Source organism: Kosakonia sp. AG348 (assembly GCF_003337365.1).
GTDB lineage: Bacteria > Pseudomonadota > Gammaproteobacteria > Enterobacterales > Enterobacteriaceae > Kosakonia.
Map to the genome: position 1 here is coordinate 570,331 of NZ_QPJR01000003.1, position 57,671 is coordinate 628,001.

Below are 57,671 nucleotides of genomic sequence, written 5' to 3' on the forward strand. Positions count from 1 at the left end.
GTGTTGATAAACAGCTGCGCACCAACGTGCCGCACATCTTCGCTATCGGCGATATCGTCGGTCAGCCGATGCTGGCGCACAAAGGCGTGCATGAAGGCCACGTGGCCGCTGAAGTTATCGCCGGTAAGAAACATTACTTCGATCCGAAAGTTATCCCGTCTATCGCCTACACCGAGCCGGAAGTTGCATGGGTGGGTCTGACCGAGAAAGAAGCGAAAGAGAAAGGCATCAGCTACGAAACCGCCACCTTCCCGTGGGCTGCTTCCGGCCGTGCTATCGCTTCTGACTGCGCTGACGGTATGACCAAACTGATTTTCGACAAAGAGACGCACCGTGTTATCGGTGGCGCGATTGTCGGCACCAACGGCGGCGAGCTGCTGGGTGAAATCGGTCTGGCTATCGAAATGGGCTGTGATGCGGAAGACATTGCGCTGACCATTCACGCGCACCCGACGCTGCATGAATCCGTCGGTCTGGCGGCTGAAGTGTTTGAAGGTAGCATTACCGACCTGCCGAACCCGAAAGCGAAGAAAAAGTAAGTTTCGCCAGTTTAAGATAAGGCAGCCTGCGGGCTGCTTTTTTTTGCCTTTTTCCCTCCTTTATTCCTTTTTCACCTAACTACAAGTTTTAGTAGGCATTTTTCACTCAGATTATTCCGTAAAATGCCGATAACTCAGCCAAGAATTTTTATATAACGCAGGCTGCAAGCCCGCACCTCTGGCTCCGTCATGACATGGACTGTGTGACTTTTCCTCGTTTCATTGCTCCCGTCCGGCGTTTGCCGCATTTGTAGTTCTTATCCCTGGTTTGGAATGAAAAAAGGAATCGTTATGTCTTATAAAAAAGTCGCTGTTGTCGGTGTGGTGTTGGCTGCGTTCGTGCTGTCGGGTTGTGGTGCGATGACCACGGCGGTGAAAAAACGTAATCTGGACGTGAAAACCCAGATGAGCCAGACCATCTGGCTGGAGCCCTCCTCTGAGAAAACCGTGTATATCCAGGTTAAAAACACCTCTGATAAAGACATGAGCAACTTGCAGACGCTGCTGTCAAAAGAGCTGACCGACAAAGGCTACAAAGTGACCTCTTCCCCGGATACCGCTTACTACTGGATCCAGGCCAACGTGCTGAAAGCCGACAAAATGGATCTGCGTGAAACCCAGGGCTACCTGAAAAGTGGTTACGAAGGTGCGGCGATGGGTGCGGCGCTTGGCGCGGGTATTACTGCGTACAATAGCAACTCCTCCGGCGCGGCGCTGGGTGTAGGTCTGGCGGCGGGCCTGGTTGGGCTGGCAGCCGATGCCATGGTTGAAGACGTTAACTTCACCATGGTTACCGATTTGCAAATCTCTGAGCGCAGCAAAGCGAAAGTGACCACCGACAACGTGGCAGCGCTGCGTCAGGGTACTTCCGGTATCAAGCTGCAAACCAGCACCGAAGAAGGCAACCGCGCGAAATACCAGACGCGTGTTGTGTCTAACGCGAACAAAGTGAACCTGAAATTCGAAGAAGCCAAACCGGTTCTCGAAGCGCAGCTGGCGAAATCTGTCGCTAACATTATGTAAGCCGCCTTTGCATTCCACATGATGAATGCATGGGTAGCCTGAAATAGGCGAGTCAGGAAACTGGCTCGCTTTTTTTATTGTGTTTCGTGATGAATTCAGGGTTTTCATCCGCAAAGTATAAAGATTGTGCAAAAACTGCCGATGGTAGATGACTACCACTATCGGTGAGAGAGGGAGTTTCATCGTCATGATCCGCGGACTTAGTTTTGCCTTACAGCTGCCTTCTGTTACGCGCGTGAACGCGACAACACAGGTTGGCGCTGCTGCACGTGCCGCCAGCAGTAATAACGCCGTCGCTAACAATAACACCTCGGCGAAAGTGATGTTCGGTAGCCAGACTTCAGAGATTTCGGCGGTTTATAGCCTGTCACCGAAAAAAATGAGCACCGGTGTTGCACAGCAGTCCAACCCCATTATTGAGGGGCTGATGCAATCGGCACTGGGCAGTGCTTCGGTTTCCTCGATGGCTGGCCTTGGCAGCGCGCTGCTTGGCAATCTGAAGGAGAACCGTGGCGATTTCACCCAGGCACTGACCGGGGTGAGCACAGATGTGGGGGCCAGCGCCGGTGCGAACAAATCAGCGGTGACGCTCAGTATCGCTACCAAATCCGGCTCGACTGTTCACCTGACGATGACCCAGCAGGACAACGGCATCGCGGTTGAGGTGAAAACGGAGGGCGAGGCGCTAAATGATGATGATGCGGCGGCAGTGGCGAACCTCGGCAGTGCGTTAAGCAAAGCGCTCAGCGGACTGGGGCAGCAACCGCCGAAACTGGATATCTCCGGTTTAACCAACTTTGATAGCAACCGCTTGAAATCTGTCGATCTGAAAACCGATATACGCAATGGCGATGATTCGCTGCAGTCGCTTAATTTCCATGCCGATAACAAAGCGCGCTCCGTTGCCTACCAGGATGGCGACTATTCGCTGAAGATGAGCAGCGATATGTCCAAACCTGCGCTCGCCGGCAGCTACGGCCAACAGCAGCTGGCGCTGAAGGCGTATGACGATAAATTCGATAAAGCGCGTATTGCCGGAAATGGCGATCGTGGCCAGATGGAAGCGATGAAATCTGTATTCCGCGCGCTGAACACCACTCGCGATGCGGAAAGCGCCAAAGTCACCCCAGGGCAAAACCTCACTCTTGATACGAGTGGCGTTTCGCAATTAAGCGGGCTGAATGATTTTTCGCTGTCGCTCGTGCAAACCGAGAAATCACCTAACCCGTTGCATGACGAAGAGAAAGATCGCTTCGCTTATACCGCCTCGCAATCTTCTGAAGAGCAGACACGTGATGACGGCTCAAAAACCGTGAAGCAGACGGCACGCAGCCATCTGAGCGCCGCCTGGCATGAGGCTATCGACCCGTCGATTCCGCTGGCGCTGAACAAAATGAAGTCGTCGCAAAACTACTTCTACCATCTGGTTGAAAACGATGAAGAGAACACCACCACGCTCAACTATAACGGTCGCGGGCAACTGGCAAGCGTCGGTCATAACGAGCAGGTGAACAACCGCTCAACGGTGCAAAAATACGTACTGGGTAAGCTGGTGGATCAAACCGTCACCCCGGAAAAGTATGCCAACAGTAATGTGCGTTCGTTGTTAGGTTCGGCGTAACAGCTATGTAACCAAACGGCCCTGCGGGGCCGTTTTTCATTCCGGTGGGCGAGGATTCTCTGTCGTTAAAACCTTCTCCCGCCTGCTTTATTCCGTCCTTAACGATTCAGCAAGTATTTAATGTTGCTTTTTTGTAAACAGATTAACACCCCCTGAAAATCCTGCTATGCTGCCCGACGCGGTTCGCGGATTTACCCTACAAACTGCTGTCTCACAGGAGCGTGAAGAGAAACGCCTGCCGCATTATGACAATGAGAGCGAGGAGAACCGTCGTGCTAGAAGAATACCGTAAGCACGTAGCTGAACGTGCCGCTGAGGGGATTGCGCCAAAACCATTAGATGCAACCCAAATGGCAGGGCTTGTCGAGCTGCTGAAGAACCCGCCTGCTGGCGAAGAAGAATTTCTGATTGACCTGCTGGCTAACCGTGTTCCACCAGGCGTTGATGAAGCTGCCTATGTAAAAGCGGGTTTCCTTGCCGCTATCGCCAAAGGCGATGCCACCTCCCCACTGGTTACCCCTGAAAAAGCGATCGAACTGCTGGGCACCATGCAGGGCGGCTATAACATTCATCCGCTGATTGACGCGCTGGACAACGAAAAGCTCGCGCCGATCGCCGCCAAAGCCCTGTCCCACACGCTGCTGATGTTCGATAACTTCTACGATGTGGAAGAGAAAGCGAAAGCGGGCAACGTGTACGCCAAACAGGTGATGCAGTCCTGGGCCGATGCCGAATGGTTCCTGAGCCGCCCGGCGCTGGCCGAGAAAATCACCGTTACCGTGTTCAAAGTCACGGGCGAAACCAACACCGATGATCTCTCCCCGGCACCGGATGCCTGGTCGCGCCCGGATATCCCGCTGCACGCGCTGGCGATGCTGAAAAACGCCCGTGAAGGCATTGAGCCGGATCAGCCGGGTAGCGTTGGCCCGATCAAGCAAATTGAAGCATTGGCGAAAAAGGGCTTCCCACTGGCCTATGTGGGCGACGTTGTGGGCACTGGTTCTTCGCGTAAATCCGCCACCAACTCGGTGCTGTGGTTTATGGGCGACGACATTCCGTTTGTGCCGAACAAACGCGGCGGCGGCCTGGTGCTCGGCGGCAAAATCGCGCCAATTTTCTTTAACACCATGGAAGATGCCGGCGCGTTGCCGATCGAAGTGGATGTTAACAGCCTGAACATGGGCGACGTGATTGACGTTTACCCGTTCAAAGGCGAAGTCCGTAATCACGAAACCGGCGAACTGCTGGCGAGCTTTGAGCTGAAAACCGAGGTGCTGATTGACGAAGTGCGCGCCGGTGGCCGTATTCCGCTGATTATCGGTCGTGGCTTGACCACCAAAGCGCGTGAAGCGCTGGGCCTGCCGCACAGCGACGTTTTCCGTCAGGCGAAAGACGTGGCGGAAAGCAACCGTGGTTATTCGCTGGCGCAAAAAATGGTTGGCCGTGCCTGCGGTGTGGCCGGTGTCCGCCCTGGCGCTTACTGCGAACCGAAAATGACCTCTGTGGGTTCTCAGGACACCACCGGGCCGATGACGCGTGATGAGCTGAAAGACCTGGCGTGCCTGGGCTTCTCTTCTGACCTGGTGATGCAGTCCTTCTGTCACACGGCGGCGTATCCGAAGCCGGTTGACGTGACCACGCACCACACGCTGCCGGACTTCATTATGAACCGTGGCGGTGTTTCGCTGCGTCCGGGCGACGGCGTTATCCACTCGTGGCTGAACCGTATGCTGCTGCCGGATACGGTTGGTACCGGTGGCGATTCGCATACCCGTTTCCCGATTGGTATCTCCTTCCCGGCGGGTTCAGGTCTGGTGGCGTTTGCCGCTGCGACCGGCGTGATGCCGCTGGATATGCCGGAATCAGTGCTGGTGCGCTTTAAAGGCAAAATGCAGCCGGGTATTACGCTGCGCGATCTGGTGCATGCGATCCCGCTGTACGCGATCAAACAGGGTCTGCTGACCGTTGAGAAGAAAGGTAAGAAAAACATCTTCTCCGGTCGCATTCTGGAGATCGAAGGTCTGCCGGATCTGAAAGTCGAGCAGGCGTTTGAGCTGACCGATGCTTCTGCTGAGCGTTCCGCTGCTGGTTGTACCATTAAGCTGAACAAAGAGCCGATTATTGAGTATCTGAACTCCAACATCGTGCTGCTGAAGTGGATGATTGCCGAAGGCTACGGCGACCGCCGTACGCTGGAGCGCCGCATCCAGGGCATGGAGAAATGGCTGGCCGATCCGCAACTGCTGGAAGCGGATGCCGACGCGGAATACGCGGCGGTGATCGAGATCGATCTGGCGGAAATCAAAGAGCCGATCCTCTGTGCACCGAACGATCCGGACGATGCGCGTCTGCTATCTGACGTTCAGGGCGCAAGCATCGACGAAGTGTTCATCGGTTCCTGCATGACCAACATCGGTCATTTCCGCGCTGCCGGTAAACTGCTGGATAGCCATAAAGGCCAGTTGCCGACCCGCTTGTGGGTAGCGCCGCCGACCCGTATGGACGCCGCGCAGTTAACCGAAGAGGGTTACTACAGCGTGTTTGGTAAGAGCGGGGCGCGTATTGAGATCCCGGGTTGTTCCCTGTGCATGGGTAACCAGGCGCGTGTTGCAGACGGCGCGACGGTGGTGTCCACCTCAACCCGTAACTTCCCGAACCGTTTAGGTACCGGCGCGAACGTCTACCTGGCTTCTGCGGAGCTGGCGGCGGTTTCGGCGCTGATCGGTAAACTGCCAACGCCGGAAGAGTATCTCAACTTTATGGCGCAGGTGGATAAAACCGCTGTCGATACTTACCGTTACCTCAACTTTGACCAGTTGAACCAGTACACCGAAAAAGCGGACGGCGTGATTTTCCAGACTGCCGTCTGATAACGAAGGCCACCCTGCGGGGTGGCTTTTTTTGCCCGCCTGTTGTTATTCCCGTCGCTAAAACGCCTGCCGCGCTTATTTTCTCCACGCCTGAGCGGTTATTTTTCCTCGCTTCCGGCCGCTGCGCTTTTTTTCTTGTATTGTGCTGCGATAATTACTGCATAGGCGGCTATCTGGCCTGCATGAGGAAGCGATTATGGATTACGAATTTTTGCGTGATATCACCGGAGTGGTAAAGGTGCGCATGTCGATGGGCCACGAAGTGGTGGGGCACTGGTTCAATGAAGAAGTGAAAGAGAACCTGGCGCTGCTCGATGAAGTGGAGCAGGCGGCGAAAACGGTGAAAGGCAGCGAACGTACCTGGCAACGCGCGGGCCACGAATACACGCTGTGGCTGGATGGCGAAGAGGTGATGATCCGCGCGAACCAGCTGGAATTTTCCGGCGATGAAATGGAAGAGGGAATGAGTTACTACGACGAAGAGAGCCTGTCGCTGTGTGGCGTTGAGGATTTTCTTCAGGTGGTGGCGGCTTACCGGCAGTTCCTCCAGCAGCGTTAATCAGGGCGCGTCCTTGCGCCCCTGGTGCGTTACACGGCCGGAATATTGCGGCCGTAGTAGATCTCGCGCATCTCTTTCCACAGCGCTTCGGTGATCTCTTTACGTTCTAGCGGCGTCAAATCTTCCGGTCTGGTATGAAACATGTAGTGCTTAAGGTCGAACTCTTTAAGCAACATCTTGGTATGGAAGATATTTTCCTGATACACGTTGACGTCCACCATGTCATACAGCGATTTCATATCATCCGACATAAAGTTCTGAATCGAATTAATCTCATGATCGATAAAGTGTTTCATGCCGTTGATATCGCGGGTAAAGCCGCGCACGCGGTAGTCGACGGTGACGATATCGGATTCGAGCTGGTGGATCAGGTAATTCAGCGCTTTCAGCGGTGAAATCACGCCGCAGGTTGAGACTTCAATATCCGCGCGGAAGGTGCACAAACCGCCTTCCGGATGGCTTTCCGGATAGGTGTGTACGCAGATATGGCTTTTATCCAGATGCGCGACGACGGCTTCCGGCAGCGGGCCCGGGTGCTCGGTTTTGTCGATAAGCTGCGGGTCGACAGGCTCTTCACTGACCAGAATGGTTACGCTCGCGCCCTGCGGCTCGTAATCCTGGCGGGCAATGTTCAAAATATTCGCGCCAATGATGTTACAGGTTTCCGTGAGGATCTCCGTCAAACGGTTGGCGTTGTAGAGTTCATCGATATAGGCAATATAGCCATCACGCTCTTCTGCGGTTTTGGCGTAGCAAATGTCGTAGATACAAAAACTCAGGCTTTTGGTCAGGTTGTTAAAGCCATGTAGTTTAAGCTTTTTCAATTTTTATCACCCCCTTAGTGTTACTGTGCAGCCAGTGCATCATGTAAATATTGCGGCAGGGCAAAGGCTGCCGTATGAATCGCCGGGTTGTAGTAGCGGCAGGTGAGATTGGCGTTGCGGAAACGAGCGGCAATAATCTCGGTGGAGAGATGGCGCAGTGCCTCGTTATCCGTGGCCCAGGCGAACGTCATAATGCCGCCGTAATAGGTTGGCACCGCCGCCTGATAGAAGCCGACATCGCTGAAATAGTGGCCGAGCTTGCGGTAGCTGTCGACCGCCTCATCTTGCTGTAAGAAGCTGACGCCGTTCTGCGCGACGAAGATCCCGCCAGGGGTCAGGCAGCGTTTGCAGCCTTCATAAAACGCAGAGGTAAACAAGCTCTCGCCTGGCCCGATAGGATCGGTACAGTCCGAGATAATCACGTCAAACGTCTGGTCAGTATGAGTAACAAAATTCACGCCGTCGTCGATCACCAGCGTAAAACGCGGATCGTCATAGGCGCCTGCATTGTGCTTTGGCAGATACTGGCGGCAGAAAGAGACGACGCCAGCGTCGATTTCTACCATGGTGATGGTTTCAATATTTTTATGGCGGCTGACTTCGCGCAGCATCGCGCCGTCGCCGCCGCCAATGATCAGCACGTGTTTCGCGTGGCCGTGTGCCAGCAGCGGAACATGGGTCATCATTTCGTGATAGATAAATTCGTCACGTTCGGTGGTTTGCACCACGCCATCCAGCGCCATAACGCGGCCAAAAGCGGCGTTCTCGAAAATAATCAGATCCTGATGATCGGTCTTTTCGTGATACAGCACCTTATCAACGGCAAAGTATTGACCAAAATGGTCGTGCAGCGTCTCTTGCCATACGTTGTTATCGGCCATCGGTAGCTCCTCTGTTAACACCCGCTAAAAACGGGCGCAACATCATAGCTAACTCTGATTAGCGATGCACGGTCAAAAGTTCACCGTTATTTGACGTAGGCAAGCAGGCTCAGGGAGTCGCGGGCGAGGGCTTTACATTTTTTCGCGGTCGGAATGCCAATACCGCTCAGATCGCGGTAACTCTCTTCACCAAGCGATTTCATGTCCCACGTGTCATAGTTGCTGAGATCCCACTGGTTTTGCTGGGCGAAAAAAACCAGGGCGCGGCGGATCTGCCCATTCGGTAAGTTGTTATAACCGCAGTCGTTTTTCAAAAATACAAACACTGCCGTGAGATCGGCCATGTCTTCAGCTTCGGATTCACTCAGTGCATAACTGTTGGCGGAGACAGCCAGCAAGCTGCCCAGGACAATTGTTCTGAAAAACGTCTTCATTATTTCTACCACGGCGTAACGGAATTTAAACGTTAGCACAGTCCGGATATGGCGACGATATTTATTATTGTCTCTTTTCTTGACCTTCCGGCAGGGGGAGGGTTTAAGCTCAAAAGATGACCTGCAATCGATAAGGAAATGCCCATGCAACGCCGAGATTTCTTGAAATATTCCGCTGCGCTGGGGGTGATGAGCACGCTGCCGTTATGGAGCCGTTCGCTGTTCGCCGCTGAGCGCCCCGCATTGCCTGTACCACCGTTACTCGCCGCCGACGCGCAAAACCGTATCGCGTTATCGGTGCAGGCAGGCGAAACCCTGTTTGGCAATAAACGCGCCGCTACCTGGGGATACAACGGTGCGCTGTTAGGCCCGGCGCTTCAGCTCCGTCAGGGGCGTGAGGTCACCGTTGAGATCCGCAATACGCTGTCCGAAGAGACCACCGTGCACTGGCACGGCGTTGAGGTGCCGGGCGAAGTCGATGGCGGGCCGCAAGGCATTATTAAACCCGGTGGTAGCCGAACCGTGACCTTTACCCCGACACAGCAGGCGGCGACATGTTGGTTCCACCCGCATCAACACGGCAAAACTGGTCGACAAGTGGCGATGGGGCTGGCGGGGCTGGTGCTGATTGAGGATGAGAACAGCCGTAAATTGCGCCTGCCGCAGCAGTGGGGCATTGATGATGTACCGGTCATCGTGCAGGACAAAAAATTCGCCGCCAACGGCCAGATTGATTACCAACTGGATGTGATGAGCGCAGCCGTTGGCTGGTTTGGCGATACGCTGCTCACCAACGGTGCCATTTACCCGCAACATTCCGCCCCGCGCGGCTGGCTGCGCTTGCGATTGTTGAACGGCTGCAATGCGCGTTCACTGAAGTTTGGCACCAGCGATCAACGCCCGTTGTATGTGGTAGCAAGCGACGGTGGTTTGCTTGGGGAGCCGGTGAAAGTGAGCGAGTTACCGGTGCTGATGGGCGAGCGCTTTGAAGTATTGGTCGATACCAGCAATGGTAAGCCATTTGATCTGCTGACCTTACCGGTTCAGCAGATGGGAATGACCGTTGCGCCGTTTGACCAGCCGCAACCGGTGCTGCGCATCCAGCCATTACAGGTGACCGCTTCCGGCACGTTACCGGATACGCTGGCGACACTGCCGGGTTTACCCGCGCTTGAAGGATTAACGCAGCGCACCTTGCAACTGTCGATGGATCCGATGCTCGACATGATGGGTATGCAGGCGCTACAGCAGAAGTATGGCGATAGCGCGATGGCCGGGATGATGGGCCACGGGCAGATGGGGAATATGCAAATGGGTCATGGCCAGATGAACCATAGCCAGATGGGCAAGATGCAAATGGATAATGGTCAGATGGACCATAGCCAGATGGGCAAGATGCAAATGGATAATGGTCAGATGGACCATAGTCAAATGGGTAACATGCAAATGGGTAGCGGCCAGATGAACCACGGCGGCAACGGTTTTGATTTCCATAATGCCAACCGCATCAACGGCAAAGCCTTTGATATGGCGACACCGCAATTTGCCGCGCAGAAAGGGCAATATGAGCGCTGGGTGATCTCCGGCGAGGGCGATATGATGTTGCACCCGTTCCATATTCACGGCACGCAGTTCCGCATTCTGTCGGAAAATGGCAAACCGCCAGCGGCGCATCGCGCAGGCTGGAAAGATACGGTTGAAGTGTATGGCGCGCGCAGCGAAGTGTTAGTCCGTTTCCAGCATGACGCGCCGAAAGAATTTGCCTATATGGCGCACTGCCATCTGCTGGAGCATGAAGATACCGGGATGATGTTAGGCTTTACGGTTTAGCGCTTCACTTTCCGCTTTACTCCGGCGGCAGGCGGTCGCAGAAAGGAAAATCCCCTCATGCCAGATGGCAGAGGGGATTTTTTATAACGACTTCCGGTCAGGGAGAAGAGAGATTACTTCGCGTCATCCGGCAGCGCATAAGCGACAATGTAATCGCCCATTTTGGTACCGAACGAACCGTGACCGCCTGCGGAAATGACCACGTACTGCTTGCCATTAACCTCATAAGTCATCGGTGTCGCCTGGCCACCAGCCGGCAAACGGCCTTGCCACAGTTTCTCACCGTTGCTCATGTTATAAGCGCGCAGGTAGTTATCTGCGGTCGCGGCGATAAACAGCACATTACCGGCGGTGGAAATTGGGCCGCCGAGCATCGGCATCCCCATATTGAACGGCACCGGAACCGGCATCGGGAACGGCATGCTGTCTTGCGGTGTACCAATACGTTTTTTCCATACCACCTGGTTGGTTTTCAGATCCAGTGCGGAAATGTAACCCCAGGCCGGTTGTTTACAAGGCAGACCAAATGGCGAGAGGAACGGGTTCAGCGTCACGCCAAACGGCACGCCATACTGCGGCTGAATACCGGATTCCGAACCAGTACCTTTCGCATCTTTCGGCGGCTCCATCGGGTTGCCTGGACCGCGCGGGATCAGTTTTGACACAAACGGCAGCGCCATTGGGTTGGCAATCGCCACCTGACGGTTTGGATCAACGGAGATACCGCCCCATTCGAACATCCCCAGGTTACCCGGGAATACCAGCGTGCCCTGCTCAGATGGCGGCGTGAAGATACCTTCATAGCGCATCTGGTGGAACATCACGCGGCACACCAGTTGGTCGAACATGGTGGCGCCCCACATATCCGCGCCGCTCAGGTTTTTCGTCGGACGGAAACTCAGCTCGGAGAAGGGCTGGGTTTTGGCTACGTAGTCGCCTTTTGCCGCGCCTTGCGGAACCGGTTTTTCCGGTGCCGGAACCACCAGCTTACCGTTGGTACGATCGAGGACGAAAATGTTGCCGGTTTTCGCCGGCGCATAAATAACCGGTACGGTTTTGCCGTTCACGGTAATGTCCGCCAGCGTCGGCTGGGACGGCATATCCATATCCCACAGATCGTGGTGTACGGTCTGATAGCTCCAGGCGAGCTTACCGGTGGTGGCGTTCAGCGCGACGATCGAGCTGGCGTAGCGCTCCTGCTCTGGTGTGCGGTTGCCGCCCCAGATATCCGGGGTGGTGACGCCCATCGGCAGATAGACTAAATCCAGTTTCGCGTCATAAGCCGCAGGCGCCCACGAGTTCGGCGAGTTAAAGGTGAAGGTGTGTTCATCCGAGGGGATCGCGTTCGGATCTTTCGCGCCCGGATCGAAGGCCCACAGCAGTTTACCGGTATTCACGTCGAAACCACGGATAACACCGGAGGTTTCACGGGTGGAGAAGTTATCCGTTACCGAACCGGCAATCACGATGGTTTTATCGGTGATGATCGGCGGAGACGTTGGCTCATACAGACCCGGCGTGGTATCCGGCATATTAGTCTGCAGATTCAGGATCCCTTTGTTGGCAAAGGTTTCGCACAGCTTGCCGTTATCCGCATTCAGCGCAAACAGACGACCATCGTTCACCGGCAGAATAATGCGGCGCGGGCAGTCAGCAACGACATCCGGGCTGGCGTTATCGGCGCGCGCTTCATGGTAAGAAACACCGCGGCAGGTCACATGCTGGAACGAAGTATTGGTGTTCAGCTGCGGATCGAAGTGCCACTTCTCTTTGCCGGTGGCGGCATCAATCGCAAACAAACGCTGGTGCGCGGTACACAGAAACAGCGTGTCGCCCACTTTAATTGGCGTCACTTCGTTGGTTATTTCACCGGGATCGTTTGGCATTTTCAGGTCGCCGGTGCGGAACACCCAGGCTTCCTTCAGGTTTTTCACGTTATCGGCATTGATCTGTTTCAGCGGAGAGTAGCGCTGGCCTTCCTGGTTACGCCCATAGGCTGGCCAGTCGCCATCGGCCACCTGTGAAATCGGCGCGGCCGGTGTGGCATCGGCGCTCAGGGTGCCGTGAACTTCTTGCGGATCGTTAAAACCCGCCCAGGTGAGAATGCCACCGCTAATTAACAGTGCCACCACCAGCGCGGCTACCGCACCGCTGGAAGGCACAATCAACCGCCGCCAGACGAACGGCAGAATCAGCCAGATGCCGAAGAAGACGAGGATATCGCTACGCGGCGTCAGCGCCCAGAAGTCGAAACCGACTTCCCACACGCCCCAAATCATGGTTGCCAGCAGCAGGGCGGCATACAGCCACAGCGCGGCGCGCTTCCCTTTCCACAACAGCCATGTCACGCCGAGCATGACCAGACCGGCGATGGGGTAGTACCAGGAACCGCCAATGCTGACGAGCCAGACCCCACCGATTAAAAGATACAGCCCGCAGAAGGCTGCAAAGAGCGTCGTCAGCGTGACAAGCAGCCGCGACCGTTGAGTTTTTGTTTCCGCCATAAAACACATCCGTTGATTTGTTAATATTTTGATAGCAAGTAATTATAGGAGTTAACAAGTGTGACCGTCATCACAAAATGAGCTTTGTAGCGGAATAACCCGCAACAATCTTTTTGCTGGTATACTGCGCACCTTGCGTTTCAATCACTGGTTTAAGCACCGGTATTGAGTGATTTACTCTTTAAATCATATGGTTAGTAAAATGAAACACACTGTTGAAGTGATGATCCCGGAAGCGGAGATCAAAGCGCGTATCGCTGAGCTGGGTCGTCAAATCACTGAGCGTTATAAAGATAGCGGCAGCGAAATGGTGCTGGTTGGGCTGCTGCGCGGCTCGTTTATGTTTATGGCTGACCTGTGCCGTGAAGTGCAGGTGTCGCACGAAGTCGACTTTATGACCGCCTCCAGCTACGGCAGCGGCATGTCCACCACCCGCGATGTGAAAATCCTCAAAGATCTCGACGAAGATATTCGTGGCAAAGATGTGCTGATCGTGGAAGACATTATCGATTCGGGTAACACGCTGTCGAAAGTGCGCGAGATCCTGCGCCTGCGTGAGCCAAAATCGCTGGCGATTTGTACCCTGCTGGATAAACCGTCGCGTCGTGAAGTGGATGTGCCGGTCGAATTCGTCGGTTTTGCTATCCCGGACGAGTTTGTGGTGGGTTACGGTATTGATTACGCGCAGCGTTATCGCCATTTGCCGTATGTCGGCAAAGTGGTGATGCTGGACGAGTAAAAAAACGGGGCCAATTATGGCCCCGATTGTTATTTGTGGTTGCTGTGCTTCTGACTCAGGTTTGACACGCCCTGACGATAGCGCTGTTCCAGCGACTCGCGGTTAGTGGCGGTGACGTCCAGATCGCGCAGCAGACCATCATGAATGCCGTAGGCCCAGCCGTGAATGGTCACTTTCTGGCCACGTTTCCACGCGGATTGCATGATGGTTGAATGGCCCAGGTTGTAGACCTGTTCCATCACGTTCAGCTCGCACAGCGTGTCGAGACGACGCTCCGGCGGCATTTCGCCCAGCAGCGAGCTATGTTTAAACCAGATATCGCGAATGTGCAGCAGCCAGTTGTTGATTAGGCCCAGTTCCGGATTCTCAACCGCCGCTTGCACGCCGCCGCAACCGTAGTGACCGCAGATGATAATGTGCTCAACTTCCAGCACATCCACCGCGTACTGCACCACGGAGAGGCAGTTCAGATCGGTATGGATAACCAGGTTTGCAACATTACGGTGTACAAACAGTTCACCCGGTTCGAGCCCGGTAAGACGTTCTGCGGGTACGCGTGAGTCGGAGCATCCAATCCAGAGAAAGCGCGGCTTCTGTGCTTGCGCCAGTGTTTCGAAAAATCCAGGATCTTCTTCCACCAGCATTTTTGACCATAGTGCATTGTTGCTGATGAGTGTATCTATGTCTTTCATGGAGGTTAACGACCTGTAACCAGATAAGTGCGTTGCGCTAATATAGGTGAACTCTCCGTCTTTTTAAACCACACATCGAGTGTGAGAAAACAGGTAAGTGATAATTCATGACCATTGCACTGGAGCTTGAGCAGCTTAAAAAAACCTATCCGGGCGGCGTTCAGGCGCTGCGCGGCATTGATTTACAAGTAGAAGCGGGCGATTTCTATGCGCTTCTCGGACCAAATGGTGCCGGCAAATCCACCACCATTGGCATTATCAGCTCGCTGGTAAATAAATCTTCCGGGCGCGTTAGCGTCTTTGGTTACGACCTCGAAAAAGACGTGGTGAACGCGAAGCGCCAACTGGGGCTGGTGCCGCAGGAGTTCAACTTTAACCCGTTTGAAACCGTGCAACAGATAGTCGTTAACCAGGCGGGTTACTACGGCGTTGATCGTAAAGAAGCCCTCGTACGTAGCGAAAAGTACCTGACTCAGCTTGATCTGTGGGAAAAACGCAACGAGCGTGCGCGGATGCTTTCCGGTGGTATGAAGCGCCGTCTGATGATTGCCCGCGCGCTGATGCACGAGCCAAAACTACTGATCCTCGACGAGCCAACCGCGGGTGTCGATATCGAACTGCGCCGCTCAATGTGGGGCTTTTTGAAAGATCTCAATGACAAAGGCACCACCATCATTCTGACGACGCACTACCTGGAAGAAGCCGAGATGCTGTGTCGCAACATCGGCATCATTCAGCGTGGCGATCTGATTGAAAACACCTCGATGAAAGCGCTGCTGTCGAAGCTGAAATCGGAAACTTTTATTCTCGATTTAGCGCCGAAAAGCCCGCTGCCGAAGCTGGAAGGGTATCAATACCGGCTGGTGGATACGTCCACGCTTGAGGTGGAAGTGCTGCGTGAGCAGGGCGTGAACAGCGTGTTCAGCCAGCTTAGCGCGCAGGGTGTGCAGGTATTGAGTATGCGTAACAAAGCCAACCGTCTCGAAGAGCTGTTTGTCACGCTGGTTCATGACAGAAAAGGAGAAAGCGCATGATGCAGCTGTTCTGGGTGGCGCTGAAGAGTATCTGGTACAAAGAGATCCAGCGTTTTATGCGCATTTGGGTGCAAACACTGGTGCCGCCGGTGATCACCATGACGCTCTACTTTATTATTTTCGGCAACCTGATCGGTTCGCGTATCGGTGAAATGCACGGCTTTACCTACATGCAGTTTATCGTACCGGGCTTAATCATGATGGCGGTGATCACCAACGCGTATGCCAACGTGGCGTCGTCATTCTTTAGCGCCAAGTTCCAGCGCAATATCGAGGAGCTGCTGGTGGCACCGGTGCCGACGCATGTCATTATCGCCGGATATGTTGGCGGCGGCGTGGCGCGCGGGCTGTGTGTGGGCATCCTGGTCACGGCGGTTTCGCTGTTTTTCGTGCCGTTTCAGGTACATTCATGGCTGTTTGTTGGTCTGACGCTGCTGCTGACGGCGGTGCTGTTTTCACTGGCCGGGCTGTTGAATGCGGTATTTGCCAAAACCTTTGATGACATCAGCCTGATCCCGACCTTTGTGTTGACGCCGCTGACTTATCTGGGCGGGGTGTTTTACTCCCTGACGCTGCTGCCGCCATTCTGGCAGGCGCTGTCGCACCTCAACCCGATCGTGTACATGATTAGCGGCTTCCGCTTTGGTTTCCTCGGCATTTCCGATGTGCCGCTGTTTACCACCGTGGGGGTTTTAGTGGTGTTTATCATCGTCTTTTACCTGCTGTGCTGGTATCTGATCAACCGCGGACGCGGGCTGCGTAGCTGATCCCGTTTGCAACGGCTCTCTTCTCTGGAAGAGAGCCAATCCTGAGGATTAGGCTGTTTTTTAGCCTGCTCATTGCCGTTGGTTTCTCCCGTTCTGTTGCTACAATAGGTGCAGTTTTTCTATTCGGTCCGTCTCATGTCTCGTTTGATTACCCTTTTACTGTTGCTGGTTGCCTTGAACGCATCTGCCAGTATTGTCAGTGAACAACGCATTCCCGCGCGCTATATGCAAACCACCGAAGATGCCAATATCTGGGCGCAGGTGGGGGACAGAGTCGTTACCGTCGGCAATATTCGCGCCGGGCAGATCCTGGCGGTGGTGCCGGGGGCGGAAGATTATTACGCGTTTCGCTTTGGTTTCGGCAGCGGGTTTATCGACAGAGGCCATCTTGGCACGGTGTCAGGTAATGAGCGGGTAGAAGATACGCTGGGCGATCTGAATAAGCCGCTTAGTAATCAAAATCTGATCACCTGGCAGGATACGCCGCTCTACACGTCGCCGGATATCACCAGTAAACAGGTTGGCACGCTGGCGGAAAACCTGCGTTACCCGATAATCGATAAGCTAAAAGACCGCCTGAACCAGACCTGGTTTCAGATCCGCATCGGCAACCGGCTGGCGTGGATCAGCAGCCTGGATGCGCAAGAAGATAGCGGCATTCCGGTGCTGACTTATCATCACATCTTGCGCGATGAAGAAAATACCCGCTTTCGCCACACCTCGACCACCACCTCGGTGCGTGCTTTTACCAACCAGATGACCTGGCTGCGCGATCAGGGTTACACCACGTTGTCGATGTACCAGCTGGAAGGTTATGTGCGTAACCGCATGAATTTGCCCGCGCGTTCGGTGGTGATCACCTTTGATGATGGGCTGAAGTCGGTCAGCCGTTACGCCTGGCCAATCCTGCGCGAGTACGGTTTTAAAGCGACAGCGTTTATCATTTCGTCACGTATTAAGCTCAAGCCGCAGCCGTGGGATCCGAAATTCCTGCAGTTTATGAGCGTGTCGGAGCTTAATCAGATTCAGGATGTGTTCGATGTGCAGTCACATACCCATTTCCTGCACCGGGTTGATGATGCCATGCACCCGATTTTGCTCAGCCGCAACTACCACAACATTCTGTTCGATTTTAAACGCTCGCGCCGCGCACTGGCGCAGTTCAACCCGCATGTGCTTTACCTTGCCTATCCCTTTGGTGCGTATGACGACAAAGCGGTGAAAGCGGCGAATGACGCCGGTTTTCATCTGGCGGTGACCACGGTGCGTGGCAAGGTGAAACCGGGAGATAACCCGTTTTTACTGAAAAGGCTGTACGTGCTGAGAACGGATTCGCTGGAGACAATGTCGCGGCTGATCAGTAATCAGCCGCAGGGGTAGGGCATCAGGCAACCTGAACCGGCACGGCTTTCGCGGTGCGTTTCATCTCGTTGTCACCATCAAAATAGGCCACTTTCGGCTGCCAGCTACGGGCAACTTCATCCGGCACGGTGACGTAGCTGGCGATAATCAGGATATCGCCGACGTCCGCGCAGTGCGCTGCCGCGCCGTTAACCGAGATAATGCGTGAGCCGCGCTCGCCGGCAATCGCGTAGGTAGAAAAGCGTTTGCCGTTGGTCACGTTATAAATATCGATGGCTTCGTATTCCAGAATACCGGCCGCCTCAAGGAAATCCTGGTCAATCGCGCAGGAACCTTCGTAGTGCAGGTCGGCCTGCGTCACTTTGACGCGGTGGAGCTTGCCTTGCAGCATCGTGCGAATCATAAGTTAAACCTTCATTACTGATAATTAACCTGAAAATGGAGGGCGGCTCCCTGCGAATCCCTCGTGTGCTCGCGCCACGTCCTGGCGGGCGTAAGGGCAAGCCAGGAGTGGAGTATTGCCCGATTTTTTCGCCCTGTCTAGCGGGCTAACTCAACGACTTTGTTGTCGATAAGCCGCGCCTGACCAAGCCATGCCGCCATCAAAATCACCGCGCGTTTACTGTCCTCAGACAGCGCCAGCAGCGTATCTGCATCGCGGATCTGAATATCATCGGCGCGCAGACCCGCGTCGTTGATCTCCTGCCCGGCAATGGCAATCAGTTCTTCTTCATTGCGCTCGCCTGCCAGCAGTTTATCGGCAATCGAATTCATCACTTTGCTGAGCGCCGGGGCAATTTTGCGCTGTTCAGCGGTGAGATAGCCATTACGCGAACTCAGCGCGAGGCCATCTTTTGCGCGCACGGTCGGCACGCCGACAATCTCAATGTCGTAGCCCATGTCGGCCACCATTTTGCGGATCAACTGCAACTGTTGGTAATCCTTCTCGCCAAAACAGGCGATATCCGGTTGTACCAGGTTGAACAGCTTACTGACGATAGTCGACACGCCACGGAAATGGCCAGGACGGCTTGCGCCTTCCAGCATGGTGGAGATACCCGGCACATCAACATACGTTTGGGTGTCGGTGCCCTGCGGGTAGATATCTGCTGGTGCGGGGGCGAAAACAAGATCGACTTTGCGCTTGTTCAGCTTCTCGCAATCTTCCTGCAGGGTGCGTGGGTAGCGCACTAAATCATCCGGGCGGTCGAACTGCATTGGGTTAACGAAAATACTCACAACCACCACATCGGCGCGGGCTTTCGCTTCGTCGACCAGCTTCATATGGCCATCGTGCAGGTTGCCCATCGTTGGCACCAGCGCAATACGCTTACCTTCCTGACGCAGTCTGCGGATGTGCTGGCGCAGCAGCGGGAGGGTTTCAATAATCAACACAGTAAGGCTCCTTAATGGAAACTATGTTCTTCACCCGGATAGGCTCCGGATTCGACGTCGGCAACATACTGCCTGACCGCTGCGCGCATGTCGCCTGCTTCATTGAGGAAATTTTTCGCGAATTTCGGGATATGCCCGCCGGTAATACCGAACGCGTCATGCATCACCAGAATCTGGCCGTCGGTGACATTGCCTGCGCCAATACCAATTACCGGAATGGTTAACGCCGACGTGATGTGCTGCGCCAGCTCGACCGGAATACACTCCAGCACCAGCAGTTGCGCGCCAGCGGCTTCCAGCGCCAGCGCATCGTCAAGCAGCCCTTGTGCCGCGTCGCCGCGCCCTTGAACTTTATAACCGCCGAAAATATTAACAGACTGCGGCGTCAAACCCAGGTGGCCGCACACCGGCACGGCGCGCTCGGTCAGCATTTTCACCGTCGGCGCCAGCCAGCGACCGCCTTCGATTTTCACCATATTGGCACCTGCGCGCATGACCACGGCGGAGTTGTCAAACGCCTGTTCCGGCGTGGCGTAGGCCATAAACGGCAGATCGGCGAGCAGCAGACAGGCCGGTGCGCCACGGCGAACAGCCTGGGTGTGATAAGCGATATCGGCAACCGTTACCGGCAGAGTGGAGTCGTGACCTTGTACCGTCATCCCTAACGAATCACCAACCAGCATCACGTTAATCCCTTCTTCGGCAAACAGTTTCGCGAAGCTGTAGTCGTATGCGGTGATAGTGGCGAAGCGTCTCTTTTCCTGCTTGCACTTGTGCAGCCAGGAGATGGTGGTGGGTTTCATAGCGTTTCCTGATAGTCGAAAGCGATTCTGGCGCATTCTAGCAGCAACCATCAGGTGGGCAATGATTTTAGGCAAGCGGTGAGCGCGGGGCGTGACGAAAGCGGGAAATTACCAGGCGTCGGGTTTCGGCGCGTTCAGGTTCGCAAGAATTTCCTGCAACGATGTGCCGTCCGGGAAGTGCAGATCGGGCGCAATTTCAAACAGTGGCCACAACATAAAGCCACGGTTTTTCATGTCGTAGTGCGGCACCGTCAGGCGTTCGGTATTCAGGGTAAGATTGCCAAACAGCATGATATCGAGATCGAGCGTGCGCGGTCCCCAGCGTTCTGCTTTACGTACGCGGCCTTGCTGGAGTTCAATGCGTTGCGTGTGATCGAGCAGCGTTTCTGGCGTAAGGTCGGTTTCCAGCGCCACGACGGCGTTGAGATAGTCCGGTTGATCCGGCGGGCCAAGCGGGGGAGTGCGATATAACGAAGAGACCGCCACGATGCGGCTTTGTGGGATCTCTCCGAGGGCGGTCATCGCGGCGTTAACCTGGTCGAGCGGTGATGCCAGGTTGCTACCGAGCGCGATATACGCGAGGGTCATGCGCTACCTTCGCGGCGCGGCGCGCGTTTGCGCGGGCGGCGGTGGCGACGGCGTTCTGCCGGTTCATCGCCTAAATCATTGAGCATATCTTTCTGAGCTGGCGGTGCGGAAACCTGGAATTCACCCCACCATTTCGCCAGACGTTGCAGCTCGCCATTATTTTCGGCTTCGGCGCGCAGCGCCAGTAAATCATAGGCCGCGCGGAATTTCGGGTGTTCCATCAGTTTCCATGAGCGCTTGCCCTGGCGACGGGACATCCGCAATTGCAACTGCCAGATATCACGGATCAGCGTGGTGATACGTTTTGGGATCGCCAGTGAACGGCACGCTTCATCCAGCACGTCGTTCATCGCCAGCGCGAAAGCGTCGTAATAGGCCAGACCGCCTTCCTGGGTAATGCGCTGGGCGTTTTCCAGCAGCGGATACCAGAACATCGCAGCAAACAAAAACGCCGGATTGACGCGCATGTCGTTGCGAATGCGGTTGTCGGTATTCTTCAGCACCTGGTCAATAATCCGCTCCATCGGGCTGTCGCCTTTTTCGGTGAAGTAGCGGGTGATGCTGGGGAACAGCGGCTGGAACAGACCATATTCACGCAGTAAACGGTAGGTTTCGTAACCGTAACCGGCCTGCAGCAATTTCAGCGATTCCTCAAACAGGCGCGCAGGAGGAACATCGTTAATCAGCGTTGCCAGACGCGGGATCGGCTCGGCGGTCTCTTCGCTGATACGCATATTGAGCTTGGCGGCAAAGCGCACCGCGCGCAGCATGCGCACCGGATCTTCGCGATAGCGGGTTTCCGGGTTACCAATCAGGCGAATCACACCCTCTTCCAGGTCACGCATACCGCCGACGTAATCACGCACGGTGAAATCAGCAACGCTGTAATAAAGGCTGTTGATGGTGAAGTCGCGGCGCTGGGCATCCTCTTCGATGGAACCGAAAATGTTGTCACGCAGCAGCATGCCATTCTGCCCGCGCTGGGAGATGGTGCGATCGGTTTGTTGTTCGTCGTGATGGCCACGGAAGGTGGCGACTTCGATAATTTCCGGCCCGAACATCACATGTGCAAGGCGGAAACGGCGGCCGACCAGGCGGCAGTTGCGGAACAGTTTACGCACCTGGTCCGGCGTTGCGCTGGTGGTCACGTCAAAATCTTTTGGTTTTTTGCCCAGCAATAAATCGCGCACGCCGCCGCCTACCAGGTAAGCGTCGTAGCCCGCTTTATTCAGACGATAGAGCACCTTGAGCGCATTTTCACTGATATCTTTGCGGGAAATAGCGTGCTGCTCACGCGGAATAACCGTCATCTGCGGTTGGGCCATAGCCTCAACGACCATGCTCTCTTCGCGGCTTAGCACCTTGCGGCAAAAATTAGCGACTCGGGTAAAAATAGTACACCTCGGTAGTGTCAAACGTCAGGACAAAAAAATAGCGGCTAATCATAGCTCAGCGCGAGCCGTTTGAGAATGCTGTATTCGCATCCACGGCATCCGGCACACGGCAAAGCGTCCAGTTTTCCACCGCTTTTTGCAGCAGCGCGTCGATGCGCAGATCCTGCCACTCATTTGTTACATCCTGGTTCAAAAATTGTAAAGCCCTGATTATTACCGGGCGCGGATCGCCTTCAGGCAACGCGGGGGCGTGGTTTTGCTTGGAAAGCTTATTTCCCTGCTCGTTGAGCGCCAGCGGCAAATGAACGTACGTCGGCACCGGCCAGCCAAACTGGTTATAAAGGGAGATTTGCCGCACCGTGGGTTCTATCAGATCCGCGCCGCGCACAATTTCTGTGACGCCCTGAAAATGGTCATCGACCACCACCGCGAGATTGTAGGCAAACAGCCCGTCGCGGCGGTGAATAATAAAATCTTCCCGCGCCAGTTTTTCGTCGGCGGTGATGCGCCCGCGTAATTTATCGTCGAAGTGCAGCACCGGATGCTGCTGTACCAGCCGTACGGCGGCGTTTTGCGGGCCATTTTGTAATGTCCGGCAATGCCCGTCGTAGGTGCCACCGAGGCTTTGGATACGGGCGCGCGTGCAGGTACAAAAATAGCTCAGCCCTTTGCGTTGTAAGGTGGCGAGCGCCTCACGGTAGGCGTCATGGCGACGGGATTGCCACAGCACATCGCCGTCCCAGTGCAGACCATAATGCTCAAGCTGGCGAAGAATGGTGTTTGCCGCGCCGGGAACTTCTCTGGGGGGATCGATATCTTCGATGCGAACAAGCCAGGTGCCTTGGCTGGCGCGGGCTTGCAGATAGCTGCCGAGAGCAGCAATTAACGAACCAAAATGCAGTTCACCGGATGGGGATGGCGCAAAGCGCCCAATATAGTGTGATTCAGGCATGTCGCTGGCAAAAATATAGGCGGGAATCGATCCCGCCGTATAGGGCGCACCACGCCTTAGCGGTGCGCCGTTGAAGACGTCAGGGGATTAACCCGCCATCTGTTTTTCGCGGATTTCCGCCAGGGTTTTGCAGTCGATGCACAGGTCGGCAGTCGGACGTGCTTCCAGACGACGGATACCAATTTCAACGCCACAGGATTCGCAGAAGCCGAAATCTTCGTCTTCCACTTTTTTCAGCGTCTTCTCGATCTTTTTAATCAACTTGCGCTCGCGATCACGGTTACGCAGTTCGAGGCTGAACTCTTCTTCCTGCGCGGCACGGTCGACCGGATCGGGGAAGTTAGCTGCTTCGTCCTGCATGTGCGTGACGGTGCGATCGACTTCATCCCTAAGTTGATTACGCCATGCTTCAAGAATACGCTTGAAGTGCGCCAGCTGGGCTTCGTTCATATACTCTTCGCCCGGTTTCTCTTGATACGGCTCCACCCCAGCGATGGCGAGAATACTCAGGGACGATGTTTTACGGTTTTGCCCTTCTTGCATGTTGCTTCTCCTTAACACGCACTATCGATCCCCGTGTGGGGGAAAAATCAGGCCGCTATAAATAGCAGATGCTTTTACGGATGGCAAATATCTAAACGTAACACTTGACAACCCTGTGAAGAAAAGCGTATTTGCGCACGCGACCAAATCACTTACTCGTCAAAAGCTTGCCTTTATACCGTAAAAGGTAGTGGCAACTTAAGAGTGATATTATCGGCAGAAAGTTCCGCTTTATAAGCGATAACTTCTACCCCCCGGTGTTGTGCCTCATTCAATAATCGTGCGTATTCCTCGTCAATATGGCGTGCCGGAGAAAAATGTTCAACGGCGGAGTGCAGAACGGCAAACAGAATTACCGCGCGATCGCCGTTGGCCGCGACGCTCATTAATTCCCGTAAATGCTTCTGCCCACGCAGGGTGACGGCATCCGGGAAGTAGCCTGACTGCTGCTCGGCGAGCGTGACCGATTTCACTTCAATATAGCAGTTGCGCCGGTCATCCGCCTGTAACAGAAAATCAATTCTGCTACCTTCCGCACCATATTTTACTTCGCTTTTCAGCGCGCTATATCCGCTGAGTTCAGGCACCTGGTCAGCAAGTATTGCTTCTTTTGTCAGCATATTTGCCCGCTGAGTATTGACGCAAATAAATGCCCCCTGTTGGGTTTGGGATAATTCCCACGTATGGGCATATTTACGCTTAGGATTATTCGACGTGGAATACCAGACCGTGTCGCCTCGCGTCGCGCAACCGGTCATCGCACCGGTATTCGGGCAATGCAGCGTGAGGGTTTCCCCTTCAGGCGTGATCACATCCGCAAGAAAGCGTTTATAACGCTGAATCAGCGTGGCGGATTTAAGTGGCGGGGAAAAATCCATGGAAAATCCTTATTTTTTAAGCGTCCAGCGATGCAACTGCGTGTAGCGGGTTCGGCCCTGGATAAATTGTGATTCATACAATGCGAACGCCGTCACCGGAAATGACCAGCGAAAACCCGGCGGTGGGATCGTGACAGCGTGGCTGGCATCGCGCAGTAGCGTAATGTGCGGGTGAAACGGCTGCGGGCTTTGATAACATCCGCTGCGGGACGCCTGGGCGCGGAGCATATCCGCCAGTTGCAGCAGCCCACGCGGCGGCTGGCGTGAACCGAGCCAGACGACGCGCGAACGCAGCCATTGCCCGGCATCATCCAGCGTGAGCGTGAAACCGGGCTGGCGTATCCGGCCGGCCAGCGCTTCCAGTGCGCGCTGTTTTTCCGCGCTGATTTCGCCGAGAAACGCCAGCGTCAGATGCAGATTCGCCGCTGCAATCGGCCGCCCCGCATCCGGCGGGAACTGTTGCGCACGCCATTGCACCACCTGCGTCTGAATATCCGCAGGGAGTTCAAGGGCGAAAAACAGCCTTTTTGGTTCAGACATGGCGGGCTCGAGGTCAAAGGTTTACGGCGATGTTATACTGCTGGCCGGCTTATGTTAACCCTCCGGAGCTTTTGTGTCCTCACTGCCAGTCGCCGCCGTTCTGCCCGACATTCTTTCTGCCCTGCGCATCGCGCCACAGGTGCTGTTAAGCGCACCCACCGGCGCAGGGAAATCGACCTGGTTGCCGTTGCAGCTGCTGCAACAAGGCGACATTACTGGCCGTATTTTGCTGCTTGAGCCGCGTCGGCTGGCGGCGCGCAATGTGGCACAGCGGCTGGCGGAGCTGCTCGATGAAAAGCCAGGCGAAACCGTGGGTTACCGGATGCGTGCGGAAACCTGCGTGGGGCCAAATACCCGGCTCGAAGTCGTGACGGAAGGCATATTAACGCGGCTGGTTCAGCAAGATCCGGAACTCAGCGGCGTTGGGCTGGTGATCCTCGATGAATTTCATGAGCGCAGCCTGCAAGCGGATCTTGCCCTGGCATTGCTGTTAGATGTGCAGCAAGGGCTGCGCGATGACCTCAAACTGCTGGTGATGTCGGCAACACTCGATAATGCCCGTTTGCAGGCGTTGTTGCCTGAGGCCCCGAGCATTGTGTCTGAAGGGCGGGCGTACCCCGTTGAGCAGCGTTATCAACCGTTGCCTTCTCATCTTCGTTTTGATGAAGCCGTCGCCCAGGCGACCGCTGAATTACTGCGTAATGAACCCGGTTCGCTGCTGCTGTTTTTACCGGGCGTCGGGGAAATCCAGCGTGTGCAGGAGCAACTGGCTTTCCGCGTCGGTAGCGATGTTCTCCTCTGCCCGCTCTATGGTGCGCTGCCGCTCAGTGAGCAGCGCAAAGCCATTTTGCCCGCGCCCGTCGGGCAGCGAAAAGTAGTGCTAGCGACTAATATCGCCGAAACCAGTTTGACCATTGAAGGCATTCGCCTGGTGGTGGATAGCGCCCAGGAGCGCGTCGCGCGGTTTGATGCCCGCAGCGGTTTAACCCGGCTGGTGACGCAGCGCATTAGTGTTGCTTCGATGACGCAGCGTGCCGGACGTGCCGGTCGTCTTGAGCCTGGCATTTGTGTGCATTTACTGAGTAAAGAGCAGGCGGAACGCGCGGCGGCGCAGAGCAGCCCTGAAATAGTGAGTAGTGATTTATCCGGACTGTTAATGGAATTAATCCAGTGGGGATGCCAGGATTCTGCCCAGCTCAAATGGTTGGATCTGCCGCCAGCGGTGAATCTCGCGGCGGCGCGCAAGCTGCTCAGCCAGTTGCAGGCGTTTGAGGACGGGCGACTGACGCCGTTTGGGCAGCGCATGGCGGCGCTCGGTAACGAGCCGCGCCTGGCTGCGATGCTGGCAGCGGCAAACGGTCGCGATGAAATTGCCTCGGCGGCGAAGCTGGCGGCGATTCTGGAAGAGCCACCACGCGGCGCAAACAGTGACTTGAGCGCGGCGTTTTCACGCAACCAGCCGAACTGGCAGCAGCGCGCGCGCCAGCTGGCTCGCCGCCTGAAAAGCAGCGATGGCGAGCCGGACAACACCGTACTTGCGCCGTTGCTGGCAAGCGCCTTTGCCGATCGCATTGCCCGCCGGCGCGGACAGGAAGGTCGCTATCAACTGGCGAACGGCATGGGCGCAACGCTGGACGCCGATGATGCGCTCAACCGTCACGAATGGCTGATAGCACCAGTGCTGTTGCAGGGGAGCGCATCACCGGATGCGCGGATTTTGCTGGCGCTGCCGCTGGATATCGACGCGCTTGTCACCCGCTGCCCCCATTTATTGCAGCAGTCCGACACGGTTGAGTGGGACGAGGCGCAGGGCACGTTAAAAGCCTTTCGCCGCAGCCAGATAGGCCAATTGACATTAAAAGTACAACCGCTGGCGAAACCCTCCGAAGAGGAGTTGCATCGGGCGATGCTGAACGGTATCCGTGATAAAGGCTTGCGCGTGCTGAACTGGACGCCGGACGCCGAGCAACTGCGTTTGCGTCTGCATTGTGCGGCGAAGTGGCTGCCGGAAGTGGACTGGCCAGCGGTCGATGAGGCTTCGTTGCTGGAGAACCTTGAGCAGTGGTTATTGCCGCAAATGAGCGGTATTCGTTCGCTGCGTGAGCTGAAAGCGCTTGATTTAAGCCAGGCGTTACAAAATGCGATGCCGTGGTCATTACGTCAACGTCTGGATAGTGAGCTGCCTGCGCATTACACTGTGCCGACGGGAAGCCGGATAGCGATTCGTTATCACGAAGATAACCCGCCGGCGCTGGCGGTGCGTATGCAAGAGATGTTTGGCGAAGCGACAACGCCTGTCATCGCGCAAGGGCGCGTGGCGCTGGTGCTGGAGCTGCTTTCCCCTGCGCAACGTCCGCTGCAAATCACCCGTGATTTAAGCGCGTTTTGGGCAGGCGCGTATCGCGAAGTGCAAAAAGAGATGAAAGGGCGCTACCCGAAGCATGTCTGGCCGGACGATCCGGCCAATACGGCACCGACGCGGCGCACTAAAAAGTATTCGTAACAGGGATGGGCTTTTCGCCATCGAACCGTGCGATAAATTGAGAGATTTCTTCTTCTGCCCCGGTGCGGAAGAGTTGAGAATCAGGCCCTTGCGCCTGAAAGTTGCGGAGAGTAAAGCATGGCGGGGAATGACCGCGAGCCAATTGGACGCAAGGGTAAACCAGCGCGTCCGGCGAAAGAGAAAATCAGCCGTCGTCGACTTCGGGAAGAGGAGTACGACGAGTATGAAGATGACGATGAAGACGAGGAACCGATGCCGAAAAAAGGAAGAGGCAAAGGCAAGAAGCCACGCGGCAAACGCGGCTGGTTCTGGCTGCTGTTAAAAATTGCCATCGTTCTGGCCGTGCTGTGCGCCATTTATGGCGTGTATCTGGATCAAAAAATCCGTGCCCGTATCGACGGAAAAGTCTGGCAACTGCCTGCCGCGGTGTATGGCCGTATGGTCAACCTCGAACCGGATATGGCAATCAGTAAAAACGAGATGGTGAAACTGCTGGAAGCCACGCAGTACCGCCAGGTGACGAAGATGACGCGTCCCGGCGAGTTTACTGTGCAGGCGAAAAGCATTGAGATGATCCGCCGTCCGTTTGATTTCCCGGATAGTAAAGAAGGGCAGGTGCGTGCGCGTCTGACTTTTGACGGCTCTCGTTTGGAAACCATCGAGAATATGGACAGCAACCGCCAGTTCGGTTTCTTCCGCCTCGATCCACGCCTGATCACCATGCTCTCTTCGCCTAATGGCGAGCAGCGTTTGTTCGTGCCGCGCAATGGCTTCCCGGATCTGCTGGTGGATACGCTGCTGGCGACCGAAGACCGCCACTTTTACGAGCACGACGGCATCAGCTTTTACTCCATTGGCCGTGCGGTGCTGGCGAACCTGACCGCCGGACGCACTGTGCAGGGGGCGAGTACGCTGACGCAGCAACTGGTGAAAAACCTGTTTCTCAGCAGCGAGCGCTCCTACTGGCGTAAAGCCAACGAAGCCTATATGGCGCTGATTATGGATGCCCGCTACAGCAAAGATCGTATTCTTGAGCTGTATATGAACGAGGTGTACCTCGGTCAGAGCGGCGACAACGAGATCCGCGGTTTCCCGCTGGCGAGCCTCTACTATTTTGGCCGCCCGGTGGAAGAGCTGAGCCTTGATCAGCAGGCATTGCTGGTGGGGATGGTTAAAGGCGCGTCAATCTATAACCCGTGGCGTAACCCGAAACTGGCGCTGGAGCGTCGTAACCTGGTGCTGCGCTTGCTGCAACAGCAGAACGTTATCGACCAGGAGCTGTATGACATGCTGAGCGCGCGTCCGCTCGGCGTGCAGCCGCGCGGCGGAGTGATTTCACCGCAGCCAGCGTTTATGCAGATGGTGCGTCAGGAGTTGCAAGCGAAGCTCGGTGATAAAGTGAAAGATCTCTCCGGCGTGAAGATCTTCACCACTTTTGATTCCGTGGCGCAGGACGCCGCCGAAAAAGCCGCCGTGGAAGGTATTCCGCTGCTGATCAAACAGCGCAAGCTGACCGATCTTGAAACGGCAATGGTGGTGGTCGACCGCTACACCGGTGAAGTGCGCGCGATGGTCGGCGGTGCGACGCCGCAATTCGCGGGTTATAACCGTGCGATGCAGGCGCGCCGCTCCATTGGTTCGCTGGCGAAACCGGCAACCTACCTGACGGCGCTGAGCCAGCCGAACATCTATCGCCTGAATACCTGGATTGCCGATGCGCCGATTTCACTGCGCTTGTCTAACGGCCAGGTGTGGGCACCGCAAAACGATGACCGTCGTTTTAGCGGCCAGGTGATGCTGGTCGATGCGCTGACCCGGTCGATGAACGTACCGACGGTGAACCTCGGGATGGCGGTTGGGTTGCCTGCGGTGACGGACACCTGGCAGAAACTCGGCGCGCCGAAAGATCAGCTGACCGGCATGCCGTCTATGCTGCTTGGTGCGCTGAACCTGACGCCAATTGAAGTGGCGCAGGCTTTTCAGACCATCGCCAGCGGCGGTAACCGCGCACCGCTTTCCGCGCTGCGTTCGGTGATTGCTGAAGATGGCACGGTGCTGTATCAGAGCTTCCCGCAGGCCGAGCGTGCCGTACCGGCGCAGGCGGCGTACATGACGCTGTGGACGATGCAGCAGGTTGTCCAGCGCGGCACTGGTCGCCAGCTTGGCGCGAAGTATCCGGGCCTGCATCTGGCGGGTAAAACCGGTACTACCAACAACAACGTCGATACCTGGTTTGCGGGAATCGACGGGCGCGAAGTGACCATTACCTGGGTTGGTCGCGATAATAACCAGCCGACGAAGCTGTATGGTGCCAGCGGCGCGATGGCGATTTACCAGCGTTATCTGGAAAATCAGTCGCCGATCCCGCTGGATCTGACGCCGCCGGAAGACATCACCAATATGGGTGTTGATGACATGGGTAATTTCGTTTGCGGCGGTGGCGGTGTGCGCCAGCTTCCGGTCTGGACGACCAGCCCGGAAACGCTGTGCCAGCAAAACCAGGTGCAGCCGCAAACCGGTAACCCGTTTGATCAGTCCCAGCAGCCGCAGCAACCCGCGCAGCAGCAGCCTCAACAGCCGCCGCAGCAGGAGCAGAAAAGCGATGGTGTCGCCGGCTGGATCAAAGAGATGTTCGGCGGTAACTAACTTTCTGCCGTGACAAAACCTGAAACCTCCGATGGCAACATCGGGGGTTTTTTAACGCCCTAAACATGCAAATAACGTTGTATTAAACCCCTGTTAACCACCTGCTTTTCATCTGGTTATTTCTTCATCCTTCAGGCCGTTTCAGGCGGCTTACTGCTTGCTATGCGCACAGCGCTTCGCATATTATGCTGCGGTCATAATAATAATTCTCGTTTACGTTATCGTTCACTCATTTGAATCAGAGATAAACTAATGGCGCGTCCTAACACTGCTCAGCCAGTCAACACTACGCTGCGTAAAATCGCGGTTGTAGTAGCCACAGCGGTTAGCGGCATGTCTGTTTACGCACAGGCTGCAACAACCCAAAAAGAAGAAACCATCACCGTTACCACCAGCGCCGCTCCGCAGGAAAGCGCATGGGGACCGGCTGCGACTATTGCCGCGAAACACACGGCGACGGCGACGAAAACCGATACTCCGATTGAGAAGACGCCGCAGTCTGTTTCGGTTGTGACCAGCGAAGAGATGCAGATCCATCAGCCCACATCCGTGAAAGAAGCGCTGGGTTATACGCCGGGCGTGGTGGTTAGCAACCGTGGTGCATCGAACACTTATGACTTCGTCAGCATTCGTGGTTTCTCGACGCCAGGACCTACGCAGAACAACTACCTTGATGGTATTAAACTGCAGGGGGATTACTACAGCGGCGCGACCATCGATCCGTACATGCTGGAGCGTGTTGAACTAATGCGTGGGCCGACTTCCGTTCTGTACGGTAAGAGCAATCCGGGCGGTATCATCTCAATGATCAGTAAGCGCCCGACCAACGAGCCGCTGCATGAAATCCAGTTCAAAATGGGAACCGATAATCTCTACCAGACCGGTTTCGATTTTAGCGATACGTTGGACGATGATGGCAAGTATGCTTACCGATTGACAGGTCTTGCGCGTTCTAACGATGAACAACAGGATTTTGCGAAGCAGAAACGCTACGCCATTGCGCCATCATTCAGTTGGCGCCCGGATGATAAAACCAACCTGACGTTGCTGGCGAATATCCAGAACGAACCTAATACGGGCTATTACGGTTGGTTGCCGAAAGAAGGCACGGTTGAGCCATTGTCGTCCGGCAAACGTATTTCCCCGAGCTTTACTGACAGTGCGCCGAACAACGAATATTCACGCTATCAGCGTATGGTGGGTTACAGTTTTGAACACGCGTTTGATGATGTGTTCACCGTTCGCCAGAACTTGCGCTACAGCCAGATTAAAACCTCGCAGAAAACCGTTTATGGTTTTGGTGCCACAAACGATCAGCTTACACGTTCAATCATTGTGGCTGACGAAGACTATAGCGATTTTGGCGTCGACACCCAATTAGAAAGTAAATTCGCGACGGGTGATGTTTCCCACATCGTTCTAACGGGAATTGATTACTCCCGTTTCCGCAATGACATCAAAAACGCTTACGGAAGTGCGCCTACGCTGGATATGAATAATCCGGTTTATACCGATGTTGATTTCCCGAGCGCGACGCCTTTCCAGTTGAATACTCAGCACCAAACCGGACTGTATGTTCAGGATCAACTGGAATGGAATAAGTGGGTGGCAACGGTGGGCGGTCGTTATGACTGGTCCGAACAGGCCACGCTTATCCGCAGCAGCGGCCAGAAAGTCGAGCGCGATGATAAACAGTTTACCTGGCGTGCCGGGGTTAACTACCTCTTCGATAATGGCATTACCCCTTATGTCAGCTATAGCGAATCTTTTGAACCTAACCCGTCAAAAGCCTGGGCTGCGACCCCGGCTGATAACGTGGCTTATGCGCCGTCTAAAGGTAAACAATACGAAGCTGGCGTGAAATACGTACCGAAAGATCTGCCAGTTGTTGTTACGGGCGCGCTTTACCAGCTAACCAAAACAAACAACCTGACCACGGATCCGACTAACCCGTTTGCACAGGTTCCCGCAGGTGAAGTTCGCTCTCGTGGCGTTGAGCTGGAGGCAAAAGCCGCGGTTAATGCGAGTATCAACGTAACGGCGTCCTACACCTACACGAATGCTGAGTACACGCAGGACACCACCCTTAAAGGCAAAACACCAGTACAAATTCCAAAGCATATGGCTTCCCTGTGGGGGGATTACACCTTCCACTCTGGTGTCCTCTCGGGGCTGACTGTGGGAACGGGGGGCCGCTTAATCGGTTCCAGCTATGGCGATCCGGATAACACTTTCAAAGTTGGTAGTGCGGCGGTGATGGATGCCGTTGTGAAATACGATCTGGCGCGCTTTGGTCTTGCTGGTTCCAGCCTTGCAGTGAACGTCAACAACCAGCTCGATCGTGAATACGTCGCAAGCTGCTTTAACACTTACGGCTGCTTCTGGGGCGCAGAACGCCAGGTGGTGGCGACGGCAACCTTCCGCTTCTAATCTCTCTTCGGGCACGGTTCGCCGTGCCCATTTATAAGTTGGCAATCATGCAGGAAAACAACACGCTTCCCGATACCACCTTTCAACTCAGCGATGTCACCTTTCGTGTGCCCGGCCGCACGCTGCTGCACCCGCTGTCGCTGACCTTTCCGGTGGGTAAAGTCACTGGTTTGATTGGCCACAACGGCTCCGGAAAATCCACACTGCTGAAAATGCTTGGCCGTCACCAGCCGCCCTCGGACGGTGATATTTTGCTGGATGGGCAGCCGCTCGCTAGCTGGAGCAGCAAAGCCTTTGCCCGCAAAGTGGCCTACTTGCCGCAGCAGTTGCCGCAGGCGGAAGGGATGACGGTTCGTGAACTGGTGGCGATTGGCCGCTACCCGTGGCACGGGGCGTTGGGACGCTTTGGCATTGCCGACAGAGAAAAAGTGGAAGAAGCGATTGCGCTGGTGGGCTTAAAACCGCTGGCGCACCGCCTGGTCGATAGCCTCTCCGGCGGCGAACGCCAGCGCGCGTGGATCGCCATGCTGGTGGCGCAGGACAGCCGCTGCCTGCTGCTGGATGAACCTACTTCAGCGCTGGACATCGCCCATCAGGTGGATGTGCTGGCGCTGGTGCACCGCTTGAGCCAGCAGCGCGGGCTGACGGTGATTGCCGTGCTGCACGATATCAATATGGCGGCGCGGTATTGCGATTATCTGGTGGCGCTGCGCGGTGGTGAGATGATCGCCGAAGGCACGCCGGACGTATTAATGCGCGCCGAAACGCTGGAACACATTTACGGCATCCCGATGGGGATCCTGCCGCATCCTGCGGGGGCAGCACCGGTGAGTTTTGTCTTCTGATGGCTGGATTACATCATATTAGCCGTCGTCGCTTACTGACGGCGATGGCGCTCTCTCCCCTGTTGTGGAACATGCGCAACGCGCACGCCGCGGCGATCGATCCCACGCGCATTGTCGCGCTGGAGTGGTTGCCGGTTGAATTGCTGCTGGCGCTCGGCGTCGCGCCTTATGGCGTTGCGGATGTGCAGAGTTACAACTTATGGGTCAACGAGCCTGCGTTGCCCGCTTCGGTGATTGACGTTGGGCTGCGTACCGAGCCGAATCTCGAATTGCTGACGCAAATGAAACCCTCCTGGCTGGTATGGTCGGCAGGTTATGGCCCTTCCGAAGCGAAGCTGGCGCAAATCGCGCCGGGGCGCGGCTTCACGTTTAGCGATGGCAAAAAGCCGCTCGCCATGGCGAAGCACTCGTTAAACGAGATGGCGCAGATCCTCAATCTGGAAGCCGCCGCGAAAAAACATCTCGACGAATTTGATGCCCTCATTGAAGCGCGAAAACCGCATTTTGCACGTCGCGGCGATCGCCCTTTATTGATGATCACCTTGCTCGACCCGCGCCATGTGCTGGCGTTCGGGCCGAACTGCCTGTTCCAGGAAGTGCTCGATAGCGTGGGCATTCGTAACGCCTGGCACGGCGAAACCTCTTTCTGGGGCAGCGTGGCGGTGGGTATCGATCGGCTGGCGGAATACAAAGACGTTGATGTTATCTGTTTCGATCACGGTAACGAGCAGGATATGCAAAAACTGATGGCGACGCCGTTGTGGCAGGCGATGCCCTTCGTGCGTGCCGGGCGTTTCCAGCGGGTGCCGGCGGTCTGGTTTTATGGCGCGACGCTGTCGGCGATGCATTTTACCCGCGTGCTGGATAATGCGCTGGGAGGCCGGGCATGAACCGACGTGTTTCGCCTTTTCCCGTGCTGCTGCTGACGGTGCTTTTTATCGCCGCTGCCGTGCTTAGCTGGAACAATTTAACCGTCGCTTTGCCGCGCGCGCAGTGGGTGCAGGCCTTCGTCGCGCCGGACATTAACCTTATCGATCAGATGCTGTTTCACTACAGCCTGTTGCCGCGTCTGGTGATTTCTCTGCTGGTCGGTGCCGGGCTTGGCCTGGTCGGTGTGCTGTTTCAGCAGGTGCTGCGGAACCCGCTTGCCGAACCGACAACGCTGGGCGTGGCAACCGGGGCGCAACTGGGCATCACCATTACCACGCTGTGGTCGATCCCCGGCGTGCTGGCTTCACAGTTTGCCGCGCTTGCCGGGGCATGTGCAGTCGGCGCGCTGGTGTTTGGCGTGGCCTGGGGAAAGCGTTTGTCGCCGGTGACGCTGATCCTCGCCGGTCTGGTGGTGAGCCTCTATTGCGGGGCGATTAACCAACTGCTGGCGCTGTTCCATCACGATCAACTACAAAGCATGTTTTTATGGAGCACCGGGACGCTAACGCAAACCGACTGGAGCATCGTGCAGCGATTGTGGCCGCAGTTGCTTGGTTGTGCGGTGTTAACGCTGCTGTTGTTGCGCCCGCTAACGCTGATGGGGCTGGATGACGGCGTTGCGCGTAATCTTGGCCTGGCGCTGTCGCTGGCGCGCCTGGCGGCCCTGACGCTGGCGATTGCGTTGAGTGCGTTGCTGGTCAATGCGGTCGGCATTATCGGTTTTATCGGCCTGTTTGCGCCGCTGCTGGCGAAAATGCTCGGCGCGCGTCGCTTGTTGTCGCGCTTGCTGCTGGCACCGCTGATTGGCGCGCTGATCCTCTGGCTCTCCGATCAAGTTATCTGGTGGCTGACTCGCGTGTGGATGGAAGTTTCCACCGGTTCGATCACTGCGCTGATTGGCGCGCCGCTGCTGTTGTGGTTGTTGCCGCGCCTGCGCAGCATGAGCGCACCCGCGATGGACGCCGGAGATAACGTGGCGGCTGAGCGCCAGCACATTCAGTGGCTTGCGCTGGGCGGTTTCGTACTTCTGTTGCTGGCGATGGGGTTAGCGCTGACGTTCGGGCGTGACGCGACAGGCTGGCATTTTGCCAGTGGACAGTTACTCGACGAATTGATGCCGTGGCGCTGGCCGCGCATTGTCGCTGCGCTCACTGCCGGCGTGATGCTGGCGGTGGCGGGGTGTATCATTCAGCGCCTGACCGGCAACCCGATGGCCAGCCCGGAAGTGCTGGGGATAAGCTCAGGCGCGGCGTTTGGCGTGGTATTGATGTTGTTCTTCGTACCGGGTAACGCGTTTGGCTGGCTGATGCCCGCCGGGAGCCTGGGGGCTGCGGTGACGTTGCTGATTATCATGGTTGCCGCCGGGCGCGGTGGCTTTTCGCCGAACCGCATGCTGCTGGCAGGGATGGCGTTGAGCACAGCGTTTACCATGTTGTTGATGATGTTACAGGCAAGCGGTGACCCACGCATGGCAAAGATCCTGACGTGGATTTCCGGCAGCACTTACAATGCCTCAGGCGAACAGGTTTGGCGTACTGGCGTGATGATGGTGATGTTGCTGGCGCTGACACCGCTGTGTCGCCGCTGGTTAACGATCTTACCGCTCGGTGGTGATACCGCGCGTTCAGTCGGGATGGCGCTGACACCGTCGCGCGTCGGCCTGCTGTTACTGGCGGCAGCGCTCACGGCAACGGCGACCATGACCATTGGCCCGCTGAGTTTTGTTGGCCTGATGGCACCGCATATCGCGCGGATGATGGGGTTTCGTAGCACGATGCCGCATATGGTGATTTCAGCGCTGGTGGGGGGATTACTGCTGGTGTTTGCCGACTGGTGCGGGCGGATGCTGCTGTTTCCGTTTCAGATCCCCGCCGGGTTGCTGTCGACCTTTATCGGCGCGCCATATTTTATCTATTTGCTGAGAAAGCAGAGCCGCTAAAAGAGAGCCTCTCCCGCCGGGGAGAGGCTTTGCCGATTACAATTTGGCGAACACGCGACGTGCAGCGTCGATGGTGTTGTCAATATCCTCTTCGCTATGCGCGACAGACATAAAGCCCGCTTCAAACGCCGACGGCGCAAGGTATACGCCTTCTTCCAGCATCAAATGGAAGAAGCGTTTAAAACGTTCTACGTCGCACTTCACCACATCCTGATAGCTGGTCACGCTTTCGGCATCGGTAAAGAACAGACCAAACATCCCACCGACATGGTTGACCACCAGTGGAATGCCGGCTTCCTGCGCGGCGTTCAGCAGACCGTTGGCCAGTTGCGTGGTCAGTTCGGTCAGCGTGGCGTGAATGCCCGGCTGGGCGACTTCGGTTAAACAGGCATAGCCTGCCGCCATGGCAATCGGGTTACCGGAGAGCGTACCCGCCTGGTAGACCGGGCCGGTAGGTGCCAGCGCGTCCATCACCTCGCGACGCCCGCCAAATGCGCCGACCGGCATGCCGCCACCGATAATTTTGCCAAGGCAAGTCAGATCCGGTGTCACACCGTAATAATCCTGTGCACCCGCCAGCGCGACGCGAAAACCAGTCATTACTTCATCAATAATCAGCAGCGCACCGAACTCATCGCACAGCGCGCGCAGGCCCGGCAGGAATTCCGGCAGCGGCGGCACGCAGTTCATGTTTCCGGCGACCGGTTCGACGATGATACAGGCGATATCCTGCGGATATTGCTCAAACGCCGCGCGTACCGAGCTGAGATCGTTATACGTGCAGGTCAGGGTGTGTTTAGCGAAATCGGCCGGAACGCCCGGTGAGTTCGGCTGACCGAGCGTCAGCGCACCGGAACCGGCTTTCACCAGCAGGCAGTCGGCGTGGCCGTGGTAGCAGCCTTCGAATTTGATAATTTTATCGCGGCCGGTAAACCCGCGCGCCAGACGAATAGCGCTCATTGTCGCTTCGGTACCAGAGTTCACCATGCGCACCATATCCATGGTCGGCACCAGTTCGGTGACCAGCTGCGCCATTTTGACTTCCATTTCGGTAGGCGCGCCAAAGCTCAGGCCGCGGCTGGCCGCTTCGATCACCGCGTTGCGAATTGCCGGGTGGTTGTGACCGAGCACCATAGGGCCCCAGGAACCGACGTAATCGATATAGGCTTTGCCGTCGACATCATACAAATAAGCACCGTCAGCACGCTCGATAAACAGCGGCGTACCGCCCACGCCGGTAAAGGCGCGTACCGGTGAGTTCACACCGCCCGGGATAAGCTCACGCGCTGCGTTATAGAGGTTTTCAGACTTACTCATGCTTTTCATTCCTGGTTCGTGGAAAAATCAATGCCGGTCATTCTATGTGATTACGGGAATGTTATGAAAGTTTTGCCCGGTGAAACGACATATTTTGCAGGGATTTTACCCGCGACGCGCCGAGGCTTGCCGGGTAAAATGCCTCTTTTGTATTACTTATCGAAAATCAATGTCAGCGCAAATCCCTTCATTTGAACAGCAGCAGGTTGAGCAACGGCGACGCCGCAACATCATGCGCCAGATGCTGCAACGCGATAAAACGCCACTGGCGATTTTGCTGGTTGCCGCAGTCGCGGGCGCAGTCACAGGATTAGTGGGCGTCTTTTTTGAAAAAGCCGTGAATGCGGTGCTGAACGCACGTATTGGCGCGCTGGCGCAGATGGCGGACAGCGCACTGGTGTGGCCGCTGGCATTTATTGGCTCGGCAGTGCTGGCGATGATTGGCTATTTTCTGGTGCGGCGATTCGCGCCCGAAGCCGGCGGCTCGGGGATCCCGGAAATTGAAGGTGCGCTGGAGGAACTGCGTCCGGTGCGCTGGTGGCGAGTCTTACCGGTTAAGTTTTTTGGCGGGATGGGAACACTTGGCGCGGGCATGGTGCTGGGGCGGGAAGGGCCGACCGTGCAGATCGGCGGCAATATCGGGCGCATGATGAGCGATCTGTTTCGCCTGCGCAGCGGTGAAGCACGTCATACGTTGCTGGCGACGGGTGCGGCAGCCGGGCTTTCTGCCGCGTTTAATGCGCCGCTGGCGGGTATTCTTTTCATCATTGAAGAGATGCGTTCGCAGTTTCATTACAACCTGATCTCAATTAAAGCCGTGTTCACCGGCGTGATTATGTCGAGCATTGTCTTTCGCGTGTTTAACGGCGAGGCGGCGGTAATTGACGTCGGCAAACTCAGCAATGCGCCGGTTAATACACTGTGGCTCTATCTGGTGTTGGGGATGATTTTTGGCGGCATCGGACCGCTATTTAACACGCTGGTGTTGCGCACCCAGGATCTGTTTCAGCGTATCCACGGCGGGCATACCGGGAAGTGGGTGCTGATTGGCGGTATCATCGGCGGTTGTTGCGGCGTGCTTGGGTTGATTGCACCTGCGCTTTCCGGCGGGGGTTTTGCGCTTATCCCGATTGCGACCGCCGGAAACTATACCGTTGGCGCACTGCTGTTTATTTTCCTGATTCGTGTGGCAACCACGTTACTCTGTTTTAGCTCTGGCGCGCCGGGCGGCATATTTGCGCCGATGCTGGCGCTTGGCACGGTATTAGGCATGGCGTTTGGCAGCGCGAGTGTCGCGATTTTTCCGCATTATCAGCTCGATGCGGGGACATTCGCCATTGCCGGAATGGGCGCATTACTGGCCGCGTCGCTGCGTGCGCCGCTGACCGGCATCGTGCTAGTTCTGGAAATGACTGACAATTATCAGCTTATTTTGCCAATGATCATTACCTGTCTTGGTGCGACACTGTTAGCACAGTTTTTGGGCGGAAAACCGCTCTATTCCGCGATCCTGGCACGTACGCTTGCCAGGCAGGATGCGGCTCGCGAACGCGAGTTGCCGCGGGAGAATACTTGAACGATTTAGTAGCGTATTGGATAATAGCTGAAAAGGTCGGGTTACTATTTGACCAGATCGCAGTATCAACGGGAGCAAGACATGAGTGATGACGTAGCGTTGCCGCTGCAGTTTACCGACGCAGCAGCCAACAAAGTAAAAAACCTGATTGCGGACGAAGATAACCCAAATCTGAAGCTGCGTGTCTACATCACCGGTGGTGGTTGCAGCGGCTTCCAGTATGGTTTTACCTTTGACGATCAAATCAACGATGGTGATATGACCATTGAGAAGCAGGGCGTTGGCCTGGTGGTTGACCCGATGAGCCTGCAATATCTGGTTGGCGGTTCAGTCGATTACACCGAAGGTCTGGAAGGTTCCCGCTTTGTGGTGACTAACCCGAATGCGACCAGCACTTGTGGTTGCGGCTCTTCATTCAGTATTTAATGAATCCTTCATATATAAAAAGCCGTGTCAGTGACACGGCTTTTTTGTTATCTGCCTGATTCATCCAGCGCAAACGTGGGCAACTTCAGGTGCCAGCGAATCGCCGCCAGCCTGATAACCAGCGTGACCACCATGCCCAGCATACTTGCTGTTTCCAGCGGTACGGCAAAGAAGTGATACGCCGTTGCATGCACAATGCCACCCGCAATACAGGCGGTGGCGTAGATTTCGGTACGCAGGATCATCGGCACTTCGCGCGCCAGCACGTCACGAATGATACCGCCACCAACACCGGTTACCACGCCCATACAAATCGCCACCAGCGGGCCGGTTTCAGCGAGAAAGGCTTTATTTACGCCAATACCGACAAACACCGCCAGCCCGACCGCATCCAGTACCGGTAATATCCATTTCGGCAAGCGGCGCGGCTGGCGTACCAGCACAATAGTCAACATGCAGGTCACCATCGCCACCACTAAATCCGTTGGATCTTTAACCCAGAATACCGGGCCGTGCGCCAGCGCCATATCGCGGATCGTCCCGCCACCAACGGCGGTCACGACGCCGAGTACCAGCACACCAAACGGATCCATTCGCAGTTTTCCCGCCAGCAGAACGCCTGATATAGCAAATACGGCGGTGCCGATAATATCCAGCCAGTAAACCAGCATGGTGAATTCCCCGGTTATTTCACCTGCGCAAGGGCAGTGCAGAGTTGTTGAGCGGCGAGGATAATACGCGGGCTTGCCCGTTCAAACCAGTCACCGTGCAGAGAAATAATCGGTACATTGAGCTGATTTCGCCAGAACTGTTCGATTCGCGGGATCTCTTTTTCATCGCCTGCCACCACGATCGCCTGCGGCTGGCGCGCCAGCACCTGTTCACGGCTCACTTGTGGCCAGGGAACGCGGCTGGCGGCAAAGATGTTTTCCCCGCCGCACAGCTCCAGCACCTGGTTTTGAATCGAGCCTTTTCCGCTGGTAAACAGCGGCTGCGCGCCAAATTGCAGGAACACACGTTTCTTCGGCAGGCTGGCGTAGCGGGTTTTCAATTCGTTGTACTGGGAAAGCAGCTTCTGCGCCGCCTGTTCCGCCTGCTGCGGATGCGGGCTATATGCTTTGAGATTACGCAGCGTCTCGATGACCTGCTCAATGGTGATCGCATCCACCCACATCACGGTGATACCGAATTGCTTGAGCTGATTCACCTGACGTTCGGTGTTGCCGCCACGCCATGCCAGCACCAGATCCGGTTTCAGCGCGACAATACGTTCCAGATTCATCCCTTGCCAGCTTGCCACCTGCTCAATCTGTGTGGCTTGTGGCGGGTAATCGGAATAGCTACTTACGCCGACAGGCGTAATGCCCGCAGCGAAAAGCAGTTCGGTATTGGCTGGCGAAAGTGAGATAACACGCGGCGCGGCGAAAAGCCACGCCGGAAGCAGAATAAGCAGGGCGGCAAGCGCCCTGAAAAGAGAGTTAACCACGCGCCAGTTTCTGTACCAGGGTTTCAACCATCAGACTGGATTGCTTCGCAGCCACAACCAGGAATTCGTCGAAGCTCAGGTGGGATTCCTGATCCGCCACGTCGGAAATAGCGCGAACCACCACAAACGGTACGCTGTAGTTATGGCAAACGTGCGCGATGGCGGTCGCTTCCATCTCAACGGCGATCGCCTGCGGGAAGTTATGGCGGATTTTCGCCAGGCCTTCGGCACCGTTAATAAAGGCATCGCCGCTCACAATAAGGCCGCGTACGGCATGCAGGTTCAGCTCACCAATGCAGGCTTCTGCTGCGGCAATCAGGTTGTCATCCGCTTTGAAACCCGCCGGGCAACCGGGTAATTGACCAATATCATAGCCAAAAGCGGTCACGTCAGCATCGTGATAACGCGCTTCGTCGGAAACCACGATATCGCCCACTTTCAGCGTTGCTGCAAGGCCGCCGGCGGAACCGGTGTTGATAATCACATCCGGCTGGCAGCGCTCCAGCAGCAGCGTCGCGCCCATGGCGGCAGCCACTTTACCAATGCCGGATTTCAGTAGCGCAACCTCTGTACCATTCAGCGTACCGGTGTAGATTTCGCTCCCGCCGACGTTCAGCGTCTGACGGTTCTCGATTTTGTCACGCAGCAGCGTAACTTCTTCTTCCATTGCACCAATAATGCCAATTTTCATGGAGATACTCGCTAATGTGATAAGACAGGATTACGTTTTCAGGGCATAGTCTATCATGGCATACACAATTGCATGATATCCCGTGACGCTAAGCACAGGAGAGGAAATGGCAGAGATCGACTTTCGCAACAAGATAAACTGGCGCCGCCGCTACCGTTCGCCGCAGGGTGTAAAAACCGAACGTGAAATACTGCGCATCTTTGAAAGCGATCGTGGGCGCATTATCAACTCTGCCGCCATCCGACGTTTACAGCAAAAAACACAGGTTTTCCCGCTGGAGCGTAACGCGGCGGTGCGCACGCGTTTGACGCATTCGCTGGAAGTTCAGCAAGTGGGGCGTTATATCGCCAAAGAGATTTTGAGCCGCCTGAAAGAGCAGCGCCTGCTGGAAACCTACGGTCTGGATGAACTGACCGGGCCGTTTGAAAGCATCGTTGAGATGGCGTGCCTGATGCATGATATCGGCAACCCGCCTTTTGGCCATTTCGGCGAGGCGGCAATCAATGACTGGTTTCGTCAGCGCCTGGCGCCGGATGATGCGGTGAGCCAACCGCTGTCGGACGATCGCTGCGAAGTGGTGGCGCTTAAATTGCGTGAAGGCGAAGACACGCTGAACGCATTACGCCGGAAAGTGCGCCATGATTTAAGCCATTTTGAAGGTAACGCGCAGGGGATCCGCCTGGTGCATACATTAATGCGTATGAACCTGACCTGGGCGCAGGTCGGCTGTATTTTAAAATATACGCGCCCGGCGTGGTGGATTGGCGAGCCGCCAGCCTCACACAGTTATTTAATGAAAAAACCGGGCTACTATTTTTCTGAAGAAGCCTATGTAGAACGGCTGCGTAAAGAATTAAACCTTGATACTTACAGTCGCTTTCCGCTGACGTGGATAATGGAAGCGGCGGATGATATTTCCTATTGCGTGGCAGATTTAGAAGATGCGGTAGAAAAACGGATATTTAGCGCGGAACAACTTTATCAGCATCTTTATGACGCCTGGGGGGAGCATGAAAAAGGATCGTTGTTTGCGCAGGTGGTCGAAAACGCGTGGGATAAATCACGCGCTAATTCGATGAGCCGCAGCGCGGAAGATCAATTTTTCATGTATCTGCGCGTCAATACGCTGAATAAACTGGTGCCGTACGCGGCACAGCGTTTTATTGATAACTTGCCGCAGATTTTCAACGGTGAATTCAATCACGCGTTACTGGAAGATGAAAGCAGCTTTAGTCAGCTACTTGAATTATATAAAAATGTCGCCATAAAACAGGTGTTCAGCCATCCCGACGTTGAGCAGCTCGAATTACAGGGCTATCGCGTTATCAGTGGTTTGCTGGATATTTACCGTCCGCTGTTACAATTATCGACGGCGGATTTTGCCGAGCTGGTGGAAAAAGAGCGTTTGCGTCGTTTCCCGATTGAATCGCGCCTGTTTCAAAAACTTTCGACGCGCCACCGGCTAGCCTACGTTGAGGCGGTGAGCAAATTATCGCCCGACGCGGCAGAGTACCCGGTGCTGGAGTATTATCACCGTTGTCGATTAATTCAGGATTATATTAGCGGGATGACGGATCTATATTCATGGGATGAATATCGTCGTTTGATGGCGGTGGAATAATGCCGTTGAATTGTAAAGAACGACAATAAATTTTTACTTTTTCCAGACACTTAATGCCGGAACTTCACGCTATAAATCGACTCTGAGTGACACATACACAGCAGTTTGCGTTAATCGGTAAAGAGTGAGAGACATGAAAAAAACCACGTTAGCAATGAGTGCACTGGCTTTGAGTTTAAGTTTAGCGCTGTCTCCTCTGTCGGCTATGGCAGCGGAAACAGCATCGTCTACAGCTGCGACATCACAACAAATGCCTAGCCTCGCGCCGATGCTGGAAAAAGTGATGCCGTCGGTGGTGAGTATCAATGTTGAAGGCAGCACCACGGTAAACACGCCGCGTATGCCGCGTAACTTCCAGCAGTTCTTTGGTGATAATTCACCGTTCTGCCAGGAAGGCTCTCCGTTCCAGAGCTCACCGTTCTGTCAGGGCGGCGGCGCACCGGGCGGGCAGGGTGATAGCCAGCAGCAGAAATTTATGGCGCTGGGTTCCGGCGTGATCATTGATGCGGCGAAAGGCTATGTGGTGACTAACAACCATGTGGTCGATAACGCTAACACCATCAAAGTGCAATTAAGTGACGGGCGTAAATTTGACGCCAAAGTGGTGGGTAAAGACCCGCGTTCCGACATTGCGCTGATTCAGATTCAGGATCCGAAAAACCTGACCGCGATTAAACTGGCGGACTCCGATGCCCTTCGCGTGGGGGATTACACCGTGGCGATTGGTAACCCGTTTGGTCTCGGTGAAACGGTCACTTCCGGGATTGTCTCCGCACTGGGTCGCAGCGGCCTGAATGCGGAAAACTATGAAAACTTTATCCAGACGGATGCCGCGATCAACCGCGGTAACTCCGGTGGCGCGCTGGTGAACCTGAACGGCGAACTGATCGGTATTAACACCGCGATCCTCGCACCGGATGGTGGCAACATCGGTATCGGTTTTGCGATCCCAAGTAACATGGTGAAAAACCTCACCGGGCAGATGGTCGAGTTCGGTCAGGTTCGCCGTGGTGAGCTGGGCATTATGGGTACCGAACTCAATTCCGAGCTGGCGAAAGCGATGAAAGTCGATGCGCAGCGCGGGGCGTTTGTCAGCCAGGTAATGCCGAATTCCGCCGCCGCGAAAGCCGGTGTGAAAGCAGGGGATGTGATTACATCTCTGAACGGTAAACCGATTAGCAGCTTTGCTGCGCTGCGTGCGGAAGTCGGTTCTATGCCGATTGGCAGCAAAGTCGCACTTGGCCTGCTGCGTGATGGCAAACCGGTGAATATTACGCTCGAGTTGCAGCAGAGCAGCCAGAACCAGGTTGATTCCAGCACCATCTTCAGCGGTATTGAAGGCGCGGAAATGAGCAACAAAGGCAAAGACGGCGGCGTGGTGGTTAATTCGGTGAAAGCCAATACCCCGGCTGCGCAGATTGGCCTGAAAAAAGGCGATGTGATTGTCGGCGCGAACCAGCAGCCGGTGAAAAATATCGCTGAGCTGCGCAAAATCCTCGACAGTAAACCTTCGGTGCTGGCGTTGAACATTCAACGCGGTGACACCTCTATCTATCTGCTGATGCAGTAATCCGCTGTAAACCCTCTTCCCGGACCACGGGAAGAGGGCCTTTCCTCTGTTTTGTGAAGCCTTCCACAACTCCATACTTCTGAATGCCGCTTTGTGCATTTGCACAGTGCGTACGGGAATTTTCTTCCCTATGCTTGGGCTCTGCACACGGGAGGGTTACATGGCTGGCTGGCATCTTGATACCAAAATGGCACAGGATATCGTGGCGCGCACGATGCGCATCATTGATACGAACATTAACGTGATGGATGCACGGGGTCGCATCATTGGTAGTGGTGACCGCGAACGTATTGGTGAATTGCACGAAGGCGCGTTACTGGTGCTCTCGCAAGGCCGTGTGGTGGATATCGACGATGCGGTTGCCCGCCATCTGCATGGTGTGCGTCAGGGTATCAACCTGCCGTTACGTCTTGAAGGGGAAATCGTGGGTGTTATTGGCCTGACGGGTGAACCGGAAACGTTGCGCAAATACGGCGAATTAGTCTGCATGACCGCCGAGATGATGCTGGAACAATCCCGTCTGATGCATCTGTTGGCGCAGGATAGCCGTTTGCGCGAAGAGCTGGTCATGAACCTGATCCAGGCGGAAGAGCACACGCCTGCATTGACCGAATGGGCGCAGCGTTTAGGCATTGATTTAAACCAGCCGCGCGTGGTGGCTGTGGTGGAAGTGGATAGCGGCCAGTTGGGCGTGGATAGCGCCATGGCCGAGTTGCAGCAACTGCAAAATGCCCTCACCACTCCTGAGCGCAACAACCTGATTGCTATTGTTTCGCTGACCGAAATGGTGGTGCTGAAACCAGCGCTTAACCAGTTTGGTCGCTGGGATGCCGAAGATCACCGCAAGCGGGTGGAACAGCTGATCACGCGCATGAAAGAGAACGGCCAGTTGCGTTTTCGTGTCGCGCTGGGTAATTACTTCACCGGCCCTGGCAGCATTGCCCGTTCTTACCGTACGGCGCGCACCACCATGATGGTGGGTAAACAGCGTATGCCGGAAAGCCGTAGCTATTTTTACCAGGATTTGATGTTACCGGTGTTGCTCGACAGCTTACGCGGTGGTTGGCAGGCCAACGAGCTGGCACGCCCGTTGTCGCGGCTAAAAGCGATGGATAATAACGGCTTGTTGCGCCGAACGCTGGCGGCGTGGTTTCGCCACAATGTGCAGCCGCTGGCAACATCTAAGGCGCTGTTTATCCATCGCAATACGCTGGAGTATCGTTTGAACCGCATCTCGGAACTGACCGGGCTGGATTTAGGAAACTTCGACGACAGGCTGCTACTGTATGTGGCGCTGCAGTTAGACGAACAACATTAAAGTGATGTTGTGCCGGGTCGTTAGCCCGGCACAATGCGATAGACCCCGCGATTTACTTCCCGCGTGTCAGCTTTTCAAGATCGGATTCGATTTCGTTGATCTTGTTAGTCACAACGCTTTCCAGGTGGCGCAGATCGTCCAGGATCTTACGTTTCAGATCCACTTCCGTGCGATCGCGCTGGCAGATTTGATCCAATTCATCAATTACATAGCGCAGGTTAGGACTGATTTCCTGCACTTCTTTGTACCCCTGGCCGACACCATCGGCGACAACGGTTTTACGCTGGCGCGGGTATTTGAATTTGACGCTCTTGGCAAAAAACTCGCCTTTATCCTTATGAAAATAGATTTTCAGAATATCGTTATTGGCTTCCTGGCGGAGACTATAGCGATCGATTTCATCGGGATTGGTGATGCCTAAACTTTTCAGATTATCGTACATAGCGGTACCCTTAAGCTCAACATAACCTATGAATAATTAACGAAAAAATCTATTTTTGCCACCTGTGAATGCAAAAAAGGCGGGATATATCACCCTCTTCCGGACAGGAAGAGGGACAGACTTAATCGATAGTGCGCAGCAGTTCGTTAATACCTACTTTACCGCGCGTTTTCGCATCCACTTTTTTCACGATTACTGCGCAATACAGGCTGTATTTGCCATCTTTAGACGGCAGGTTGCCGGAAACAACCACTGAGCCCGCCGGTACGCGGCCATAATGCACTTCGCCGGTTTCACGATCGTAAATACGCGTACTCTGACCGATGTACACACCCATCGAGATGACAGAACCTTCTTCTACGATAACACCTTCGACTACTTCAGAACGTGCGCCAATAAAGCAGTTATCTTCAATGATAGTCGGGTTTGCCTGCAGCGGTTCGAGAACGCCGCCAATACCGACGCCGCCGGAGAGGTGAACGTTTTTACCGATCTGCGCACAAGAGCCGACGGTCGCCCAGGTGTCAACCATGGTGCCTTCATCAACATAGGCGCCGATATTGACATAAGACGGCATCAGCACGGTATTGCGGGCGATAAACGCGCCCTGGCGCACCGCTGCTGGCGGCACTACGCGGAAGCCTTCTTTCTGGAAACGCGCTTCGTCGTAGTCGGCGAATTTCATCGGGACTTTGTCGAAGTAGCGGCTTTCCGCACCGTCGATAACCTGGTTATCGTTAATGCGGAAAGAGAGCAGAACCGCTTTTTTCAGCCACTGGTGGGTGACCCACTGACCATCGATTTTCTCTGCGACGCGAAGCGCGCCGGAATCGAGCAGGGCAATAACCTGATTCACCGCTTCACGGGTAACGGTATCGGCATTTGCCGGTGTGATCTCTGCGCGACGCTCGAAAGCGGCTTCAATAACGTTCTGTAACTGCTGCATTGTTTACTCTTTCCATCTGTGTAAAAAAATAATCACCCTTTATCGTTTGGATTGAGGGCCTCTGTCAACCGTTGTTGTACCTCCTTTTGCAGCGCATTATTAAGGCCACGCCGGTCGGCAGTCGCGATTATAAATAAATCTTCTACTCGCTCACCAATGGTTGTAATTCTCGCCCCGTGCAGCGAAATTCCCAGATCCGCAAACACCTGCCCGACGCGGGCAAGTAGCCCTGGCTGGTCAAGGGCAATCAATTCAAGAAACGATTTTCTGTCGGTATGTGTCGGCAGGAAATTCACTTCGGTATCGACGGTAAAGTGGCGCAGTTTGGCAGGCTGACGGCGCGGTTGCGGCGGTTGCCAGGTGTGCTGCGTAATGGCCTGTTCCAGCCCAAAACAAATCGCGTCGTGGCGATCGGCGGAGAGCGGGCTGCCGTCCGGTTCCAGCACAATAAAGGTGTCCATTGCCATACCGTCGCGGGTGGTAAAAATCTGCGCATCGTGAACGCTCAGGTTGCGACGATCAAGCTCGGCGCACACCGCTGCAAACAGATACGGGCGATCCGGGCTCCAGATAAATATCTCGGTGCCGCCGCGCGTGGCCTGTGGGCTGAGCAAAATCATCGGTTTGCTCAGATCATGTTGCAGCAGATGCCGCGCATGCCAGGCAAGCTGGTTTGGGCTATGGCGAACAAAATAGTTCGCCCGACAGCGCGCCCAAATCTGATGCAATTGCTCTTCATCAATATTGTCCATACGCAGCAGCGCCAGCGCCTGAAGCTGGTGATGGCGCACGCGTTCGCGCATATCCGGCGTATTTTGCATACCACGACGCAGCTGTTTTTCAGTGGCGAAATAGAGTTCGCGCAGCAGGCTCTGCTTCCAGCTGTTCCACAGGGTTTCGTTGGTGGCACAGATATCCGCCACGGTCAGACAGACAAGGAAGCGCAGACGGTTCTCCGTTTGCACTTCTTCGGCAAACTGCTTGATGACTTCCGGATCCTGAATATCACGGCGCTGGGCGGTGACCGACATCAATAGATGATGACGCACCAGCCAGGCGACAAGCTGGGTTTCGCGTGAGTTAAGTCCATGTAATTCAGCGAACTTCAGCACATCCTGTGCACCCAGCACCGAGTGGTCGCCGCCACGGCCTTTGGCGATATCATGAAACAACGCCGCAATCAGGATCAGCTCCGGGTGGGTTAAACGCGGCCACAGTTCCACGCATAGAGGGTGCTTATTTCGCGTCTCTTCTTTGGCAAAACTTTCCAGTTTCAGCAATACGCGAATGGTGTGCTCATCCACGGTATAAGCGTGGAACAGGTCAAACTGCATCTGACCGACGATGTGCGACCACTGCGGCATATAGGCCCACAACACGCTGTGGCGGTGCATTGGTAGCAGACCACGGCTGACGGCGCCTGGATGGCGCAACATGCTGAGGAAAATTGAGCGCGCTTCGGCGATATAGCACAGCGGCTGTGTCAGATGGCGGCGGGCGTGACGCAAGTGGCGCAGCGTGGTGGAGTAGATGCCGGTAATGTTGCTGTTGCGCACCATAATATAGAACATGCGCAGGATGGCCTGCGGCTCACGGATAAACAGCGTTTCGTCACGCAGATCGATAAGCGAACCGCGCAGTTGAAATTCATCGTCAATCGGGCGCGGTTTCTCGTCGGTGGTCAGCGCCAGAATCGCTTCATCGAAAAGCTGTAACAGCATCTGGTTTAGTTCCGCGACGCGGCGGGTGACGCGGAAGAAATCCTTCATCATATGTTCGACAGGCTGGTTGCCTTCACCAACATAATTCAGACGCTGCGCTACGCTCAGTTGGCGGTCGAACAGCAGGCGATTGTCGTAGCGACTCACTTCCAGATGCAGCGCGAAACGGATACGCCAAAGCAAGTGCAGACATTCGTTCAGCTCATTGCGCTCGGCTTCGGTCAGAAAGCCAAAGCCCACCATTTCATCCAGCGACGTGGCGCCAAAGTGACGGCGGGCAACCCATTGCAGGGTGTGAATATCGCGCAGACCGCCAGGGCTGCTTTTTATGTCGGGTTCCAGGTTGTAACTGGTGCCGTGGTAACGCTGGTGGCGCTCGTTTTGTTCCGCCACTTTTGCCGGGAAAAAAGTTTCCGACGGCCAGAAGCTGTCGCTAAAAATATGCTTTTGCAGTTCCAGAAACAGCGCGACGTCGCCAATCAGCAGACGTGATTCAATTAAGTTGGTCGCGACAGTGAGATCCGATAACCCTTCCTGTAAGCACTCATCCAGCGTACGAACGCTGTGTCCCACTTCGAGTTTGACATCCCACAACAGCGTGAGCAGTTCGCCAATCTTCTGCGCTTGTTCGTCGGAAAGTTTGCTGCGGCTGAGGATCAGTAAATCAATATCCGATAACGGATGCAGCTCACCGCGACCGTAACCGCCGACCGCTACCAGCGCAGTATCGCTGACGTCGCCAAAACCGTATTCCAGCCATAAGCGTTGCAGAAGTTGATCAATAAATTCGGTGCGCGCCTCGATTAATTGCTCGGCTGAAATACCGGCGTCAAAGACGTGCCCGAGCCACTGCTGGAAAGCCTCGATATGCGCTTTGATGTTGGCGCACTGGAATTCGTCTTGTGACCAAACGCCTGGATATTCAGGCTGGCCGGGAAGGGTGGGTTGTACCGCGCTGACAAATTGTTCTGAAGTGATGTTGCTCATTATGGGCCACCCGTCTGGAGTGCATATGCATAGCAAAACAACTTAAAAGAGATAATGAAAAATGAAAAGTCGTTTATATGTATGACGCTGCAGGGGAGAGTGGTAAAAAAAACGGCCCGCAGAGCGGACCGTTTATCGTATTTAGCAATGTCAGAATCAGGCGGCGGTTAGCACGGCATCGATGGTGTCATCTTTGCGCAGCGTCAGGATCTCGCAGCCGGTTTCAGTAACGACAATTGTGTGCTCATACTGCGCAGACAGACTGCGGTCTTTGGTTTTCACCGTCCAGCCGTCTTTCATGGTGCGAATACGGTAATCGCCCGCGTTTACCATCGGCTCGACGGTAAATGTCATGCCCGCTTGCAGCACCACACCGCCATCGTCAGCATCATAGTGCAGCACCTGCGGCTCTTCATGGAAGCCGCGGCCAATACCGTGACCACAATATTCGCGCACGACAGAGAAGCCCTGGGCTTCAACATATTTCTGAATTGCTGCGCCAAGGGTGCGCAGGCGGATACCCGGTTTGACCATGCGCAGCGCCAGATAGAGACTCTCCTGCGTGATATGGCACAGACGCTCCCCCAGGATGGTCGGCTTACCGACGATAAACATTTTGGAGGTGTCGCCGTGGTACTCGTCTTTAATCACGGTCACATCGATGTTGACGATATCGCCATCTTTCAGCAGTTTTTCGTCATCCGGAATACCGTGGCACACCACTTCGTTAATAGAGATGCAAACCGATTTCGGGAAACCGTGATAACCCAGGCAGGCGGAAATGGCATGCTGCTCGTTGACAATGTAGTCGTTGCAGATGCGATCGAGTTCACCCGTGCTGACGCCCGGTTTAATGTACGGTTCAATCATTTCCAGCACTTCGGCGGCGAGTCGGCCCGCGACGCGCATTTTTTCGATTTCTTCAGGTGTCTTAATAGAGATAGCCATGGAATGTGTCCATCAGTGTCGATTTTTTCGACTATACCAGGATTAGTGCTGTCAATGGTAACAGTCGGGCAAGTGTTGTGCCAAATCGAGAATCATTAACAGCACTCTGCGTCAACAACTATTGGTTTCCGGCGGTGTTTTATGGTATAAAGCGCGCCGGACTTCCGTTCCTGTTTTGGGATGGGAGCCACAAATCTCACTTTGTGTAATAACACACACGTATCGGCACATATTCCGGGGTGCCCTTCGGGGTCGGTAATATGGGATACGTGGAGGCATAACCCCAACTTTTATATAGAGGTTTTAAACATGGCAACTGTTTCCATGCGCGACATGCTCAAGGCTGGTGTTCACTTTGGTCACCAGACCCGTTACTGGAACCCGAAAATGAAGCCGTTCATCTTCGGTGCGCGTAACAAAGTTCACATCATCAACCTTGAGAAAACTGTACCGATGTTCAACGAAGCGCTGGCTGAGCTGAACAAAATTGCTGCTCGTAAAGGCAAAATCCTGATCGTTGGTACTAAACGCGCTGCAAGCGAAGCGGTGAAAGAAGCTGCACAGAGCTGCGACCAGTTCTTCGTGAACCATCGCTGGCTGGGCGGTATGCTGACTAACTGGAAAACCGTTCGTCAGTCCATCAAACGTCTGAAAGACCTGGAAACTCAGTCTCAAGACGGTACCTTCGACAAGCTGACCAAGAAAGAAGCGCTGATGCGCACTCGTGAGCTGGACAAGCTGGAAAACAGCCTGGGCGGTATCAAAGACATGGGCGGTCTGCCGGACGCACTGTTTGTTATCGACGCTGACCACGAGCACATCGCAATCAAAGAAGCAAACAACCTGGGTATCCCGGTATTTGCTATCGTTGATACCAACTCCGATCCGGACGGCGTTGACTTCGTTATCCCGGGTAACGATGACGCAATCCGTGCTGTTAGCCTGTACCTGAATGCCGTTGCTGCTACCGTTCGTGAAGGCCGTTCTTCGGATCTGGCTACTCAGGCGGAAGAAAGCTTCGTAGAAGCTGAGTAATAAGGCACGCTCGTTGAGCCCCTTATTGAGCAGGTAGTACCGAGTTTGGTTAGGGGGCCTGTTAATGGCCCCCTTTTTCACTTTTAAGCCTGTTTGGTTGCAAACCGTGCAGGTCATATCTCTCCCGAGGAATAAAGAATGGCTGAAATTACCGCATCCCTGGTAAAAGAGCTGCGTGAACGTACTGGCGCAGGCATGATGGATTGCAAAAAAGCGCTGACTGAAGCGAACGGCGACATCGAGCTGGCGATCGAGAACATGCGTAAGTCTGGTGCGATCAAAGCGGCGAAAAAAGCAGGCAACGTTGCTGCTGACGGCGTGATCATCACCAAAATCGACGGCACCTACGGCATCATTCTGGAAGTTAACTGCCAGACTGACTTCGTGGCAAAAGACGGTGGTTTCCAGGCATTTGCTAACAAAGTTCTGGACGCAGCGGTTGCTGGCAAAATCACTGACGTTGAAGTTCTGAAAGCGCAGTTCGAAGAAGAGCGCGTTGCACTGGTTGCTAAAATCGGTGAGAACATCAACATCCGTCGCGTTTCTGCGCTGCAAGGCGAAGTGCTGGGTTCTTACCAGCATGGCGCACGTATCGGTGTTCTGGTTGCGGCTAAAGGCGCTGATGACGAGCTGGTTAAACAGCTGGCAATGCACATCGCTGCAAGCAAGCCGGAATTCGTTAAACCGGAAGACGTATCTGCTGAAGTCGTAGAAAAAGAGTACCAGGTTCAGCTGGACATCGCCATGCAGTCTGGCAAACCGAAAGAAATCGCAGAGAAAATGGTTGAAGGCCGCATGAAGAAATTCACCGGCGAAGTTTCTCTGACTGGCCAGCCTTTCGTTATGGATCCGAGCAAATCTGTTGCTCAGCTGCTGAAAGAGCACAACGCTGACGTAACTGGCTTCATCCGCTTCGAAGTGGGCGAAGGCATCGAGAAAGTTGAGACTGACTTCGCAGCAGAAGTTGCTGCCATGTCCAAGCAGTCTTAATCAATAAAAGGAGCCGCCTGAGGGCGGCTTCTTTTTATGCCCTTCATCTGAAAATCAGCCAGCACACTAGTGTTTGCGCTGGCAGGCGACGTATCATAAGCGCCGGTATTAACCCCCGTCCAATTGTTGACAGTCTCAGGAAAGAAACATGGCTACCAATGCAAAACCCGTCTATAAACGCATTCTGCTTAAGCTGAGCGGCGAAGCGCTCCAGGGATCCGAAGGCTTCGGTATTGACGCAAGCATTCTTGACCGTATGGCGCAGGAAATTAAAGAGCTGGTTGAACTGGGTGTTCAGGTTGGCGTGGTGATTGGTGGCGGCAACCTGTTCCGTGGGGCGGGTCTGGCGAAAGCGGGGATGAACCGCGTAGTGGGCGACCACATGGGTATGCTGGCGACCGTGATGAACGGCCTGGCAATGCGTGATGCGCTGCATCGTGCCTATGTGAACGCACGTCTGATGTCCGCGTTCCCGTTAAATGGCGTTTGCGACAACTACAGCTGGGCAGAGGCGATTAGCCTGCTGCGTAACAACCGCGTGGTCATTTTCAGCGCCGGTACAGGTAACCCGTTCTTTACTACCGATTCTGCAGCATGCCTGCGTGGTATTGAGATTGAAGCGGATGTGGTGCTGAAAGCGACCAAAGTGGACGGCGTGTTTACTGCCGATCCAGTGCTCGATCCGACCGCCACCCTGTGCGAACAGCTGAGCTACAGCGAAGTGCTGGATAAAGAACTGAAAGTGATGGATCTGGCGGCCTTTACGCTGGCTCGCGACCATAAACTGCCGATTCGCGTGTTCAACATGAACAAACCTGGCGCGCTGCGTCGCGTTGTCATGGGCGAAAAAGAAGGCACATTGATTACGGAATAATTCCCGTAAGCAATAAATAAAGGTAAGATTCCGCTTTAATTTATTGAGCAGTTCTTTCTGGCATCTTCAGGGTGCCAAAAATTGAACAGGCTATACTTAGCACACCCGCCGTATGGCCTGCCTGCGACAAGATTTCAAGGATCCGTAACGTGATTAGCGATATCAGAAAAGATGCTGAAGTACGCATGGATAAATGCGTCGAAGCGTTCAAAACTCAAATCAGCAAAGTGCGCACTGGTCGCGCTTCCCCGAGTCTGCTCGATGGCATCGTTGTGGAATACTACGGTACGCCGACTCCGCTGCGCCAACTGGCGAGCGTTACCGTTGAAGACTCCCGTACGCTGAAAATCAACGTGTTTGACCGCTCAATGAGCCCGGCTGTTGAAAAAGCCATTTTGACCTCCGATCTCGGTTTAAACCCGAGCTCTGCGGGTAGCGATATTCGCGTTCCGCTACCGGCACTGACCGAAGAGCGTCGTAAAGATCTGATCAAAGTTGTACGCGGCGAAGCTGAACAAGCGCGCGTTGCGGTTCGTAACGTTCGTCGTGACGCGAACGATAAAGTGAAAGCACTGCTGAAAGATAAAGAGATCAGTGAAGACGACGATCGTCGTTCTCAGGATGACGTACAGAAGCTGACCGATGCTGCAATCAAAAAAGTGGATGCGGCGCTGGCGGATAAAGAAGCGGAACTGATGCAGTTCTGATTCGAAACAAACCACTAAAACGCCGTACAGAGAGCCGCGAGAGTGGCTTTGCTGGCGGCGTTTTGCTTTTTATCCTTGCAACGTTGCGAGCGTTTCATGAAGCATTTAACTCTTCTGGGCTCAACGGGTTCTATTGGTTGCAGCACGCTGGCCGTGGTTCGCCACAATCCCGATCGTTTCTCCGTTACTGCGCTGGTTGCCGGTAAAAATGTTACCCGCATGGTTGAGCAGTGCCTTGAGTTTTCTCCCAAATTTGCGGTGATGGACGATGACGAAAGCGCGCAACAGGTAAAGCGTGCTTTGCGGGAACATGGTAGCCGAACAGACGTGCTGAGCGGCCAACAGGCAGCCTGTGAAATGGCGGCGCTAAGCGGCGTCGATCAGGTGATGGCGGCCATTGTGGGCGCTGCGGGCCTGGTACCAACGCTTGCGGCTATTCGTGCCGGGAAAACGGTGCTGCTGGCGAATAAAGAGGCTCTGGTGACGTGCGGCCGTCTGTTTATGGAGGCGGTGAAGGAGAGCGGGGCGCAGCTTTTGCCGGTAGACAGCGAGCATAACGCTATTTTTCAGAGTTTACCGGAAACAATTCAACATAACCTGGGGTACGCTGATCTGGAGCAGAATGGCGTTTCGTCTATTCTGCTTACCGGGTCTGGTGGCCCGTTCCGGGAGACCCCACTTTCCGATCTGGCCGCAATGACGCCGGATCAGGCGTGTCGGCACCCGAACTGGTCAATGGGGCGCAAGATCTCCGTTGACTCCGCCACTATGATGAATAAAGGTCTGGAATACATTGAAGCGCGCTGGTTGTTTAATGCCTCTGCCCGCCAGATGGAAGTGTTGATTCACCCGCAATCGGTGATCCACTCCATGGTGCGTTACCAGGATGGCAGTGTATTGGCACAACTGGGTGAGCCGGATATGCGTACGCCCATCGCTCATACGATGGCCTGGCCGGAACGAGTGCCGTCAGGTGTTAATGCCCTCGATTTTTGCAAACTAAGTTCGTTAAGTTTCGCGCAGCCCGATTTTGACCGCTATCCTTGCCTGAAGCTGGCCATTGATGCTTCTGACGAAGGGCAGGCGGCAACAACGGCGCTCAATGCGGCGAATGAGGTCACTGTTTCGGCATTCCTGGCATCGGCTATCCGTTTCACAGATATTGCTGCCCTGAATCTTTCTGTGCTTGAACAGATGGATTTGCGCGAACCGCAGAGCATTGATGACGTGCTGGCTGTGGATGCACAGGCACGCGATGTTGCGCAAAAACAAGTGATGCGCCTCGCAAGCCAGTGATATTACAGCGATGAGTGACGGTGCTATTTGTTAGCGTTGGGCTTCGGTGATATAGTCTGCGCCACAAAATTGCCAGTTGGTATTATGGCGTTTGGTGTAAGCCGTGGTTTACACGGCTTTTTTGCGTAAAGGCTTTTGTATTCCTGAGTACCGCTAAATCCTTTTCAGGGACTAAAACGCGTTATGTTGTCTGCTAACCAACCGATAAGCGAAAGTTTGCCAACGCATGGCTGCCGCCATGTAGCGATAATTATGGATGGCAATGGTCGCTGGGCGAAAAGACAAGGGAAACTTCGGGCTTTTGGTCATCGGGCCGGAGCGAAGTCTGTACGCCGTGCGGTCTCTTTTGCCGCCAATAATGGTATTGATGCACTGACGCTTTATGCTTTTAGTAGCGAGAACTGGAATCGCCCGGCGCAGGAAGTAAGTGCGCTGATGGAGTTGTTTGTGTGGGCGCTGGATAGCGAAGTAAAAAGCCTGCACCGCCATAATGTGCGTTTACGCATTATTGGCGATACCAGTCGTTTTAATACGCGTTTGCAGGAGAGAATCCGCAAAGCGGAAGCGTTAACTGCCCAGAACACCGGGCTGACGCTGAATATCGCAGCGAACTATGGTGGGCGCTGGGATATCGTACAGGGAGTCCGGCAGCTTGCCGAGCAGGTGCAGGAAGGGCTGTTGCGCCCGGATCAAATTGATGAAGAAACGCTCAATAAGCAAGTCTGCATGCATGAGCTGGCTCCTGTGGATTTAGTGATTAGGACTGGTGGGGAACATCGCATAAGTAATTTTTTACTTTGGCAAATTGCCTATGCCGAACTTTACTTTACAGATGTTCTTTGGCCCGATTTTGATGAACAAGACTTTGAAGGTGCGCTGCATGCCTTTGCCAATCGAGAGCGTCGTTTCGGCGGTACCGAGCCAGGTGGCGACAAAGCCTGATGGGGGTTGCTTTTGCTGAAGTATCGCCTGATTTCTGCTTTTGTATTGATACCCATTGTTATTGCAGCGCTTTTTTTGCTGCCGCCGGTGGGATTTGCGATCGTTACGCTCGCTGTTTGCATGCTCGCTGCGTGGGAGTGGGGGCAACTGAGCGGCTTTACGTCCCGGACTCAGCGGGTTTGGTTGGCCGTATTATGCGGGTTTTTACTCGCCCTTATGCTATTTACGTTGCCGGAATATCACCATAATACCCATCATCCGCTGGTGACGTTCTCGCTCTGGGCCTCTCTGGCCTGGTGGCTGGTGGCGTTGGTGTTAGTCCTCAGTTACCCGTCATCCGCTGCGGCGTGGCGCCACTCTAAAATTTTGCGCCTGATTTTCGGTATCTTGACGATTATCCCTTTTTTCTGGGGCATGCTGGCGCTGCGCGTGTGGCATTACGATGTAAACCACTACAGCGGCGCGCTGTGGTTGTTGTACGTGATGATCCTCGTTTGGGGAGCAGATTCAGGCGCTTATATGTTCGGCAAACTGTTTGGCAAACATAAACTTGCACCAAAAGTCTCGCCGGGGAAAACCTGGCAAGGTTTCCTGGGAGGCCTGCTGACTGCGGGTATTATCTCCTGGGGTTATGGCGCATGGGCGAACCTGGATGTAACCTCATCTACGCTCTTTATTTGCTCGGTGGTCGCGGCGTTAGCCTCAGTATTGGG

The 57,671-nt window shown here is 55.0% G+C and carries 50 protein-coding genes (2 of these 50 only partly in view); 28 read left to right on the plus strand and 22 right to left on the minus strand.

What is annotated here, in order from left to right:
* The 5 genes from lpdA to yacL all read left to right on the plus strand — a co-directional run.
* Positions 1 to 539, plus strand: partial view of a dihydrolipoyl dehydrogenase gene (lpdA, locus tag DFO56_RS09840; protein ID WP_025263731.1) — the 3' portion only. Its footprint begins 886 nt before the window's first position; 539 of the gene's 1,425 nt are visible here — the last part of the coding sequence; the start codon falls outside the window, past its left edge; it ends in the stop codon at positions 537 to 539.
* Positions 540 to 830: 291 nt separating this feature from the next.
* Positions 831 to 1,562 (plus strand): complement resistance protein TraT, encoded by a 732-nt coding sequence (gene traT / locus DFO56_RS09845; RefSeq protein WP_020456571.1) that lies wholly within the window; start codon positions 831 to 833, stop codon positions 1,560 to 1,562.
* 187 nt (positions 1,563 to 1,749) lie between these two features.
* Positions 1,750 to 3,183, plus strand: coding sequence for a hypothetical protein (locus tag DFO56_RS09850; RefSeq protein ID WP_045511957.1), 1,434 nt, complete (start codon positions 1,750 to 1,752; stop codon positions 3,181 to 3,183).
* A gap of 272 nt (positions 3,184 to 3,455) precedes the next feature.
* Entirely contained in the window at positions 3,456 to 6,053 is a 2,598-nt protein-coding gene (gene acnB / locus DFO56_RS09860) for a bifunctional aconitate hydratase 2/2-methylisocitrate dehydratase (protein WP_020456573.1), read from the plus strand.
* 196 nt (positions 6,054 to 6,249) lie between these two features.
* Positions 6,250 to 6,612, plus strand: a complete 363-nt coding sequence (yacL, locus tag DFO56_RS09865) for a protein YacL (RefSeq protein WP_020456574.1) — start codon at positions 6,250 to 6,252, stop codon at positions 6,610 to 6,612.
* Positions 6,613 to 6,641: 29 nt separating this feature from the next.
* On the opposite strand, the gene speD is transcribed toward yacL, so the two are convergent.
* From speD to DFO56_RS09880, 3 genes are all read right to left on the minus strand, one after another.
* Positions 6,642 to 7,436: an adenosylmethionine decarboxylase gene (speD, locus tag DFO56_RS09870; RefSeq protein WP_045511959.1), complete on the minus strand. Its 795-nt coding sequence runs from the start codon at positions 7,434 to 7,436 to the stop codon at positions 6,642 to 6,644.
* A 20-nt stretch (positions 7,437 to 7,456) separates the two neighbouring features.
* Positions 7,457 to 8,317, minus strand: a complete 861-nt coding sequence (gene speE / locus DFO56_RS09875) for a polyamine aminopropyltransferase (RefSeq protein ID WP_020456576.1) — start codon at positions 8,315 to 8,317, stop codon at positions 7,457 to 7,459.
* 86 nt (positions 8,318 to 8,403) lie between these two features.
* Positions 8,404 to 8,751: a YacC family pilotin-like protein gene (locus DFO56_RS09880; RefSeq protein ID WP_020456577.1), complete on the minus strand. Its 348-nt coding sequence runs from the start codon at positions 8,749 to 8,751 to the stop codon at positions 8,404 to 8,406.
* Between the two features lie 144 nt (positions 8,752 to 8,895).
* Here DFO56_RS09880 and cueO point away from each other — a divergent pair, with 144 nt between their 5' ends.
* Positions 8,896 to 10,581 carry a multicopper oxidase CueO gene (cueO, locus tag DFO56_RS09885; protein ID WP_045511961.1) on the plus strand — a complete coding sequence of 562 codons (1,686 nt, stop codon included), beginning with the start codon at positions 8,896 to 8,898 and terminating at the stop codon, positions 10,579 to 10,581.
* A 113-nt stretch (positions 10,582 to 10,694) separates the two neighbouring features.
* Here cueO and DFO56_RS09890 read toward each other — a convergent pair whose 3' ends face one another.
* Positions 10,695 to 13,085 carry a glucose/quinate/shikimate family membrane-bound PQQ-dependent dehydrogenase gene (locus DFO56_RS09890; RefSeq protein WP_045511963.1) on the minus strand — a complete coding sequence of 797 codons (2,391 nt, stop codon included), beginning with the start codon at positions 13,083 to 13,085 and terminating at the stop codon, positions 10,695 to 10,697.
* 202 nt (positions 13,086 to 13,287) lie between these two features.
* Between DFO56_RS09890 and hpt the strand changes: the two genes are divergently transcribed.
* The gene (hpt, locus tag DFO56_RS09895) at positions 13,288 to 13,824 is read left to right on the plus strand and encodes a hypoxanthine phosphoribosyltransferase (RefSeq protein WP_017457963.1); all 537 of its coding nucleotides are present in this window, start codon (positions 13,288 to 13,290) and stop codon (positions 13,822 to 13,824) included.
* Between the two features lie 29 nt (positions 13,825 to 13,853).
* On the opposite strand, the gene can is transcribed toward hpt, so the two are convergent.
* Entirely contained in the window at positions 13,854 to 14,516 is a 663-nt protein-coding gene (can, locus tag DFO56_RS09900) for a carbonate dehydratase (RefSeq protein ID WP_044489565.1), read from the minus strand.
* Positions 14,517 to 14,623: 107 nt separating this feature from the next.
* Between can and DFO56_RS09905 the strand changes: the two genes are divergently transcribed.
* From DFO56_RS09905 to DFO56_RS09915, 3 genes are all read left to right on the plus strand, one after another.
* Complete coding sequence (locus DFO56_RS09905) at positions 14,624 to 15,550, plus strand: ABC transporter ATP-binding protein (RefSeq protein ID WP_020456581.1); 927 nt, start codon at positions 14,624 to 14,626, stop codon at positions 15,548 to 15,550.
* Positions 15,547 to 16,317, plus strand: coding sequence for an ABC transporter permease (locus DFO56_RS09910; RefSeq protein WP_017457966.1), 771 nt, complete (start codon positions 15,547 to 15,549; stop codon positions 16,315 to 16,317). The genes DFO56_RS09905 and DFO56_RS09910 overlap by 4 nt, the downstream gene beginning before the upstream one ends.
* Before the next feature lie 135 nt (positions 16,318 to 16,452).
* Positions 16,453 to 17,697, plus strand: coding sequence for a polysaccharide deacetylase family protein (locus DFO56_RS09915; RefSeq protein WP_045511965.1), 1,245 nt, complete (start codon positions 16,453 to 16,455; stop codon positions 17,695 to 17,697).
* Between the two features lie 4 nt (positions 17,698 to 17,701).
* On the opposite strand, the gene panD is transcribed toward DFO56_RS09915, so the two are convergent.
* From panD to thpR, 9 genes are all read right to left on the minus strand, one after another.
* The gene (gene panD, locus DFO56_RS09920) at positions 17,702 to 18,082 is read right to left on the minus strand and encodes an aspartate 1-decarboxylase (RefSeq protein WP_020456583.1); all 381 of its coding nucleotides are present in this window, start codon (positions 18,080 to 18,082) and stop codon (positions 17,702 to 17,704) included.
* Positions 18,083 to 18,219: 137 nt separating this feature from the next.
* A complete protein-coding gene (gene panC, locus DFO56_RS09925) occupies positions 18,220 to 19,074 on the minus strand; it encodes a pantoate--beta-alanine ligase (protein ID WP_045511968.1) in 855 nt (284 codons plus the stop codon).
* Between the two features lie 11 nt (positions 19,075 to 19,085).
* Positions 19,086 to 19,877, minus strand: a complete 792-nt coding sequence (gene panB, locus DFO56_RS09930) for a 3-methyl-2-oxobutanoate hydroxymethyltransferase (protein ID WP_045511971.1) — start codon at positions 19,875 to 19,877, stop codon at positions 19,086 to 19,088.
* Between the two features lie 108 nt (positions 19,878 to 19,985).
* Positions 19,986 to 20,465 (minus strand): 2-amino-4-hydroxy-6-hydroxymethyldihydropteridine diphosphokinase, encoded by a 480-nt coding sequence (folK, locus tag DFO56_RS09935; protein WP_045511973.1) that lies wholly within the window; start codon positions 20,463 to 20,465, stop codon positions 19,986 to 19,988.
* A complete protein-coding gene (gene pcnB / locus DFO56_RS09940) occupies positions 20,462 to 21,859 on the minus strand; it encodes a polynucleotide adenylyltransferase PcnB (protein ID WP_206052453.1) in 1,398 nt (465 codons plus the stop codon). Before pcnB ends, folK begins: the two co-directional genes overlap by 4 nt.
* Before the next feature lie 55 nt (positions 21,860 to 21,914).
* Positions 21,915 to 22,811, minus strand: a complete 897-nt coding sequence (gene gluQRS / locus DFO56_RS09945) for a tRNA glutamyl-Q(34) synthetase GluQRS (protein WP_045511976.1) — start codon at positions 22,809 to 22,811, stop codon at positions 21,915 to 21,917.
* 87 nt (positions 22,812 to 22,898) lie between these two features.
* A complete protein-coding gene (dksA, locus tag DFO56_RS09950) occupies positions 22,899 to 23,354 on the minus strand; it encodes an RNA polymerase-binding protein DksA (protein ID WP_007373199.1) in 456 nt (151 codons plus the stop codon).
* 173 nt (positions 23,355 to 23,527) lie between these two features.
* Positions 23,528 to 24,232, minus strand: coding sequence for a DNA/RNA nuclease SfsA (gene sfsA / locus DFO56_RS09960; RefSeq protein WP_045511979.1), 705 nt, complete (start codon positions 24,230 to 24,232; stop codon positions 23,528 to 23,530).
* 9 nt (positions 24,233 to 24,241) lie between these two features.
* Positions 24,242 to 24,772, minus strand: a complete 531-nt coding sequence (thpR, locus tag DFO56_RS09965; protein WP_045511982.1) for an RNA 2',3'-cyclic phosphodiesterase — start codon at positions 24,770 to 24,772, stop codon at positions 24,242 to 24,244.
* Between the two features lie 73 nt (positions 24,773 to 24,845).
* On the opposite strand from thpR, the gene hrpB reads away from it, so the two are divergent.
* The 6 genes from hrpB (at position 24,846) to fhuB (ending at position 36,065) form a co-directional block, all read left to right on the plus strand.
* Entirely contained in the window at positions 24,846 to 27,275 is a 2,430-nt protein-coding gene (gene hrpB, locus DFO56_RS09970; RefSeq protein WP_045511985.1) for an ATP-dependent helicase HrpB, read from the plus strand.
* Between the two features lie 117 nt (positions 27,276 to 27,392).
* The gene (gene mrcB, locus DFO56_RS09975; RefSeq protein ID WP_017457976.1) at positions 27,393 to 29,921 is read left to right on the plus strand and encodes a bifunctional glycosyl transferase/transpeptidase; all 2,529 of its coding nucleotides are present in this window, start codon (positions 27,393 to 27,395) and stop codon (positions 29,919 to 29,921) included.
* Positions 29,922 to 30,173: 252 nt separating this feature from the next.
* Positions 30,174 to 32,351 (plus strand): ferrichrome porin FhuA, encoded by a 2,178-nt coding sequence (gene fhuA, locus DFO56_RS09980; RefSeq protein WP_045511988.1) that lies wholly within the window; start codon positions 30,174 to 30,176, stop codon positions 32,349 to 32,351.
* A 47-nt stretch (positions 32,352 to 32,398) separates the two neighbouring features.
* Complete coding sequence (gene fhuC, locus DFO56_RS09985; RefSeq protein ID WP_045511991.1) at positions 32,399 to 33,196, plus strand: Fe3+-hydroxamate ABC transporter ATP-binding protein FhuC; 798 nt, start codon at positions 32,399 to 32,401, stop codon at positions 33,194 to 33,196.
* Positions 33,196 to 34,086: a Fe(3+)-hydroxamate ABC transporter substrate-binding protein FhuD gene (fhuD, locus tag DFO56_RS09990; RefSeq protein ID WP_045511994.1), complete on the plus strand. Its 891-nt coding sequence runs from the start codon at positions 33,196 to 33,198 to the stop codon at positions 34,084 to 34,086. Before fhuC ends, fhuD begins: the two co-directional genes overlap by 1 nt.
* Positions 34,083 to 36,065, plus strand: coding sequence for a Fe(3+)-hydroxamate ABC transporter permease FhuB (gene fhuB, locus DFO56_RS09995; protein WP_045511997.1), 1,983 nt, complete (start codon positions 34,083 to 34,085; stop codon positions 36,063 to 36,065). Before fhuD ends, fhuB begins: the two co-directional genes overlap by 4 nt.
* 36 nt (positions 36,066 to 36,101) lie before the next feature.
* On the opposite strand, the gene hemL is transcribed toward fhuB, so the two are convergent.
* Positions 36,102 to 37,382, minus strand: coding sequence for a glutamate-1-semialdehyde 2,1-aminomutase (hemL, locus tag DFO56_RS10000; protein ID WP_045512000.1), 1,281 nt, complete (start codon positions 37,380 to 37,382; stop codon positions 36,102 to 36,104).
* 169 nt (positions 37,383 to 37,551) lie between these two features.
* On the opposite strand from hemL, the gene clcA reads away from it, so the two are divergent.
* Both clcA and erpA read left to right on the plus strand, forming a co-directional pair.
* On the plus strand, positions 37,552 to 38,958 hold the full coding sequence (gene clcA / locus DFO56_RS10005) for a H(+)/Cl(-) exchange transporter ClcA (RefSeq protein ID WP_045512003.1): 1,407 nt from the start codon (positions 37,552 to 37,554) through the stop codon (positions 38,956 to 38,958).
* Positions 38,959 to 39,039: 81 nt separating this feature from the next.
* Entirely contained in the window at positions 39,040 to 39,384 is a 345-nt protein-coding gene (erpA, locus tag DFO56_RS10010; RefSeq protein ID WP_017457984.1) for an iron-sulfur cluster insertion protein ErpA, read from the plus strand.
* A 47-nt stretch (positions 39,385 to 39,431) separates the two neighbouring features.
* Here erpA and DFO56_RS10015 read toward each other — a convergent pair whose 3' ends face one another.
* Genes DFO56_RS10015 through mtnN form a run of 3 tightly spaced genes read right to left on the minus strand, consistent with a single transcriptional unit; the run spans position 39,432 to position 41,561 of the window.
* Entirely contained in the window at positions 39,432 to 40,055 is a 624-nt protein-coding gene (locus DFO56_RS10015) for a TRIC cation channel family protein (RefSeq protein ID WP_020456597.1), read from the minus strand.
* Positions 40,056 to 40,069: 14 nt separating this feature from the next.
* On the minus strand, positions 40,070 to 40,870 hold the full coding sequence (gene btuF, locus DFO56_RS10020) for a vitamin B12 ABC transporter substrate-binding protein BtuF (RefSeq protein WP_045512006.1): 801 nt from the start codon (positions 40,868 to 40,870) through the stop codon (positions 40,070 to 40,072).
* Positions 40,863 to 41,561, minus strand: a complete 699-nt coding sequence (gene mtnN, locus DFO56_RS10025) for a 5'-methylthioadenosine/S-adenosylhomocysteine nucleosidase (protein ID WP_045512009.1) — start codon at positions 41,559 to 41,561, stop codon at positions 40,863 to 40,865. The genes btuF and mtnN overlap by 8 nt, the downstream gene beginning before the upstream one ends.
* A gap of 106 nt (positions 41,562 to 41,667) precedes the next feature.
* Here mtnN and dgt point away from each other — a divergent pair, with 106 nt between their 5' ends.
* From dgt to cdaR, 3 genes are all read left to right on the plus strand, one after another.
* The gene (gene dgt / locus DFO56_RS10030; RefSeq protein WP_045512012.1) at positions 41,668 to 43,182 is read left to right on the plus strand and encodes a dGTPase; all 1,515 of its coding nucleotides are present in this window, start codon (positions 41,668 to 41,670) and stop codon (positions 43,180 to 43,182) included.
* Between the two features lie 133 nt (positions 43,183 to 43,315).
* A complete protein-coding gene (gene degP, locus DFO56_RS10040) occupies positions 43,316 to 44,752 on the plus strand; it encodes a serine endoprotease DegP (RefSeq protein WP_044489568.1) in 1,437 nt (478 codons plus the stop codon).
* Between the two features lie 160 nt (positions 44,753 to 44,912).
* Positions 44,913 to 46,070, plus strand: a complete 1,158-nt coding sequence (gene cdaR / locus DFO56_RS10045; protein WP_020456602.1) for a DNA-binding transcriptional regulator CdaR — start codon at positions 44,913 to 44,915, stop codon at positions 46,068 to 46,070.
* A 52-nt stretch (positions 46,071 to 46,122) separates the two neighbouring features.
* On the opposite strand, the gene DFO56_RS10050 is transcribed toward cdaR, so the two are convergent.
* From DFO56_RS10050 to map, 4 genes are all read right to left on the minus strand, one after another.
* Positions 46,123 to 46,512 (minus strand): DUF3461 family protein, encoded by a 390-nt coding sequence (locus DFO56_RS10050; protein ID WP_017457991.1) that lies wholly within the window; start codon positions 46,510 to 46,512, stop codon positions 46,123 to 46,125.
* 121 nt (positions 46,513 to 46,633) lie between these two features.
* On the minus strand, positions 46,634 to 47,458 hold the full coding sequence (gene dapD / locus DFO56_RS10055) for a 2,3,4,5-tetrahydropyridine-2,6-dicarboxylate N-succinyltransferase (protein ID WP_017457992.1): 825 nt from the start codon (positions 47,456 to 47,458) through the stop codon (positions 46,634 to 46,636).
* A 32-nt stretch (positions 47,459 to 47,490) separates the two neighbouring features.
* The gene (gene glnD, locus DFO56_RS10060) at positions 47,491 to 50,166 is read right to left on the minus strand and encodes a bifunctional uridylyltransferase/uridylyl-removing protein GlnD (RefSeq protein ID WP_017457993.1); all 2,676 of its coding nucleotides are present in this window, start codon (positions 50,164 to 50,166) and stop codon (positions 47,491 to 47,493) included.
* Between the two features lie 156 nt (positions 50,167 to 50,322).
* Complete coding sequence (map, locus tag DFO56_RS10065) at positions 50,323 to 51,114, minus strand: type I methionyl aminopeptidase (RefSeq protein ID WP_020456604.1); 792 nt, start codon at positions 51,112 to 51,114, stop codon at positions 50,323 to 50,325.
* A gap of 309 nt (positions 51,115 to 51,423) precedes the next feature.
* Here map and rpsB point away from each other — a divergent pair, with 309 nt between their 5' ends.
* The 7 genes from rpsB to cdsA form a co-directional block, all read left to right on the plus strand.
* Entirely contained in the window at positions 51,424 to 52,149 is a 726-nt protein-coding gene (rpsB, locus tag DFO56_RS10070) for a 30S ribosomal protein S2 (protein ID WP_020456605.1), read from the plus strand.
* 138 nt (positions 52,150 to 52,287) lie between these two features.
* Entirely contained in the window at positions 52,288 to 53,139 is an 852-nt protein-coding gene (gene tsf / locus DFO56_RS10075; protein ID WP_045512017.1) for a translation elongation factor Ts, read from the plus strand.
* Positions 53,140 to 53,287: 148 nt separating this feature from the next.
* Positions 53,288 to 54,013 carry a UMP kinase gene (gene pyrH / locus DFO56_RS10080; protein WP_017457997.1) on the plus strand — a complete coding sequence of 242 codons (726 nt, stop codon included), beginning with the start codon at positions 53,288 to 53,290 and terminating at the stop codon, positions 54,011 to 54,013.
* Positions 54,014 to 54,162: 149 nt separating this feature from the next.
* A complete protein-coding gene (frr, locus tag DFO56_RS10085; protein WP_017457998.1) occupies positions 54,163 to 54,720 on the plus strand; it encodes a ribosome recycling factor in 558 nt (185 codons plus the stop codon).
* 96 nt (positions 54,721 to 54,816) lie between these two features.
* Positions 54,817 to 56,016 carry a 1-deoxy-D-xylulose-5-phosphate reductoisomerase gene (gene ispC, locus DFO56_RS10090; RefSeq protein ID WP_045512021.1) on the plus strand — a complete coding sequence of 400 codons (1,200 nt, stop codon included), beginning with the start codon at positions 54,817 to 54,819 and terminating at the stop codon, positions 56,014 to 56,016.
* Between the two features lie 183 nt (positions 56,017 to 56,199).
* Complete coding sequence (ispU, locus tag DFO56_RS10095; protein WP_017458000.1) at positions 56,200 to 56,958, plus strand: (2E,6E)-farnesyl-diphosphate-specific ditrans,polycis-undecaprenyl-diphosphate synthase; 759 nt, start codon at positions 56,200 to 56,202, stop codon at positions 56,956 to 56,958.
* Positions 56,959 to 56,970: 12 nt separating this feature from the next.
* Positions 56,971 to 57,671, plus strand: partial view of a phosphatidate cytidylyltransferase gene (gene cdsA, locus DFO56_RS10100; protein ID WP_020456608.1) — the 5' portion only. The gene runs 157 nt beyond the window's last position; 701 of the gene's 858 nt are visible here — the first part of the coding sequence; the start codon lies at positions 56,971 to 56,973; the stop codon falls past the right edge of the window.

Excerpts from the sequence above, each read along its gene's own strand:
- fhuC (WP_045511991.1), top strand. The coding sequence starts at position 32,399 with ATGCAGGAAAACAACACGCTTCCCGATACCACCTTTCAACTCAGCGAT.
- dgt (WP_045512012.1), top strand. The coding sequence starts at position 41,668 with ATGGCAGAGATCGACTTTCGCAACAAGATAAACTGGCGCCGCCGCTAC.
- glnD (WP_017457993.1), bottom strand. The coding sequence starts at position 50,166 with ATGAGCAACATCACTTCAGAACAATTTGTCAGCGCGGTACAACCCACC.
- ispC (WP_045512021.1), top strand. The coding sequence starts at position 54,817 with ATGAAGCATTTAACTCTTCTGGGCTCAACGGGTTCTATTGGTTGCAGC.
- hemL (WP_045512000.1), bottom strand. The coding sequence starts at position 37,382 with ATGAGTAAGTCTGAAAACCTCTATAACGCAGCGCGTGAGCTTATCCCG.
- mtnN (WP_045512009.1), bottom strand. The coding sequence starts at position 41,561 with ATGAAAATTGGCATTATTGGTGCAATGGAAGAAGAAGTTACGCTGCTG.
- DFO56_RS09850 (WP_045511957.1), top strand. The coding sequence starts at position 1,750 with ATGATCCGCGGACTTAGTTTTGCCTTACAGCTGCCTTCTGTTACGCGC.
- can (WP_044489565.1), bottom strand. The coding sequence starts at position 14,516 with ATGAAAGACATAGATACACTCATCAGCAACAATGCACTATGGTCAAAA.
- degP (WP_044489568.1), top strand. The coding sequence starts at position 43,316 with ATGAAAAAAACCACGTTAGCAATGAGTGCACTGGCTTTGAGTTTAAGT.
- speE (WP_020456576.1), bottom strand. The coding sequence starts at position 8,317 with ATGGCCGATAACAACGTATGGCAAGAGACGCTGCACGACCATTTTGGT.
- tsf (WP_045512017.1), top strand. The coding sequence starts at position 52,288 with ATGGCTGAAATTACCGCATCCCTGGTAAAAGAGCTGCGTGAACGTACT.
- fhuA (WP_045511988.1), top strand. The coding sequence starts at position 30,174 with ATGGCGCGTCCTAACACTGCTCAGCCAGTCAACACTACGCTGCGTAAA.
- hpt (WP_017457963.1), top strand. The coding sequence starts at position 13,288 with ATGAAACACACTGTTGAAGTGATGATCCCGGAAGCGGAGATCAAAGCG.
- map (WP_020456604.1), bottom strand. The coding sequence starts at position 51,114 with ATGGCTATCTCTATTAAGACACCTGAAGAAATCGAAAAAATGCGCGTC.
- DFO56_RS09890 (WP_045511963.1), bottom strand. The coding sequence starts at position 13,085 with ATGGCGGAAACAAAAACTCAACGGTCGCGGCTGCTTGTCACGCTGACG.
- DFO56_RS09910 (WP_017457966.1), top strand. The coding sequence starts at position 15,547 with ATGATGCAGCTGTTCTGGGTGGCGCTGAAGAGTATCTGGTACAAAGAG.
- ispU (WP_017458000.1), top strand. The coding sequence starts at position 56,200 with ATGTTGTCTGCTAACCAACCGATAAGCGAAAGTTTGCCAACGCATGGC.
- dapD (WP_017457992.1), bottom strand. The coding sequence starts at position 47,458 with ATGCAGCAGTTACAGAACGTTATTGAAGCCGCTTTCGAGCGTCGCGCA.
- cdaR (WP_020456602.1), top strand. The coding sequence starts at position 44,913 with ATGGCTGGCTGGCATCTTGATACCAAAATGGCACAGGATATCGTGGCG.
- fhuD (WP_045511994.1), top strand. The coding sequence starts at position 33,196 with ATGGCTGGATTACATCATATTAGCCGTCGTCGCTTACTGACGGCGATG.
- clcA (WP_045512003.1), top strand. The coding sequence starts at position 37,552 with ATGTCAGCGCAAATCCCTTCATTTGAACAGCAGCAGGTTGAGCAACGG.
- sfsA (WP_045511979.1), bottom strand. The coding sequence starts at position 24,232 with ATGGATTTTTCCCCGCCACTTAAATCCGCCACGCTGATTCAGCGTTAT.
- folK (WP_045511973.1), bottom strand. The coding sequence starts at position 20,465 with ATGACCCTCGCGTATATCGCGCTCGGTAGCAACCTGGCATCACCGCTC.
- erpA (WP_017457984.1), top strand. The coding sequence starts at position 39,040 with ATGAGTGATGACGTAGCGTTGCCGCTGCAGTTTACCGACGCAGCAGCC.
- panD (WP_020456583.1), bottom strand. The coding sequence starts at position 18,082 with ATGATTCGCACGATGCTGCAAGGCAAGCTCCACCGCGTCAAAGTGACG.
- fhuB (WP_045511997.1), top strand. The coding sequence starts at position 34,083 with ATGAACCGACGTGTTTCGCCTTTTCCCGTGCTGCTGCTGACGGTGCTT.
- thpR (WP_045511982.1), bottom strand. The coding sequence starts at position 24,772 with ATGTCTGAACCAAAAAGGCTGTTTTTCGCCCTTGAACTCCCTGCGGAT.
- yacL (WP_020456574.1), top strand. The coding sequence starts at position 6,250 with ATGGATTACGAATTTTTGCGTGATATCACCGGAGTGGTAAAGGTGCGC.
- pyrH (WP_017457997.1), top strand. The coding sequence starts at position 53,288 with ATGGCTACCAATGCAAAACCCGTCTATAAACGCATTCTGCTTAAGCTG.
- cueO (WP_045511961.1), top strand. The coding sequence starts at position 8,896 with ATGCAACGCCGAGATTTCTTGAAATATTCCGCTGCGCTGGGGGTGATG.
- panB (WP_045511971.1), bottom strand. The coding sequence starts at position 19,877 with ATGAAACCCACCACCATCTCCTGGCTGCACAAGTGCAAGCAGGAAAAG.
- rpsB (WP_020456605.1), top strand. The coding sequence starts at position 51,424 with ATGGCAACTGTTTCCATGCGCGACATGCTCAAGGCTGGTGTTCACTTT.
- DFO56_RS10050 (WP_017457991.1), bottom strand. The coding sequence starts at position 46,512 with ATGTACGATAATCTGAAAAGTTTAGGCATCACCAATCCCGATGAAATC.
- dksA (WP_007373199.1), bottom strand. The coding sequence starts at position 23,354 with ATGCAAGAAGGGCAAAACCGTAAAACATCGTCCCTGAGTATTCTCGCC.
- gluQRS (WP_045511976.1), bottom strand. The coding sequence starts at position 22,811 with ATGCCTGAATCACACTATATTGGGCGCTTTGCGCCATCCCCATCCGGT.
- DFO56_RS09905 (WP_020456581.1), top strand. The coding sequence starts at position 14,624 with ATGACCATTGCACTGGAGCTTGAGCAGCTTAAAAAAACCTATCCGGGC.
- mrcB (WP_017457976.1), top strand. The coding sequence starts at position 27,393 with ATGGCGGGGAATGACCGCGAGCCAATTGGACGCAAGGGTAAACCAGCG.
- DFO56_RS10015 (WP_020456597.1), bottom strand. The coding sequence starts at position 40,055 with ATGCTGGTTTACTGGCTGGATATTATCGGCACCGCCGTATTTGCTATA.
- DFO56_RS09880 (WP_020456577.1), bottom strand. The coding sequence starts at position 8,751 with ATGAAGACGTTTTTCAGAACAATTGTCCTGGGCAGCTTGCTGGCTGTC.
- traT (WP_020456571.1), top strand. The coding sequence starts at position 831 with ATGTCTTATAAAAAAGTCGCTGTTGTCGGTGTGGTGTTGGCTGCGTTC.
- DFO56_RS09915 (WP_045511965.1), top strand. The coding sequence starts at position 16,453 with ATGTCTCGTTTGATTACCCTTTTACTGTTGCTGGTTGCCTTGAACGCA.